The sequence below is a fragment of the Streptomyces sp. NPDC048297 genome, from assembly GCF_043201585.1.
Taxonomy (GTDB): domain Bacteria; phylum Actinomycetota; class Actinomycetes; order Streptomycetales; family Streptomycetaceae; genus Streptomyces.
Genome location: NZ_JBICZA010000025.1, coordinates 57,672 through 114,839, shown reverse-complemented (window position 1 = coordinate 114,839; position 57,168 = coordinate 57,672). Strand labels below are relative to the sequence as shown.

At 69.9% G+C, this 57,168-nt stretch carries 53 protein-coding genes (1 of these 53 cut by a window edge); 36 read left to right on the top strand and 17 right to left on the bottom strand.

The annotated features are described in order from the left end of the window. From ACGFYV_RS25660 to ACGFYV_RS25630, 7 genes are all read left to right on the top strand, one after another. On the top strand, positions 1-2,080 hold the 3' portion of the coding sequence (locus ACGFYV_RS25660) for an ABC transporter family substrate-binding protein (protein ID WP_393880799.1). 92 nt of this gene lie to the left of the window's left edge; the window shows 2,080 of its 2,172 coding nt (coding positions 93-2,172); its start codon lies off the left edge, out of view; its stop codon occupies positions 2,078-2,080. Between the two features lie 187 nt (positions 2,081-2,267). Beyond that, on the top strand, positions 2,268-4,175 hold the full coding sequence (gene typA / locus ACGFYV_RS25655; protein ID WP_393880798.1) for a translational GTPase TypA: 1,908 nt from the start codon (positions 2,268-2,270) through the stop codon (positions 4,173-4,175). 641 nt (positions 4,176-4,816) lie between these two features. Then, positions 4,817-5,851: an ABC transporter permease gene (locus ACGFYV_RS25650; protein WP_393880797.1), complete on the top strand. Its 1,035-nt coding sequence runs from the start codon at positions 4,817-4,819 to the stop codon at positions 5,849-5,851. Positions 5,852-5,949: 98 nt separating this feature from the next. Then, positions 5,950-7,758 (top strand): ABC transporter substrate-binding protein, encoded by a 1,809-nt coding sequence (locus ACGFYV_RS25645; RefSeq protein WP_393880796.1) that lies wholly within the window; start codon positions 5,950-5,952, stop codon positions 7,756-7,758. Positions 7,759-7,848: 90 nt separating this feature from the next. Continuing rightward, positions 7,849-8,829, top strand: a complete 981-nt coding sequence (locus tag ACGFYV_RS25640) for an ABC transporter permease (RefSeq protein WP_393880795.1) — start codon at positions 7,849-7,851, stop codon at positions 8,827-8,829. A gap of 8 nt (positions 8,830-8,837) precedes the next feature. Next, positions 8,838-9,902 (top strand): ABC transporter ATP-binding protein, encoded by a 1,065-nt coding sequence (locus ACGFYV_RS25635; protein ID WP_393880794.1) that lies wholly within the window; start codon positions 8,838-8,840, stop codon positions 9,900-9,902. 11 nt (positions 9,903-9,913) lie between these two features. Then, positions 9,914-11,035 carry an ABC transporter ATP-binding protein gene (locus ACGFYV_RS25630; RefSeq protein WP_393880793.1) on the top strand — a complete coding sequence of 374 codons (1,122 nt, stop codon included), beginning with the start codon at positions 9,914-9,916 and terminating at the stop codon, positions 11,033-11,035. 144 nt (positions 11,036-11,179) lie between these two features. Here ACGFYV_RS25630 and ACGFYV_RS25625 read toward each other — a convergent pair whose 3' ends face one another. The 5 genes from ACGFYV_RS25625 to ACGFYV_RS25605 all read right to left on the bottom strand — a co-directional run bounded on the left by ACGFYV_RS25625 (position 11,180) and on the right by ACGFYV_RS25605 (position 17,307). Further along, on the bottom strand, positions 11,180-12,223 hold the full coding sequence (locus tag ACGFYV_RS25625) for an ABC transporter ATP-binding protein (protein ID WP_393880792.1): 1,044 nt from the start codon (positions 12,221-12,223) through the stop codon (positions 11,180-11,182). A gap of 26 nt (positions 12,224-12,249) precedes the next feature. Further along, positions 12,250-13,287, bottom strand: coding sequence for an ABC transporter ATP-binding protein (locus tag ACGFYV_RS25620; RefSeq protein ID WP_393880791.1), 1,038 nt, complete (start codon positions 13,285-13,287; stop codon positions 12,250-12,252). 74 nt (positions 13,288-13,361) lie between these two features. Further along, a complete protein-coding gene (locus ACGFYV_RS25615; RefSeq protein WP_393880790.1) occupies positions 13,362-14,342 on the bottom strand; it encodes an ABC transporter permease in 981 nt (326 codons plus the stop codon). Between the two features lie 96 nt (positions 14,343-14,438). Next, complete coding sequence (locus ACGFYV_RS25610) at positions 14,439-16,196, bottom strand: ABC transporter substrate-binding protein (protein ID WP_393880789.1); 1,758 nt, start codon at positions 16,194-16,196, stop codon at positions 14,439-14,441. An 82-nt stretch (positions 16,197-16,278) separates the two neighbouring features. Continuing rightward, a complete protein-coding gene (locus ACGFYV_RS25605; protein WP_393880788.1) occupies positions 16,279-17,307 on the bottom strand; it encodes an ABC transporter permease in 1,029 nt (342 codons plus the stop codon). A gap of 499 nt (positions 17,308-17,806) precedes the next feature. On the opposite strand from ACGFYV_RS25605, the gene ACGFYV_RS25600 reads away from it, so the two are divergent. Genes ACGFYV_RS25600 through ACGFYV_RS25580 form a run of 5 tightly spaced genes read left to right on the top strand, consistent with a single transcriptional unit; the run spans position 17,807 to position 23,467 of the window. Then, positions 17,807-19,507: an ABC transporter substrate-binding protein gene (locus ACGFYV_RS25600; protein ID WP_393880787.1), complete on the top strand. Its 1,701-nt coding sequence runs from the start codon at positions 17,807-17,809 to the stop codon at positions 19,505-19,507. Positions 19,508-19,513: 6 nt separating this feature from the next. Beyond that, positions 19,514-20,434: an ABC transporter permease gene (locus tag ACGFYV_RS25595; protein ID WP_393880786.1), complete on the top strand. Its 921-nt coding sequence runs from the start codon at positions 19,514-19,516 to the stop codon at positions 20,432-20,434. Beyond that, positions 20,427-21,416 (top strand): ABC transporter permease, encoded by a 990-nt coding sequence (locus ACGFYV_RS25590; RefSeq protein ID WP_393880785.1) that lies wholly within the window; start codon positions 20,427-20,429, stop codon positions 21,414-21,416. Before ACGFYV_RS25595 ends, ACGFYV_RS25590 begins: the two co-directional genes overlap by 8 nt. Positions 21,417-21,423: 7 nt before the next feature. Continuing rightward, positions 21,424-22,434 carry an ABC transporter ATP-binding protein gene (locus tag ACGFYV_RS25585; RefSeq protein ID WP_393880784.1) on the top strand — a complete coding sequence of 337 codons (1,011 nt, stop codon included), beginning with the start codon at positions 21,424-21,426 and terminating at the stop codon, positions 22,432-22,434. Next, positions 22,427-23,467, top strand: a complete 1,041-nt coding sequence (locus tag ACGFYV_RS25580) for an ABC transporter ATP-binding protein (protein ID WP_393880783.1) — start codon at positions 22,427-22,429, stop codon at positions 23,465-23,467. The genes ACGFYV_RS25585 and ACGFYV_RS25580 overlap by 8 nt, the downstream gene beginning before the upstream one ends. Positions 23,468-23,651: 184 nt before the next feature. Here ACGFYV_RS25580 and ACGFYV_RS25575 read toward each other — a convergent pair whose 3' ends face one another. Next, a complete protein-coding gene (locus tag ACGFYV_RS25575; protein ID WP_393880782.1) occupies positions 23,652-25,775 on the bottom strand; it encodes a prolyl oligopeptidase family serine peptidase in 2,124 nt (707 codons plus the stop codon). A gap of 199 nt (positions 25,776-25,974) precedes the next feature. On the opposite strand from ACGFYV_RS25575, the gene ACGFYV_RS25570 reads away from it, so the two are divergent. Beyond that, positions 25,975-26,169 (top strand): hypothetical protein, encoded by a 195-nt coding sequence (locus tag ACGFYV_RS25570; protein ID WP_393880781.1) that lies wholly within the window; start codon positions 25,975-25,977, stop codon positions 26,167-26,169. Here ACGFYV_RS25570 and ACGFYV_RS25565 read toward each other — a convergent pair. Genes ACGFYV_RS25565 through ACGFYV_RS25555 form a run of 3 tightly spaced genes read right to left on the bottom strand, consistent with a single transcriptional unit; the run spans position 26,159 to position 27,407 of the window. Beyond that, on the bottom strand, positions 26,159-26,356 hold the full coding sequence (locus ACGFYV_RS25565) for a DUF397 domain-containing protein (RefSeq protein ID WP_393880780.1): 198 nt from the start codon (positions 26,354-26,356) through the stop codon (positions 26,159-26,161). The two genes, ACGFYV_RS25570 and ACGFYV_RS25565, sit on opposite strands and share 11 nt — an antisense overlap. After that, a complete protein-coding gene (locus tag ACGFYV_RS25560; RefSeq protein WP_393880779.1) occupies positions 26,353-26,556 on the bottom strand; it encodes a DUF397 domain-containing protein in 204 nt (67 codons plus the stop codon). The genes ACGFYV_RS25565 and ACGFYV_RS25560 overlap by 4 nt, the downstream gene beginning before the upstream one ends. Further along, the gene (locus ACGFYV_RS25555; RefSeq protein WP_393880778.1) at positions 26,553-27,407 is read right to left on the bottom strand and encodes a helix-turn-helix domain-containing protein; all 855 of its coding nucleotides are present in this window, start codon (positions 27,405-27,407) and stop codon (positions 26,553-26,555) included. Before ACGFYV_RS25555 ends, ACGFYV_RS25560 begins: the two co-directional genes overlap by 4 nt. Before the next feature lie 164 nt (positions 27,408-27,571). Between ACGFYV_RS25555 and ACGFYV_RS25550 the strand changes: the two genes are divergently transcribed. The 10 genes from ACGFYV_RS25550 to ACGFYV_RS25505 all read left to right on the top strand — a co-directional run bounded on the left by ACGFYV_RS25550 (position 27,572) and on the right by ACGFYV_RS25505 (position 37,114). Then, a complete protein-coding gene (locus ACGFYV_RS25550) occupies positions 27,572-28,000 on the top strand; it encodes an ATP-binding protein (protein ID WP_393880777.1) in 429 nt (142 codons plus the stop codon). A gap of 261 nt (positions 28,001-28,261) precedes the next feature. Continuing rightward, positions 28,262-29,221 carry a helix-turn-helix domain-containing protein gene (locus tag ACGFYV_RS25545; RefSeq protein WP_393880776.1) on the top strand — a complete coding sequence of 320 codons (960 nt, stop codon included), beginning with the start codon at positions 28,262-28,264 and terminating at the stop codon, positions 29,219-29,221. A gap of 67 nt (positions 29,222-29,288) precedes the next feature. Next, entirely contained in the window at positions 29,289-29,636 is a 348-nt protein-coding gene (locus ACGFYV_RS25540; RefSeq protein ID WP_393880775.1) for a hypothetical protein, read from the top strand. Then, a complete protein-coding gene (locus ACGFYV_RS25535; protein WP_393880774.1) occupies positions 29,633-29,890 on the top strand; it encodes a hypothetical protein in 258 nt (85 codons plus the stop codon). The genes ACGFYV_RS25540 and ACGFYV_RS25535 overlap by 4 nt, the downstream gene beginning before the upstream one ends. 122 nt (positions 29,891-30,012) lie before the next feature. Continuing rightward, complete coding sequence (gene mshB / locus ACGFYV_RS25530) at positions 30,013-30,900, top strand: N-acetyl-1-D-myo-inositol-2-amino-2-deoxy-alpha-D-glucopyranoside deacetylase (RefSeq protein WP_393880773.1); 888 nt, start codon at positions 30,013-30,015, stop codon at positions 30,898-30,900. Further along, complete coding sequence (locus ACGFYV_RS25525; protein WP_393880772.1) at positions 30,897-31,313, top strand: DUF6113 family protein; 417 nt, start codon at positions 30,897-30,899, stop codon at positions 31,311-31,313. Before mshB ends, ACGFYV_RS25525 begins: the two co-directional genes overlap by 4 nt. 166 nt (positions 31,314-31,479) lie before the next feature. Next, entirely contained in the window at positions 31,480-33,933 is a 2,454-nt protein-coding gene (locus ACGFYV_RS25520) for a hypothetical protein (protein WP_393880771.1), read from the top strand. A 246-nt stretch (positions 33,934-34,179) separates the two neighbouring features. Continuing rightward, positions 34,180-35,133: an ABC transporter ATP-binding protein gene (locus ACGFYV_RS25515; protein ID WP_393880770.1), complete on the top strand. Its 954-nt coding sequence runs from the start codon at positions 34,180-34,182 to the stop codon at positions 35,131-35,133. Beyond that, positions 35,130-35,870, top strand: coding sequence for an ABC transporter permease (locus ACGFYV_RS25510; RefSeq protein ID WP_393880769.1), 741 nt, complete (start codon positions 35,130-35,132; stop codon positions 35,868-35,870). The genes ACGFYV_RS25515 and ACGFYV_RS25510 overlap by 4 nt, the downstream gene beginning before the upstream one ends. A gap of 5 nt (positions 35,871-35,875) precedes the next feature. After that, positions 35,876-37,114: a sensor histidine kinase gene (locus tag ACGFYV_RS25505; protein WP_393880819.1), complete on the top strand. Its 1,239-nt coding sequence runs from the start codon at positions 35,876-35,878 to the stop codon at positions 37,112-37,114. Between the two features lie 709 nt (positions 37,115-37,823). Here ACGFYV_RS25505 and ACGFYV_RS25500 read toward each other — a convergent pair. After that, complete coding sequence (locus ACGFYV_RS25500; protein WP_393880768.1) at positions 37,824-38,549, bottom strand: helix-turn-helix domain-containing protein; 726 nt, start codon at positions 38,547-38,549, stop codon at positions 37,824-37,826. 583 nt (positions 38,550-39,132) lie between these two features. Here ACGFYV_RS25500 and ACGFYV_RS25495 point away from each other — a divergent pair. Together ACGFYV_RS25495 and ACGFYV_RS25490 are read left to right on the top strand one after the other, a co-directional pair. Then, entirely contained in the window at positions 39,133-39,546 is a 414-nt protein-coding gene (locus ACGFYV_RS25495) for a hypothetical protein (RefSeq protein WP_393880767.1), read from the top strand. Positions 39,547-39,650: 104 nt separating this feature from the next. Next, positions 39,651-40,307: a DNA-binding response regulator gene (locus ACGFYV_RS25490; RefSeq protein ID WP_393880766.1), complete on the top strand. Its 657-nt coding sequence runs from the start codon at positions 39,651-39,653 to the stop codon at positions 40,305-40,307. A 246-nt stretch (positions 40,308-40,553) separates the two neighbouring features. Here ACGFYV_RS25490 and ACGFYV_RS25485 read toward each other — a convergent pair whose 3' ends face one another. Continuing rightward, positions 40,554-41,438 carry a tetratricopeptide repeat protein gene (locus ACGFYV_RS25485; RefSeq protein WP_393880765.1) on the bottom strand — a complete coding sequence of 295 codons (885 nt, stop codon included), beginning with the start codon at positions 41,436-41,438 and terminating at the stop codon, positions 40,554-40,556. Between the two features lie 8 nt (positions 41,439-41,446). Then, on the bottom strand, positions 41,447-42,472 hold the full coding sequence (locus ACGFYV_RS25480; protein ID WP_393880764.1) for a GNAT family N-acetyltransferase: 1,026 nt from the start codon (positions 42,470-42,472) through the stop codon (positions 41,447-41,449). A gap of 140 nt (positions 42,473-42,612) precedes the next feature. Here ACGFYV_RS25480 and fdxA point away from each other — a divergent pair, with 140 nt between their 5' ends. Together fdxA and ACGFYV_RS25470 are read left to right on the top strand one after the other, a co-directional pair. Beyond that, positions 42,613-42,933 carry a ferredoxin gene (gene fdxA, locus ACGFYV_RS25475; protein WP_018561461.1) on the top strand — a complete coding sequence of 107 codons (321 nt, stop codon included), beginning with the start codon at positions 42,613-42,615 and terminating at the stop codon, positions 42,931-42,933. A 132-nt stretch (positions 42,934-43,065) separates the two neighbouring features. Then, complete coding sequence (locus ACGFYV_RS25470) at positions 43,066-44,163, top strand: bifunctional succinyldiaminopimelate transaminase/glutamate-prephenate aminotransferase (protein ID WP_393880763.1); 1,098 nt, start codon at positions 43,066-43,068, stop codon at positions 44,161-44,163. Positions 44,164-44,239: 76 nt separating this feature from the next. Here the strand turns inward: ACGFYV_RS25470 and ACGFYV_RS25465 are convergent, their stop codons facing one another. Further along, positions 44,240-44,680, bottom strand: a complete 441-nt coding sequence (locus tag ACGFYV_RS25465; RefSeq protein WP_393880762.1) for an ATP-binding protein — start codon at positions 44,678-44,680, stop codon at positions 44,240-44,242. Positions 44,681-45,025: 345 nt separating this feature from the next. Next, positions 45,026-46,108, bottom strand: coding sequence for a heavy metal transporter (locus ACGFYV_RS25460; protein WP_393880761.1), 1,083 nt, complete (start codon positions 46,106-46,108; stop codon positions 45,026-45,028). A gap of 318 nt (positions 46,109-46,426) precedes the next feature. On the opposite strand from ACGFYV_RS25460, the gene dapE reads away from it, so the two are divergent. Both dapE and ACGFYV_RS25450 read left to right on the top strand, forming a co-directional pair. Beyond that, entirely contained in the window at positions 46,427-47,506 is a 1,080-nt protein-coding gene (gene dapE / locus ACGFYV_RS25455; RefSeq protein ID WP_393880760.1) for a succinyl-diaminopimelate desuccinylase, read from the top strand. A gap of 194 nt (positions 47,507-47,700) precedes the next feature. Then, positions 47,701-48,459, top strand: coding sequence for a TIGR00730 family Rossman fold protein (locus ACGFYV_RS25450; RefSeq protein WP_393880759.1), 759 nt, complete (start codon positions 47,701-47,703; stop codon positions 48,457-48,459). Positions 48,460-48,528: 69 nt separating this feature from the next. Here ACGFYV_RS25450 and folP read toward each other — a convergent pair whose 3' ends face one another. Next, a complete protein-coding gene (gene folP / locus ACGFYV_RS25445) occupies positions 48,529-49,389 on the bottom strand; it encodes a dihydropteroate synthase (RefSeq protein ID WP_393880758.1) in 861 nt (286 codons plus the stop codon). Between the two features lie 139 nt (positions 49,390-49,528). On the opposite strand from folP, the gene ACGFYV_RS25440 reads away from it, so the two are divergent. Beyond that, positions 49,529-49,882 (top strand): DivIVA domain-containing protein, encoded by a 354-nt coding sequence (locus ACGFYV_RS25440; RefSeq protein ID WP_393880757.1) that lies wholly within the window; start codon positions 49,529-49,531, stop codon positions 49,880-49,882. After that, the gene (locus ACGFYV_RS25435; RefSeq protein WP_393880756.1) at positions 49,879-50,466 is read left to right on the top strand and encodes a DNA-3-methyladenine glycosylase I; all 588 of its coding nucleotides are present in this window, start codon (positions 49,879-49,881) and stop codon (positions 50,464-50,466) included. The genes ACGFYV_RS25440 and ACGFYV_RS25435 overlap by 4 nt, the downstream gene beginning before the upstream one ends. A gap of 101 nt (positions 50,467-50,567) precedes the next feature. On the opposite strand, the gene ACGFYV_RS25430 is transcribed toward ACGFYV_RS25435, so the two are convergent. Then, complete coding sequence (locus ACGFYV_RS25430; protein WP_393880755.1) at positions 50,568-51,371, bottom strand: enoyl-CoA hydratase/isomerase family protein; 804 nt, start codon at positions 51,369-51,371, stop codon at positions 50,568-50,570. Between the two features lie 384 nt (positions 51,372-51,755). Between ACGFYV_RS25430 and ACGFYV_RS25425 the strand changes: the two genes are divergently transcribed. After that, a complete protein-coding gene (locus ACGFYV_RS25425) occupies positions 51,756-51,923 on the top strand; it encodes a DUF3117 domain-containing protein (RefSeq protein ID WP_393880754.1) in 168 nt (55 codons plus the stop codon). Between the two features lie 158 nt (positions 51,924-52,081). On the opposite strand, the gene ACGFYV_RS25420 is transcribed toward ACGFYV_RS25425, so the two are convergent. Further along, positions 52,082-52,780 (bottom strand): O-methyltransferase, encoded by a 699-nt coding sequence (locus ACGFYV_RS25420; RefSeq protein WP_393880818.1) that lies wholly within the window; start codon positions 52,778-52,780, stop codon positions 52,082-52,084. Positions 52,781-53,014: 234 nt separating this feature from the next. Here ACGFYV_RS25420 and sigE point away from each other — a divergent pair, with 234 nt between their 5' ends. The 4 genes from sigE to ACGFYV_RS25400 all read left to right on the top strand — a co-directional run bounded on the left by sigE (position 53,015) and on the right by ACGFYV_RS25400 (position 57,031). Then, positions 53,015-53,728 (top strand): RNA polymerase sigma factor SigE, encoded by a 714-nt coding sequence (gene sigE, locus ACGFYV_RS25415; RefSeq protein WP_393880753.1) that lies wholly within the window; start codon positions 53,015-53,017, stop codon positions 53,726-53,728. Then, a complete protein-coding gene (locus ACGFYV_RS25410) occupies positions 53,725-54,777 on the top strand; it encodes an anti-sigma factor family protein (RefSeq protein ID WP_393880752.1) in 1,053 nt (350 codons plus the stop codon). Before sigE ends, ACGFYV_RS25410 begins: the two co-directional genes overlap by 4 nt. Before the next feature lie 132 nt (positions 54,778-54,909). Beyond that, positions 54,910-56,472 (top strand): trypsin-like peptidase domain-containing protein, encoded by a 1,563-nt coding sequence (locus tag ACGFYV_RS25405; RefSeq protein WP_393880751.1) that lies wholly within the window; start codon positions 54,910-54,912, stop codon positions 56,470-56,472. An 85-nt stretch (positions 56,473-56,557) separates the two neighbouring features. Continuing rightward, positions 56,558-57,031 carry a sec-independent translocase gene (locus ACGFYV_RS25400; protein ID WP_393880750.1) on the top strand — a complete coding sequence of 158 codons (474 nt, stop codon included), beginning with the start codon at positions 56,558-56,560 and terminating at the stop codon, positions 57,029-57,031. Positions 57,032-57,168: the final 137 nt, after the last annotated feature.

Genomic DNA, 57,168 nt, shown 5'->3' with positions numbered 1-57,168 from the left:
GGAGTCGCGGACGACCGGCAGTCCGTCGCGGCGCCTTCCGCGGAGCGCCGTGCGCTCGACCGCCTTCCTCATCGCGGGCGCGCTCGCGGTCTCGCTCGTCTCCGGGTGCGGTTCCGACGACGAGGAGAGCAAGCCGCTCGCCAAGCAGGACATCGCCCTCGCCGCCCGTGACCAGGTGGCCTCGGGCGGCTCGCTGAAGTGGGCCGTGGACGCCGTGCCGGAGACGCTCAACGCCTACCAGGCCGACGCGGACGCGGGCACCACCCGGGTCGCCCAGGCCGTGCTGCCGTCGATGTTCCGGTTCGACGCGAGCGGCCGGGCGGTGGCCAACCCCGACTTTCTGGAGTCCGCCAAGGTCATCGAGACCGAGCCGCGCCAGGTCGTGCAGTACAAGCTGAACCAGCAGGCCGTCTGGAGCGACGGCCGGGAGATCGGCGCCGCCGACTTCGTCGCCCAGTGGCGCGCCCTGTCCGGCAAGGACAGCGCCTACTGGACCGCCCGCAACGCCGGCTACGACCGCATCGAGAAGATCGAGCGCGGCGCGAGCGACCTCCAGGTCCGGGTCACCTTCTCCCGCCCCTACGCCGACTGGAAGTCGCTGTTCTCCCCGCTGTACCCGAAGGACGTCACGGGCACCCCGGACGCCTTCAACGACGGCGCGCGCCGCAAGCTGGCCGTGACCGCGGGCCCCTTCCTGCTGGACAAGGTCGACACCGCCACGAAGGACGTCGTCCTCACCCGCAACCCGCGCTGGTGGGGCAAGCCCGCCAAGCTCGACTCGATCGTGCTGCACGCCGTACCCCGCGACCAGCGGGCCGCCTCGCTGGCCGACGGGACCGTGGACCTCGCCGACGTCGACGAGTCCGAGGCCGGGCGGATCGGACCGGCCGCCGGTGCGAAGGGCGCCACCACCGCGGTGGTGCGCAAGTCGCTGGAGCCCGCCTACACCCAGCTCGCCCTGAACGGCGCCACCGGCCCCCTCGCCGACGAACGGGTCCGCCGCGCGGTCGCCCGCGCCCTTGACCGCACGGCGCTGGCCAAGGTCGTCCTGACGCCGCTCGGCCTGCCCGCCGTCCCGGTCGGCAGCCACCTGGCCCTGTCCGGGCAGCAGGACTACGCGGACAACAGCGGCGCCCTCGGCGGCCAGGACCCCAAGGAGGCGCAGGCCCTGCTCGCGGACGCCGGCTGGGTCGCCGGCGGTCCGGTCAAGGAGCCGAAGAAGGCCGAGAAGGCGGCCGGTCCCGAGGCGAAGAAGGGCGAGGAGGACCAGTCCGAGGGCGGCACCGACGGGGAGTACATCGTCGGCGAGGACAACAAGAGCGGCGACGGCGAGGACGCCCACGGCAAGAACACCGACGGCAAGGACGCCGACGGCAAGAGCGAGCCGCGGGGCCAGGGCGATCAGGGCGGCAAGCACCTCGTCCAGGACGGCAAGCAGTACTCGGGCCAGGGCGGCGCCCCCGGCGCCTACGCCCCGAAGGGCACCGCCGCCCCCGCCGGCGCGGTGACCGGGCCGCTCGCCAAGGACGGCCAGGCGCTCGACCTGCGCTTCGTCCTCCCCTCGGGCGCCGGCTCGGACACCCTGAACACGGTCGCCCTGCGGATCTCGGCGATGCTGGACAAGGTCGGCATCCGCACGACGATCACCAAGGTCTCGGACGAGAGCTACTTCAAGGACCACGTCGCCTCCGGCGACTACGACCTCGCCCTGTACTCCTGGCCGTCCACCGCCTTCCCGGCCACCGACGCCCGGCCGATCTACGCCAAGCCGCTGCCGGCCGCCGACGGCTCGGTGAACATCGAGCAGAACTACACGCGGGTCGGCACCGACCAGGTCGACCAGCTCTTCGACGAGGCCGCCTCCACGCTCGACGAGGACGAGGCACGCGATCTCATCCGCAAAGCGGACGCCCGGATCTGGGCGGTCGCGGGCTCCATCCCGCTCTACCAGCGCCCCCAGCTGGTCGCCGCCCGAAAAGACCTGGTCAACGCGGGTGCGTTCGGTTTCCAGACGCCCGTCTACGAGGACATGGGCTTCCTGAAGAAGGGCGCGAAGGTCCTGCCGGGCCCGACGAAGTAAGCCGGAGCAACAGCTGCGTGCCGGGGGCGTCGGATGTGGCGTGCGCTGCACCGACGCATCCCGGCGAGCCGCAACGGCGGCGGCCACGTACCATGGGGTGAGGCCGTGGCGTGTCCAGCCCGGCAGGGCCCGCGCGACACAGACGTCCGCGCAGGGCATACCTCACACTCCGGGAGTACGTCGCAATATGGCCACGCGCCACGACATTCGCAACGTCGCCATCGTCGCCCACGTCGACCACGGCAAGACGACCATCGTCGACGGCATGCTGAAGCAGGCCGGCGCCTTCGCCGCCCACCAGCTCGAAGGCGTCGACGACCGCATGATGGACTCGAACGACCTGGAGCGTGAGAAGGGCATCACGATCCTCGCCAAGAACACGGCGGTCAAGTACCACCCGAAGGACGGCGGGGACCCGATCACGATCAACATCATCGACACCCCCGGCCACGCCGACTTCGGTGGCGAGGTCGAGCGCGGTCTGTCGATGGTCGACGGTGTCGTGCTGCTGGTGGACGCCTCCGAGGGCCCGCTGCCGCAGACCCGCTTCGTGCTGCGCAAGGCGCTCCAGCAGCGCCTGCCCGTCATCCTGTGCATCAACAAGACGGACCGTCCGGACTCCCGGATCGACGAGGTCGTCAACGAGACGTACGACCTCTTCCTCGACCTGGACGCGGACGAGGAGCAGATCGAGTTCCCGATCGTCTACGCCTGCGGCCGTGACGGCATCGCCTCGCTGACCAAGCCGGAGAACGGCACGGTTCCGGCCGACTCCACCAGCCTGGAGCCGTTCTTCTCCACGATCCTGGAGCACATCCCGGCCCCGACCTACGACGAGGAGGCCCCGCTCCAGGCCCACGTCACCAACCTCGACGCCGACAACTTCCTCGGCCGTATCGCGCTGCTGCGTGTCGAGCAGGGCGAGCTGCGCAAGGGCCAGACCGTGGCCTGGATCAAGCGCGACGGCTTCATCGGCAACGTGCGCATCACCGAGCTGATGATGACCGAGGCCCTCACCCGCAAGCCCGCCGAGGTGGCCGGCCCCGGTGACATCTGCGCCGTCGCCGGTATCCCGGACATCATGATCGGCGAGACGCTGGCCGACCCGGAGAACCCGGTCGCCCTGCCGCTGATCACGGTCGACGAGCCCGCGATCTCCATGGTCATCGGTACGAACACCTCGCCGCTGGTCGGCCGTGGCGGTACCGGCAAGGGCGCCGACGCGAAGGCGGCCGTCAAGGACCGCAAGGTCACCGCCCGCCAGGTCAAGGACCGCCTGGACCGCGAGCTGATCGGTAACGTCTCGCTGCGTGTCCTGGACACCGAGCGGCCGGACGCCTGGGAGGTGCAGGGCCGTGGTGAGCTGGCGCTGGCCATCCTGGTCGAGCAGATGCGCCGCGAGGGCTACGAACTGACCGTCGGCAAGCCCCAGGTGGTCACCCGCGAGATCGACGGCAAGGTCCATGAGCCGGTCGAGCGCATGACGATCGACGTCCCCGAGGAGCACATGGGCGCGGTCACGCAGCTCATGGGCGTCCGCAAGGGCCGCATGGACAACATGTCCAACCACGGCTCCGGCTGGGTCCGTATGGAGTTCGTCGTGCCGTCCCGCGGCCTGATCGGCTTCCGGACCGAGTTCCTGACCCAGACCCGCGGCACCGGCATCGGCCACTCGATCCACGAGGGTCACGAGCCCTGGTTCGGCAACCTCCAGACCCGGAACAACGGCTCCCTGGTCGCCGACCGCTCCGGCGCCGTCACCGCGTTCGCGATGACGAACCTCCAGGAGCGCGGCGTGCTCTTCGTGGAGCCGGGCACCGAGGTGTACGAGGGCATGATCGTCGGTGAGAACTCGCGCGCCGACGACATGGACGTGAACATCACCAAGGAGAAGAAGCTCACGAACATGCGGTCCTCGTCGGCCGACTCGTTCGAGGCGATCGTGCCGCCGCGCAAGCTGTCGCTGGAGCAGTCGCTGGAGTTCTGCCGCGACGACGAGTGTGTCGAGGTGACTCCGGAGGCCGTTCGCATCCGCAAGGTCAACCTCGACCAGCGTGAGCGTGCCCGCGCCGCGAGCCGCGCCAAGCACGGCTGATCCGAGGCCCGGTCGGAGGCCTGATCCGACGCCTGGTCCGGCGTGTTCGCCGGGCAACCCAGCCCGGGTGTCCCCATCTTGGGGACACCTGGGCTTTTTGCAACCGGTTTTCCGCGCCCACCTGTCCGAAATGCGGAGATCTTCTTCCGATAGCCATGTAACACGTCCGTTTCGCGGCCTTCACCCGGGGATCGGTTTGTCCAGTTTTTGGAAGTTCTACAGGTGAGCTGTGACTGAATTGAGATTTAAAGACTGTGGTCGCCACCTGGCTCATGGCAGATAGTTAGCCGCGTAGCGCTCGGGTCAATGGGTCTCGCGCCGTGGGGACGGCGCCGACTCACGAGCACCAGGGGGTGTCTGATCTTCCGTCAGGGGTGTCGGAGGAAAGACGGAAACCCCCTCCTGTTGGTGAATACGTGGAGTCATGAGGAGGAACACCCATGCGCGGTGTCACGAACACCAGATGGGTCGCGTTCGCGCCGTCCGGTAGGCCGGCCCCCGATCGTTCGTCCTGCGGCATCCTCTGAGTTCATCGACCGGTCGCTTCGTGCGGCCGTTCAACTACGCGCGTCCGGCTGCGGATTCGCGGAACTCGGAGCACCCAGGGCCTCCTTCACCCATACCTGTGAAACGGACGAACCGTGACAAGTCCTATCGACATTGAGGGCGGCGGGACTTCGGTGATCGTCGACGGCGAACCCGGGCCGAAGACGAAGACCGAGGCCGCCAAGCTTGAGGGCCGGTCCCCCGGCCAGCTGATGTGGATCCGCTTCAAGCGGGACCGCACGGGCGTGATCTCCGCCTGCGTCGTGCTCTTCTTCTTCCTGATCGGCCTGTTCGCCCCGCTGATCTCCAAGGTGTACGGCAAGGACCCCTACACCGTCTACGCGGACGAACGCCCCGAGCTGTTCGACAGCGCGGGTGTGCCCGTCCAGCCCAACGGCGGTATCAGCGGCGAGTTCTGGTTCGGACTCGAGCCCGGCAACGGCTACGACGTCTTCACCAAGCTGATCTACGGCATCCGTACCTCGCTGATGATCTCCGTCGCGGTCACGATCGCGGTCGTGATCACCGGCATCCTGCTCGGTGTCGCGGCCGGCTATCTGGGCGGCCGCACCGACTTCACCATCGGCCGGATCATCGACTTCCTGCTGGCGTTCCCCTCGCAGCTGTTCTTCATCGCGAGCATGCCGGTCGTCGTCTCCCTGTTCGTCAGCCCCCGTGATGAGACGCCGACTTACGTCCGTGTGGTTGCGCTGATCCTCGTCCAGTGGTTCCTCGGCTGGATGAGTCTCGCCCGGATCCTGCGCGGCACCTCGCTCGCCCTGCGGGAACGGGAGTTCATCGAGGCGGCGAAGGTCAGCGGGGCCTCGTCGTGGCGGATCATCCGCAAGGAGATCCTGCCCAACGTCGTCACGCCGCTGCTGGTGCAGACGACGTACATGCTGCCGGCCTTCGTGACGGCCGAGGCGGGCCTGTCCTTCCTGGGTGTGGGCATCGTCGAACCGACGCCGGACTGGGGACAGATGTTCTCCAAGGCGTCGACGGAACTCGTGATGCAGAACGACATCACCTACATGTTCTTCCCCGGCATTTCGATGATCATCTTCATCGTCGCGTTCAACCTGCTCGGGGATTCGGTCAGGGACGCTTTCGACCCCAAGGCCGCGCGCTGACCAGGCCAGTTCCACGAGTTCCGGTGCTTTCCCGGAGCGGCTTTTCACAGCAGTGACTTCGCACTGGTGACACAAAAGATGGGTGGGAAACTTCAGTGATGAGTAGGGGCGGACGCCACGTATACGGCGCACTCTCCGTGCTCGCGGCCGGGGCTCTTGTGCTCACCGGTTGCAGCAAGGGCGGCAGCGACAGCGGCGGCAACACCGAGAAGGACAAGCAGGACGCCAAGCGTCAGCAGTCCTCCATCAAGTTCGGCAACGCGGCGGACTCCACCGGTCCGGCCGCCGAGGTGCCCGGCGCCAAGCCCGGCGGCACGATGGAGGTGCTCCAGCGTGACAGCTACGCCCACCTCGACCCGGCGCAGATCTACGTCTCCGACGAGGGCTCGCTCGCGACGCTGATCCACCGCGGCCTGACGGGCTACAAGGCGACCAGCGACGACGGCTCGAAGCACGAGGTCGTCGGTGACCTCGCCACCGACTCCGGTACCACCACGGACGGCGGCAAGACCTGGAAGTACACGCTGAAGGACGGCATCAAGTTCGCCGACGGTTCGGCGATCACGTCCAAGGACGTCCGGCACACCTTCGAGCGCATGTTCGCTCCGTTCATCAACCAGGGGCCGGCGTACATCCAGCAGTGGCTGGCCAACACCCCGGGCGCGGACTACCGCAAGCTCCTCAAGGACGGCCCCTACAAGGGCAAGCACCTGCCCAACTCGATCCTTGAGACGCCGGACGCGAAGACGATCGTCTTCCACTTCAAGACGGCGCACCCGGACTTCCCGTACGCCCTCGCCATGGCGGGCTACGCGGTCGTCTCGGAGAAGGGCGACACCAAGGAGCGCTACGACAAGGCGCCCCTGACGGCCGGTCCGTACAAGATCCAGTCGTTCAAGTCCGGCAAGTCGATGGTGCTGGTCAAGAACACCAACTGGGACCCGAAGACGGACCCGATCCGTCACCAGTACGTCGACCAGTTCAACTTCACGTTCAACCAGCAGTTCGAGACGTCGACGAAGGCCCTGCTCGCGGACAGCGGTGCGGACCAGACCGGCCTCAGCCTCAACAACCAGGTGGACGCGGGCAACCTGTCCAACGTCCTCAAGGACCCGAAGCTCAAGTCGCGTGTCGTCTCCGGCTACCAGCCGTACGTCGGCCAGATGAACATCAACATGAAGCACCCGGCGATGCAGGACAAGAAGGTGCGCGAGGCCATCGCCTACGCCCTTCCCATCACGCCGTTCGTCCGCGCCTACGGCGGCACCGACGCGATGGAGGTCGCCGGCGGCCTGATCTCGCCGACCGTCTCCGGCTACGACGCCGCCTTCGACCCGTACGGCAAGAAGAAGAAGCCGGCCGGTGACCCGGAGAAGGCCAAGGCCCTCCTGAAGGAGGCCGGCAAGCTCAACCTGAAGCTGACCTTCGGCTACATCAACACCCCCGAGGGCCAGCAGTACTCCACCGCGATGGCGGCGGGCCTGAAGAAGGCCGGCTTCGACGTCCAGCGCCAGGAGATCCCGGCCGAGACCTACTACGACCAGGTCTCCAAGCTGAACAACAACTACGACATCTTCCACACCGCGTGGGGTGCCGACTGGCCGTCCGCCTCGACCGTGATCCCGCCGCTGTACGACGGCCGCGTGATCGCCGACGGCGCGCAGAACTACTCGCAGATCAACGACCCGAAGGTCAACAGCGAGATCGACCGGATCAACACCATCACCGACCCGGTCAAGGCCGCGGCCGAGTGGGAGAAGCTCGACCAGTACATCGTGAAGGACGTCACCAACGTCGTCCCGACCGCGTACTACAAGCAGACGCAGATCGCCGGTTCCAAGGTCGGCGGCCTCGTCTACGACGACGTGATCGGTGGCATCGACCCGCGTCGCCTGTTCGTCAAGTAACCGTCCCCGGCCGGTACCCGGTGCGCGCGCCCTCAGCGGCGGCGCACCGGGTACGGTGCGGCTAGCCGACGCCAGAGAGCTGCCCCTGTCATGCTGCGCTTCCTCGTCCGCCGGTTCCTCGGTGCCGTCGTCATTCTGTTCCTGCTGAGCATCGTCGCCTTCGTGCTGTTCTTCGGGGTGCCCCGCGACCCGGCGCTGCTGATGTGCGGGAAGACCTGCAACCCGGACAGCATCGCGAACATTCACCATGTGCTCGGACTCGACAAGTCGATCCCCGAGCAGTACTGGATCTTCCTGCACAACCTCGTCCTGGGCAGCGACGGCTTCGCCCAAGGCCCCTGCCCCGCCCCCTGCTTCGGGTACTCGTACCACACGAACGAGCAGGTCTGGGGCACCCTGGTCGACCGCCTGCCCACCACCGTCTCGCTGACCATCGGCGGTGCGATCCTGTTCCTGATCGTCGGCCTCGGCACCGGCCTGCTCGCCGCCTGGCGGCGCGGCACACTGATCGACAAGACGGCCACCGCCGGCGCGATGGTGCTCAGCTCGATGCAGATCTACTTCCTCGGCCCGCTGGCACTGGCGATCCTCGTCTACCAGACCCACTGGTTCGAGAAGCCGTCGTACAACGACTTCCTCGCGAACCCGGCCTCCTGGTTCGCCGGACTGATCATCCCCTGGGCGGTCCTGTCCACGATCTTCGCCGCGCAGTACACCCGTATGGCGCGCTCCTCGATGATCGAACAGCTCCAGGAGGAGCACGTCCGCACCGCCCGCGCGAAGGGCATGTCCCGGCGGTACGTCTTCTTCCGCTACGCCTGGCGCGGCTCGCTGATCCCCATCGTGACCATCTTCGGCATCGACCTCGGATCCCTGCTCGGCGGCGCCATCATCACCGAGACGACGTTCGGTCTGCCGGGTCTCGGCCAACTGGCGGTCCAGTCCGTCTTCTTCAGCGACCTGCCGCTGCTGCTCGGCGTGATGCTGTTCTCCGCGACCATGATCCTGCTGTTCAACATCATCGTCGACGCGTGCTACGCCTTCATCGACCCGCGCGTACGGCTGTCCTAGGAGCACCTGTGACCACTCTGACCAAGGAAGCCGGTACTCCTTCCCCGGCCGGTGCGGGCGCCCTGCTCTCGGTGCGTGACCTGCATGTCCGTTTCAAGACCGAGGACGGCATCGTCAAGGCCGTGAACGGGCTGTCCTACGACGTGCAGCGGGGCAGGACCCTCGGCGTCGTGGGCGAGTCGGGGTCCGGCAAGTCGGTCACCAACCTGACCATCCTCGGCCTGCACAACCCCATGTTCACCACCGTCGAGGGGGAGATCCTCTTCGACGGCAAGGAGTTGACGACCGCCCGCGAGTCCGAGATGGAGAAGCTGCGCGGCAACAAGATCGCCATGATCTTCCAGGACCCGCTGACCGCGCTGTCGCCGTACTACACGGTCGGCCGGCAGATCGCCGAGCCGTACATGAAGCACACCGGCGCCTCCAAGCGGGCCGCCTGGGACCGCGCGGTGGAGATGCTCGGCAAGGTCGGCATCCCCAACCCCAAGGAGCGGGCGAAGGACTACCCGCACCAGTTCTCCGGCGGTATGCGCCAGCGCGCGATGATCGCGATGGCGCTCGTGTGCGACCCGGACCTGCTCATCGCGGACGAGCCGACCACGGCCCTCGACGTGACCGTGCAGGCCCAGATCCTCGACCTCCTGAAGGACCTGCAGCAGGAGTTCGGGACCGGCATCATCTTCATCACCCACGACCTCGGCGTGATCGCCGACATGGCCGACGACATCATGGTGATGTACGCGGGCGGCGCGGTGGAGCGGGGCACGGTCGACGAGGTGCTGCGCTCGCCCCAGCACCCGTACACCTGGGGCCTGCTGAACTCGATGCCGCGCCTGGACGCCGACCTCGACGCCCCGCTTGAGCCGATCCCCGGAGCCCCGCCCTCCCTGCTCAACCCGCCCAGCGGCTGCCCCTTCCACCCGCGGTGCGTCTTCCAGGACCGCGTCGAGTTCCGCGACCGCTGCGTCGACGTACGGCCGCTGCTCGGTCCCGACCGGGCCTCGGCGTGCCACCTCACGGCGGAGCAGAAGCGGACCATCTTCATCGAAGAGATCAAGCCCCGTCTGGGCTAGGAGGACACGTCATGAAAGAGGACCTCGTCCTCCCCAGCCCGCACGAGACGTCGAAAGAGGCAGCGGGCGAACCGCTCCTTGAGGTCTCCGGGCTGACCAAGCACTTCCCGATCAAGGGCGGCTTCCCGATCCGGCGGACCGTCGGCGCGGTGCAGGCCGTGGACGGCGTCGACCTCACCATGGCGGTGGGCGAGAGCTTCGGCCTGGTGGGGGAGTCGGGCTGCGGCAAGTCGACGACCGGCCGGCTGATCACGCGTCTGCTGGAGCCGACGAGCGGACGGATCTCGTACCGGGGCCAGGACATCAGCCGCGCCTCGCGCAAGGAGCTGGCGCCCATCCGCTCCGAGATCCAGATGATCTTCCAGGACCCGTACTCGTCGCTGAACCCGCGCCAGACGGTCGGCACGATCATCTCGGGGCCGATGGAGGTCAACGGCATCAACCCTCCCGGCGGTCGTGAGAGCCGCGTCCGGGAGCTGCTGGAGATCGTCGGCCTGAACCCCGAGCACTACAACCGCTTCCCGCACGAGTTCTCCGGCGGCCAGCGCCAGCGCATCGGTGTGGCAAGGGCGTTGGCCCTGGAGCCGAAGCTGATCGTGGCGGACGAGCCGGTCTCCGCGCTGGACGTCTCGATCCAGGCGCAGGTGGTCAACCTGCTCCAGAAGGTGCAGAAGGAACTCGGCATCGCGTTCCTCTTCATCGCCCACGACCTGGCGGTGGTACGGCACTTCTCGCAGCGTGTCGCGGTGATGTACCTCGGCAAGATCATCGAGGTGGGTGACCGGGACTCCATCTACACCCGCCCCCGGCACCCCTACACCCATGCGCTCCTGTCGGCGGTTCCCGAGGTGAACCTCCAGGGCGACGACTCGTCCGGCCGCGAGCGCATCCGCCTGGCCGGCGACGTGCCGTCACCGATCTCCCCGCCGTCCGGCTGCCACTTCCGCACCCGCTGCTGGAAGGCACAGGACAAGTGCGCGACGGAGGAACCGCCGCTGGTCCAGATCTCGGGCAACCGCAGCGGCCACCTGACGGCCTGCCACCTCCCGGAGGACCCGACGATCGAGGCACGCGACGAGGACATCGTCCTGGACCCGGCGCTGGCAGCGCTGGAGGACGACAGCCGCGACTAGGGACATAGTCCGGCGACTGCGAGAAAAGGCCCGCACCTGGGGAGGTGCGGGCCTTCTTTCCCTGGAGCGGACGTTCAAGGGCTCGGGTCAATGGGCCTGTGAGAGTCCGTTCCGCGAGGCGGCAGCTGACGGAAAAGGGGTGTGTCAGACAGCCGTCTCGGGGGCCATGGACAGACCGGTGACCGCGATGGTCTCCGCCGTCTCAGGATAGTGGCAGGCGGTCAGGTGGCCAGGCTTGTTGCCCTCGGCCTGGACCAGCGGCGGGGCCTCCGTGGCGCACTTCTCCGTCGCCTTCCAGCAGCGCGTGCGGAAACGGCAGCCGGACGGCGGGTTGATCGGGGAGGGCACGTCACCGGTCAGCCGGATCCGCTCGCGCGGCGCCTCGTCCACCGTGGCCTCGGGCACGGCGGACAGCAGGGCCCGCGTGTAGGGGTGGCGCGGGTTGTTGTACAGATCGTCGCGGTCGGCGATCTCGACGATCTTGCCCAGGTACATCACCGCGACGCGCTGCGAGAAGTGCCGCACGATCGCGAGGTCGTGGGCGATGAAGACGAACGCGATGCCGAGTTCCTTCTGCACCTTCTGGAGCAGGTTGACGACCTGGGCCTGGATCGAGACGTCGAGCGCGGAGACCGGCTCGTCGGCCACGATCAGCTTGGGCTCCAGCGCGAGCGCGCGGGCCACGCCGATGCGCTGGCGCTGGCCGCCGGAGAACTCGTGCGGGAAGCGGTTGAAGTGCTCGGGGTTCAGGCCGACGATCTCCAGGAGTTCGCGGACGCGGTTCTCGCGGCCACCCGCCGGGTCGATGCCGTTGATCTCCATCGGACCGGAGATGATCTTGCCGACCGTCTGGCGCGGGTTCAGCGACGCGTAGGGGTCCTGGAAGATCATCTGGATCTCGGAGCGCACCGGCGCCAGCTGCCTGCGGCCCGCGTGGGTGATGTCCTGCCCGCGGTAGGTGATCCTGCCGGCGGTCGGCTCCAGCAGCCGGGTGATCAGCCGGCCCGTGGTCGACTTGCCGCAGCCGGACTCGCCGACCAGGCCGAGGCTCTCGCCCTCGCCGACCTGGAAGTCGAGGCCGTCCACGGCCTGGACGGCGCCGACGGTCCGCCGGACCGGGAAACCGCCCTTGATCGGGAAGTGCTTGGTCAGCCCGGAGACGTCCAGGAGGGGGCTCGTGTTGCTCATGATCGTGAAATCCCGTCTCGTGTCCGTCAGTTGTGCCGTGAGCCGGCGACGTCGTGGAAGAGTTCCCGCTTCTGCTCCGGGGTCAGGTGGCAGGCGGAGCCGCGGCCGTCGACCACCGTCAGCGGCGGGCGCTCACGGGAGCACAGTCCGTCCGCGACCTTCTCGGTGAAGGGGCAGCGCGGGTGGAAGCGGCAGCCGGTGGGCGGGTTGAGCAGCGAGGGCGGCGAGCCGGGGATCGGCGTCAGCGGGACGTCCACCGACCCGTGCAGGCTCGGCATGGAGCCCAGCAGCCCCAGCGTGTAGGGGTGCTCCGGGGCGCTGAGCACCTGCCTCTTGGCGCCGCGCTCCACGCACCGGCCGCCGTACATCACCAGCACGTCGTCCGCGATGTCCGCGATGACACCGAGGTCGTGGGTGATGAAGACGATGGCCGTGCCGAACTCCTGCTGGAGGTCCTTGAGCAGGTCCATGATCTGGGCCTGGACCGTCACGTCGAGCGCCGTCGTCGGCTCGTCCGCGATCAGCAGCTCGGGGTCGCACACCAGCGCCATGGCGATCATCGCGCGCTGGCGCATACCGCCGGAGAACTCGTGCGGGTAGCTGTCCACCCGGCTCTCCGGCTGCGGGATCCCCACCCGCCGCAGCATCTCGATCGCGCGCGCCCGAGCCTGGCTCTTGGAGGCGCCGGTGTGCTTGCGGTACACCTCGCCGATCTGGGTGCCGATGGTGTGGTACGGCGACAGCGAGGCCAGCGCGTCCTGGAAGATCATCGACATCTTGTTGCCGCGCAGCCGCTCCAGTTCCTTCTCGGAGGCGGTGAGCAGATCCTTGCCGTCGAGCAGGATCTCGCCCTCGATGGAGGTGCGGGCGCGGTCGTGGAGGCCGAGGATCGTCAGGTTGGTGACGGACTTGCCCGAGCCCGACTCACCGACGATGCCGAGCGTCTTGCCCTTGGCCAGGTCGAAGCTGAGTCCGTCGACGGCCTTGACGATGCCGTCCTCGGTGGAGAAGTGGACCTTCAGGTCCTTGATGGAGAGGAACGGCTGCTGATCGATGCTCGTCACGGGGACGCTCCTGGGGGGGGTGATGCGAGGGTCGCCGGGGTGGGGCGGTGGGAAGGAGGACGGCGGGGCGGAGGTCAGGCGAGCCGGATCCGCGGGTCGATGAGGGCGTAGACGGCGTCGACGACGATGTTGAAGACGACGATCGCGCCGGCGGACAGCAGGGTGACGCCGAGCACCATGGGCAGGTCGCTCTGTTCCACGGAGCGCACCGCGAGCTGGCCGACACCCTGGAGGCTGAAGACCTGCTCCGTGATGATCGCGCCGCCGACGAGCGTGGCGAGGTCGATGCCGAAGATGGTGACGATCGGGCCCATCGCGCCGCGCCAGGCGAACCGGAAGAAGACGTTGCTGCGGGACAGGCCCTTGGCCCGTGCCGTGCGGACGTAGTCCTCGCTGAGCGTCTCCACCAGCTGTGAACGCGTCATACGGGTGTAGTTGGCGGTCCAGATCAGGGCCAGCACCAGCCAGGGCAGCAGCAGGCCGGAGGCCCAGGCCATCGGGTCGTCGGTCAGCGGCGTGTACGACGGGTTGTCGAGGATGCCGAGCTTCGAGACCAGGAAGTACATCGCGATGTAGCCGACGAAGTAGATCTGCATCGAGGAGGCGAGCAGCGAGGCGGAGCTGGCCACCTTGTCCTGCCACTTGCCCTGCTTGACGGCGGCGAGCATGCCGGTGCCGACACCGAAGACGAGGAAGACGGCCGCCGAACCGAAGGCGAGCGAGAGGGTCAGCGGAAGCCGGTCCTGGATCGTGGAGAGGACGGGCTCGCGGTTGGCGAAGGAGTAGCCGAGGCACGGCGCGTCGCAGTGGCCGAAGCCGGCGTAGTCGCGTCCGACGAAGATGCCCTTGACCCAGTACCAGTACTGGACGGGTACCGGATGGTCGATGCCCAGGTTGTGCCGCACCTGCTCCAGGACGGGCTTGGTGCAGTTCTTGCCGCAGGACATGATGGCGGGGTCACGCGGGATGGCGTAGAAGAGCCAGAAGGTGACGGCGCTGATGATCAGGAGGATGACCAGCGCGCCGAGGGTTCGGCGGACAAGGAAGCGGAACATGGGGCGTGACTTTCCGGACGGGGCGCCGTCGCCGGGATAGGGGGGTGGGCCGGAGGGGCGGCCGGGTCGTGGCCGCCCCCGCGGGGTGTCGCGTGCTTACTTCTTGGCGTACAGCTTGCAGAGCGCGATGCAGGTGTTGGCGCTGTCGTAGATCACGTGGCCGACCTTGGAGCCGTGCATCCAGTTGCGGATGGGGTTGTAGTCCGGGACGCAGGCCGCCAGCTGCATGATCTGACGGTCGACCTCGCCCCAGGCCTTGTTGGCCTGCTCCACGTCCGTGATCTTCGACGCGGCGGCGATCGCCTTGTTGACGCTCGTGTCGTTCAGCTGTGCCCAGTTCTGGCCGCCGTCGTGGATCTGGCCGCCTTCCCAGGTCAGGTAGAACTCCGAGTAGCCGCCCGGCCAGTCCGGGCTCCAGCCCGCCGCGAACATGTCGAACTCGTTGTCGAGCTTGCTGATCTGCGTGTAGAAGGTGGACTTGTCCACCTGCTTGTTGACGACCTGGAAGCCCGCGGCCTCCATCGCGTTCTTGATGGCGACGGCCTGCTTCACGGAGTTGTCGCTCTGCTGGTAGGCGATGACCAGCTTCTGGCCGACCTTGCCGGCCTCCTTCAGCAGGGCCTTGGCCTTGACGGGGTCGCCGCCCGGCTTCTGGGTCTTGCCGTACAGGTCGAACGGGTGGTAGCCGGGCGTGACCGGGCTGAAGACCGTGGTCGCGATCTCGCTGGTGGCCTTGCCGCCGCGGATGGTCTGGAGCTGCTGGACGGGCCAGGCGTAGTTGATGGCCTGGCGGACCTTGACGTCCTTGATCCGGGTGGTGTTGATCGGCCAGTAGTAGGTGGCCGTGTCGACCGCGACGAGGACGCGCTGCTTCAGCTTGGCGTCGGGCAGGACCTCGGCGACACGCTCGGGCGCGACCTCGTTGAAGATCGACATCGTGTACTGGTCGTTGCCCTTGTCCGCGATGAAGCGGTCGGTGGACGCCAGGTTCTGGAAGCCGAACTGGAAGACGAACTTGTCCGGGTAGGCGTTGCGGATCGAGTCCGTCTTCGGGTCCCAGTGCTCGTTGCGCACGTAGGTCATCGACTTGCCGATCTGGCGGCTGTCGATCTTGTACGGGCCGCACGACATGGGGCGCTTGTCGTACTTCTCCTTGGTGTCGTGCTTCTTCGGCACGATGGCGTAACCACGCATCGCCAGCGTGAAGTTGAAGTCACCGCGCGGCTCGGTCAGGCGGAAGGTGACGGTCTTGCCCGAGATCTCGATGGAGTCGAGGTGCTTGCCGCCGTAGGGGCCCTTGTAGTTCTTGCCGCCGGCCAGCCAGCCCTTGGTGTAGGTCGGGCCCTCGGTGATGAAGTCGGCGAAGCCGCGCTCGAAGGTGTGGCGGACGTCCTCCACCGTGACGTCGGAGCCGTCCTCCCACTTCAGGCCGTCCTTCAGCGTGAAGGACCAGGTCTTGCCGCCGTCCTTCGTGGTGCCGGCGTCGGTCGCCAGGTCGCCGACGAGGATGGCGCCGCCCTTGTCGTCGATCTTGTAGCCGGTCAGACCGCGCAGGATCGGGACCGTGATGGCGGCCTCGGTCGAGGAGTAGATCTGGGCGGGGTCCAGGTGGTCCATGTCGAACTGGTCGAGCGAGTAGATCGTCCCGCCCTTGACGGCACCCGGGACCTCGGGGGCCGGACCGGCCGAGTCGGCCTTGGTGCCGACCTCGATCTTGGCGGTCTTGGCGCCCTTGACCGAGGGGACCTGGCTCTTGGAGCTGTTGCCGCTTCCGTTGCCGCAGGCGCTCAGCACGGTGGTGGAGGCCGCCGCCACACCGGTGGCGATCAGGAAGTTTCTACGGGAAAAGGACATGCTGAGCCTGCCTAGAGGTCGAACGGAACAGACGGGAGCAGCCGGTCATCGTCGACCCGGCCGAAGTGGGACGTGACGTGGATTACCGCTTGGACTTCGGGTCGAGCGCGTCGCGGACCGAGTCACCGAGCAGGTTGAAGGCGAGGACGAAGATCACCATCGCGAGGCCGGGGAAGAGCAGGAAGGTGATGTCCTGCGTGTAGAACTGGGCACCGCGGGCGATCATGACGCCCCAGTCCGGAGTCGGGTCGATCATGCCGACGCCGAGGAAGGCGAGACCGGCCTCCGTGGTCACCATGGCCGGGAGCAGCAGGGTGGACTGGATGATGATCGGCGTCCACAGGTTGGGCAGCAGTTCCTTGAACACGATGCGCATCGGGGACGCGCCCGTCACCTTCGCGGCCTCGACGAACTCCCGCTCGCGCAGGGCCAGCACCTGGCCGCGCAGCAGACGCGCGATGGTCGCCCAGCCGAAGAAGGTGAGGACCACGATCAGGGCGGTGGCGCGCAGGGAGGTCGGGATGTTGTCGTCGTCGGCGACGAAGAGGCCGTAGGCGACCGGCATGAAGGCGATGAAGAACAGCGTGGACGGGAACGACAGCAGGATGTCGATGACCCGGCCGACGAGGTAGTCGGTCTTGCCGCCCAGGTAGCCCGCGGTGACACCGATCACGACACCGAACACCACCGTGAGGACGGTGACGGCGATGGCGATGCCGAGCGAGTTGCGGATGGAGTACAGCAGGAACGTGAAGACGTCCCGGCCCAGCTGCGGCTCGACGCCGAACCAGAACTGCGAACTCATTCCGCCGTTGGGGCCCGCCGGGTAGGCGAAGGCGTCGAGCAGGCTCGGGTCCTGGCTCGCGTACGTGGTGTACGGGTCCTTGCCATAGAGCTTCGAGATCAGGGGTGCCGCGATCCCGACGACGAAGAAGAAGGCCACGATGCAGGCGGATATGACGCCCGTCCGGTCGCGCTTGAAGCGCGTCCAGGCGAGCCGGCCCGGAGAGCGGCTCTCGCTGCCCTTCGAGTTCACCGGCGCACTCGTCTTCTCAACGGTTTCGTCGGTCACCTCAAGCGGGGCAGCCGCAGATGGAGTTGGGGGGGTCATGGTGCTCCTGGCCCAAGGGAGGGTCTGATGACTCCGCAGGGCGCTCCCCTACGGGCTAGCCGGACTTTTTCAACGCAATTCATTCACGGTCAATAAAATCTGGTGCGCCTTGGTGTGCTCTTTACCTTCTTGACCTTCCTTTGGTTCATTCGTAGCTACGCGGGTAGCGCGCCGTAATCAATCCGTGCTTCACATCGGACCAATGGGATTATTCAGGCGACCCGTTCGATATGCGGACGGCGGAGTGTCGAAATGCGTACATCGAGGCATCGGATTCCAACGTTTCGGCAACGTTGAGCGGGGGTCCATTGCGCACCACGCGCAAGATCGTCGAGGCGTCAAGAGGGGTGCCGGTGTTCGGGTGACGTGTCACCCCAAAGGGTCATCGATCGGGCGGCGATCGGGCGGTCATCGCGTGGCGGTCGGAGGCCCGCATGTGAAATACGCCATATAAGCCGATAGTGACCGGTAATGACGGTGTGATCACGAGGAGGCACGCATGCGTGGAGTCACGCCTGCCCGCACGCCCGCCCGCACGCCCGTACGCACGTACGCCCACGCGCGCGCCCAGTGGGCCGCTCGCACGCCCGCCCTATGGGCCGCCGGCACGCTGGCGGTGGCGCTCGCCGCGACCGGTTGCGGAGGCAACGGGGCGGGCGGCGGCGGGGGCGGGACCTCGGTGCTCAGCGCCTCCTGGGGCGACCCGCAGAACCCGCTGGAGCCGGCCAACACCAACGAGGTCCAGGGCGGCAAGGTCCTCGACATGGTCTTCCGGGGACTGAAGAAGTACGACCCCCAGACCGGCAAGGCCACGAACATGCTCGCCCAGAGCATCGACACGCCCGACTCGCAGAACTTCACGGTCAAGGTCAAGAGCGGCTGGACCTTCTCCAACGGCGAGAAGGTGACCGCCCGCTCCTTCGTGGACGCCTGGAACTACGGGGCGAGCCTGAAGAACAACCAGAAGAACGCGTACTTCTTCGGGTACATCCAGGGCTACGACAAGGTCCACCCCGACAGCGGCACCCAGAGCGCCACCACTCTGTCCGGCCTGAAGGTCGTCGACGACCACACCTTCACCGTCAGGCTCAACCAGAAGTTCTCCAGCTTCCCGGACACCCTCGGCTACGCCGCCTTCGCCCCGCTGCCCCGGGCCTTCTTCACCGGCCACGCGGCCTGGCTGAAGAAGCCGGTCGGCAACGGGCCCTACACGATCGAGTCGTACACCAAGGGCTCCCAGATGGCCCTGAAGAAGTGGGACGCCTACCCCGGCACCGACAAGGCGCGCAACGGCGGCGTCACGCTCCGCGTCTACACGGACAGCAACACCGCCTACACCGACCTGCTGGCCGGCAACCTCGACCTCGCCGACGACATCCCCGCCGCCCAGCTGAAGAACGTCAAGGGCGACCTCGGCAGCCGCTACATCAACACCCCGGCCGGCATCATCCAGACCCTCGCCTTCCCGTACTACGACGCGCGGTGGAACCAGCCGGGCTCGCAGAAGGTCCGCACCGGTCTGTCCATGGCGATCAACCGCAAGCAGATCACCGACACGATCTTCCAGCAGACCCGCACCCCGGCCACCGACTGGACCTCACCGGTGCTCGGCCCCGGCGGCGGCTTCCAGGGCGGCCTGTGCGGCACCGCCTGCGACTACAACCCCACCGAGGCCAAGCGGCTGATCAAGGAGGGCGGCGGGCTCCCCGGCGGCCAGGTCAAGATCACGTACAACGCGGACACGGGCTCCCACAAGCAGTGGATCGACGCCGTGTGCAACTCCGTGAACAACGCGCTCGGCAACGACAAGGCCTGCGTCGGCAACCCGGTCGGCACCTTCGCGGACTTCCGCAACCAGATCGGGCAGCACAAGATGAGCGGCCCGTTCCGCGCCGGCTGGCAGATGGACTACCCGCTGATCCAGAACTTCCTGCAGCCGCTCTACTACACGAACGCCTCCTCCAACGACGGCAAGTGGTCCAACAAGGACTTCGACAGGCTCGTCGACCAGGCCAACGCCGAGACGGACCGCGCCAAGTCCGTCGCCGGCTTCCAGAAGGCCGAGGGAGTCGTACGGGACAACATGGCGGCCATCCCGCTCTGGTACCAGAACGGCAGCGCGGGCTACTCCGACCGGTTGTCCGACGTGCGGCTCAACCCGTTCAGCGTCCCCGTGTACAACGAGATCAAGGTCAGCTGACCCGCCATGGGGCGCTACGTCGTCCGGCGGCTGATCCAGATGATCCCGGTGTTCTTCGGGGCCACCCTGCTGATCTTCCTCATGGTGAACGTGATGGGCGACCCCGTCGCGGGCCTGTGCGGGGAGCGGGCGTGCGACCCGGCGACGGCCGCCCAGCTGAGGCGCGAGTTCGGCTTGGACAAGCCGCTGTGGCAGCAGTACGCCACCTACATGGGGAACGTCTTCACCGGCGACTTCGGTACGGCGTTCAACGGGCAGAAGGTCACCGAGCTGATGGCCGCCGCGTTCCCCGTCACCATCCGGCTGACGATCGTGGCGATCCTCTTCGAGATCGTCGTCGGGATCACCCTCGGCGTGATCACCGGCCTGCGGCGCGGCACGCCCGTCGACACGGGCGTCCTGCTGCTCACCCTCGTCGTGATCTCCGTACCGACGTTCGTCACCGGTCTGCTGCTCCAACTGCTGCTCGGGATCAAGTGGAACTGGATCAGCCCGTCCGTGCGCTACGGCACCTTCGACGAGCTGATCGTGCCCGGACTGGTCCTCGCGTCCGTCTCGCTCGCCTACGTCACCCGGCTCACGCGGACGTCCATCGCGGAGAACAAGCGGTCCGACTACGTCCGTACGGCCGTCGCCAAGGGCCTGCCCCGGCGCCGGGTCGTCGTCCGGCACCTGCTGCGCAACTCGCTGATCCCGGTGGTCACCTTCATCGGCACGGACATCGGGGCGCTGATGGGCGGCGCGATCGTCACCGAGCGGATCTTCAACATCCACGGCGTCGGCTACCAGCTCTACCAGGGCATCCTGCGGCAGAACACCCAGACCGTCGTCGGCTTCGTGACCGTGCTCGTGCTGGTCTTCCTGGTCGCCAACCTGCTCGTGGACCTGCTGTACGCCGTACTCGACCCCAGGATCCGGTATGCCTGAACAGCCCTACGAGTCCTACGAGTCCGACGGCGCCATCGCCGGCACCGGCATGGGCGGCGCGATGGACCTCGCGGCGAGCGAGGCGAGCACCCTGGAGAGGACCCCGGGCGGTCCGCGGGGCACCGGACCCCAGGCCAAACCGCGCTCGCTGTGGTCCGACGCGTGGCGGGACCTGCGGCGCAACCCCGTCTTCCTCGCCTCCGCGCTGGTGATCCTCTTCCTGCTCCTCATCGCCGTGTGGCCCTCGTCGATCACCTCCGGCAGCCCCCTCACGTGCGACCTCGCCAAGTCCCAGGAGGGGTCCCAGCCGGGCCATCCGTTCGGGTTCGACGGGCAGGGCTGCGACGTCTACACACGGACCGTGTACGGCGCCCGCGCGTCCGTCACGGTGGGTGTGTGCGCCACCCTCGGGGTCGCGGTCCTCGGGTCGGTGCTCGGCGGTCTGGCGGGCTTCTTCGGGGGCGTCTGGGACTCGGTCCTGTCCCGGATCACCGACATCTTCTTCGCCATCCCCGTCGTCCTCGGCGGTCTCGTCCTCCTCTCCGTCGTGACGAGCAACACGGTCTGGCCGGTCATCGGATTCATGGTGCTGCTCGGCTGGCCGCAGATCTCCCGCATCGCCCGCGGCGCGGTCATCACCGCCAAGCAGAACGACTACGTCCAGGCCGCCCGCGCCCTCGGCGCCTCCAACTCCCGCATCCTGCTACGGCACATCGCCCCCAACGCCGTGGCCCCCGTGATCGTCGTGGCGACCATCGCGCTCGGCACCTACATCGCGCTGGAGGCGACCTTGTCCTACCTCGGCGTCGGCCTGAAACCGCCCAGCGTCTCCTGGGGCATCGACATCTCCGCCGCCTCCCCCTACATCCGCAACGCCCCCCACGCCCTCCTGTGGCCCTCCGGCGCCCTCGCCCTCACCGTCCTGGCCTTCATCATGCTCGGCGACGCGGTGCGCGACGCCCTCGATCCGAAACTGAGGTGAGGGTGCGATGTTGCTCGAAGTACGTGACCTGCACGTGGAGTTCCGGACGCGGGACGGGATCGCGAAGGCGGTCAACGGGGTGTCGTACGGCGTCGACGAGGGGGAGACGCTGGCGGTGCTCGGGGAGTCGGGGTCGGGGAAGTCGGTGACCGCGCAGGCGGTGATGGGGATCCTCGACATGCCGCCGGGGCGGATCACGGGTGGGGAGATCCTGTTCCAGGGGCGGGACCTGCTGGCGATGAAGGAGGAGGAGCGGCGGAGGATCCGGGGCGCAGGGATGGCGATGATCTTCCAGGACGCCCTGTCCGCGCTCAACCCCGTGATGTCGGTCGGCGACCAGCTCGGCGAGATGTTCGTCGTGCACCGGGGGATGTCGAGGAAGGACGCGCGGGTCCGGGCGGTCGAGCTGATGGACCGGGTGCGGATCCCGGGTGCCGGGCAGAGGGTGCGCGACTACCCCCACCAGTTCTCCGGCGGCATGCGCCAGCGCATCATGATCGCGATGGCGCTCTCGCTGGAGCCGGACCTCATCATCGCCGACGAGCCCACCACCGCCCTCGACGTCACGGTCCAAGCCCAAGTCATGGACCTGCTCGCGGAGTTGCAGCGCGAGTTCCACATGGGGCTCATCCTCATCACCCACGACCTCGGCGTCGTCGCGGACGTCGCCGACCGGATCGCGGTGATGTACGCGGGCCGGATCGTCGAGTCCGCGCCCGTGCACGACATCTACAAGGCGCCCGCGCACCCGTACACGCGCGGCCTGCTCGACTCCATCCCGCGCCTGGACCAGAAGGGACACGAGCTGTACGCCATCAAGGGCCTGCCGCCGAACCTCATGGACATCCCGCCCGGCTGCGCCTTCCATCCGCGCTGCCCGATGGCCCAGGACGTGTGCCGCACGGAGGTGCCCCCGCTGTACGAGGTGTCCGGGGTGTCGGAGGCGTCGGGCGTGTCGGGGGCGTCCCAGGAGCGGGGCAGTGCCTGCCACTTCTGGCGGGAGTGCCTCCGTGGCTGAGCCGATCCTGGAGGTCAGCGGCCTCGTCAAGCACTACCCGCTCACCCAGGGCATCCTGTTCAAGAAGCAGGTGGGCGCGGTGAAGGCGGTCGACGGCGTCGACTTCACCCTCGCCAAGGGGGAGACCCTGGGCATCGTCGGCGAGTCGGGGTGCGGCAAGTCGACGGTGGCGCGGCTGCTGTGCAGTCTGGAACGCCCGACGGCCGGCTCGATCACGTTCAAGGGCGAGGAGCTGACCCGGCTGTCGGGCCGCGCCCTGAAGGCCGTGCGCCGCAACATCCAGATGGTCTTCCAGGACCCGTACACCTCCCTCAACCCCCGTATGACCGTGGGCGACATCATCGGGGAGCCGTACGACATCCACCCCGAGGTGGCCCCGAAGGGCGACCGGCGCCGCCGGGTCCAGGAGCTGCTGGACGTGGTCGGCCTCAACCCGGAGTACATCAACCGCTACCCCCACCAGTTCTCCGGCGGCCAGCGCCAGCGCATCGGCATCGCGCGGGGGCTGGCGCTGCGCCCCGAGATCATCGTCGCGGACGAGCCGGTCTCCGCCCTGGACGTGTCGGTGCAGGCCCAGGTGATCAACCTGCTGGACCGGCTCCAGGCGGAGTTCGAGCTGTCGTACGTCTTCATCGCGCACGACCTGTCCATCGTCCGGCACATCTCGGACCGGGTCGGGGTCATGTACCTCGGCCGGATCGTGGAGACCGGCACGGACGAGGAGATCTACGAGCACCCCACGCACCCTTATACCCAGGCCCTGTTGTCGGCCGTCCCGGTGCCCGACCCCGACGCCCGGGAGCACCGCGAGCGGATCATCCTCACCGGCGACGTGCCGTCCCCGACCCACATCCCGTCCGGCTGCCGTTTCCGTACCCGCTGCTGGAAGGCCCAGGAGGAGTGCGCCGTGCGGATCCCGCCGCTGGCAGTCCCGGCGGACCTCGTGCGCTCCGGTCCGGCGGCGCACGACTCGGCCTGTCTGTTCGCGGAGGAGAAACAGGTCGTCGACGGGCGGGAAGGCGGGCCGGGATGACGGACTCGGACGACGGGCTGGGATGACGGCGACGGGCCGGGATGGCGTGGCATCCCGGCCCGTACAACGGCACCCGCACGGCCGTACGACATTCAGGCTCGCGTGTCCGTATATCGTGACCGCTTCCGTGAAGTTGCCTGTGCGTTAACGCACTTCACAGCGGTTGGCCGTGTGCCGGACGAGGTCAGCCGCGCTGTCCCAGCGAACGCCGAAGGAAGTCCAGCTGGAGGCGCAGCAGGTTCTCGGCGACCTCCTCCTGCGGGGTCATGTGGGTCACCCCGGACAGCGGCAGCACCTCGTGCGGGCGGCCGGCGGCCAGCAGGGCCGAGGACAGCCGCAGGGAGTGGGCGACGACGACGTTGTCGTCCGCGAGGCCGTGAATGATCATCATCGGCCGGTGCTGTTCGGCCGGGTCGACCAGACCGGCGTCGTCGATCACCGAGTTGCGCCGGTAGACCTCCGGCTGTTCGTCCAGGAGTCCCGAGTAGCGCTCCTCATAGTGGGTGTCATAGAGGCGCAAGTCGGTGACCGGGGCGCCGACCACGGCCGCGTGGAAGACGTCCGGGCGGCGCAGCACCGCGAGCGCCGCCAGATAGCCGCCGAAGGACCAGCCCCGCACGGCGACCCGGTCCAGGTCCAACGGGAACCGCTCGGCGAGGGCGTGCAGCGCGTCCACCTGGTCCTGGACGACGATGTCCGCCTTGTCGTCCCGGATCGACTTCTCCCACTCGGGGGAGCGGCCCGGGGTGCCCCGGCCGTCGGCGACGATCACCGCGAAGCCCTGGTCGGCGAACCACTGGGAGGTGAGGTGGGCGTTGTGCGCGGCGACCACCCGCTGGCCGTGCGGACCGCCGTAGGGGTCCAGCAAAACCGGCAGGGGAGTGTCGCCGTGGTAGTCCTGTGGCATAAGCACGGCGCACGGAATTCGGCGTGCGCCCCCCTCGGTGAGGGTCACCCGTGGGGACATACCGGGATGTTCGGCGTACGACGTGACAGTCGCCGTCCGTTTCCCGTCACGCAGCACCTGGACATGCGCTCCCGGGCTGTCCAGCGTCGCGGACACCAGCACGGTCACGTTCCCGGACCGCACCGCCGCGTGCACGCCGCGCTCCTGCGACACGCGCTCCAGGCCGAGTTCGTTGACCCGGTAGACATGGATCTCGCCCGTCTCCGGTGCCTCGGCCGCCTCTCCGGCCGAGGCCGTGACCAGTACGTCGTCCGCCGACACGTCCAGCACGGAGCGGATGTGCAACTGGGGTCCGGTCAACGGGCGTTCACCCACCGCCAGTACGCGTGCGCCGCCCTCGTCGGCGACCCGGACGAGCTGACCGGACGGGCTCCAGCACGGTACTCCGGGGAAAAGTTCCAGCCATGTTGGATCTTCGTCGGCGTGCACCATCCGGGTCGTCCCGGTGTCCGGGTCCACGGCCAGGAACAGCTGGCTGCGCTGGTCCCGGGCCTGTACGAGCAACAGCGGCGCACCCGCCGCTGACCAGTGCACACGTGCCAGATACGGATAGCGCGTCCGGTCCCACAGGACCTCCGTGCGCGTCCCGTCGAGGCCCGCCACGAACAGCCGGACGTCCGCGTTGGGTGTCCCCACCGCCGGGTACGCCACGTGGTGTGGCTCACGCTCGGGGCGGGCCGGGTCGGAGATCCACCACCGCTGCACCGGCGTGTCGTCCACCCGCGCCACCAGCAGCCGGTCCGAGTCCGGGGACCACCAGAACCCCCGCGAACGCCCCATCTCCTCGGCGGCGACGAACTCCGCGAGACCGTAGCCGACCTGCTCCTCCTCCGGCTCCAGCAGCGCCCGGTCGCCCTCGCCCTCCGCGCCCACGACCCGCAGCGCGCCCTGGGCGACGTACGCGATGTGCCGTCCGTCCGGCGCGGGACGCGGGTCGATCACCGGTCCCGGGACCCGGAGTTCACGTGCCGTCCCCGCCCGCAGCTCGGCCGTGAAAAGCCGCCCTGACAAGGCGAAAGAAGCCAACTCCACGGCCGTGTCGGTGGCGTAGCCGACGATACCGGCGCCCCCTTCCCGGCTGCGCTCCCGGCGCGCCCGCTCCTCGGCGGACAACTGCTCGGAGGCACCGTGGAGGAGGGCGCCGGGGTCGGCCGCGAGACGCTCCGCTCCGTCCTGCGGGTCCAGGATCCAGAGGGAGTTGGCCCGGTCGGTACCGGAACCCGAGCGGAGAAACGCGACGCGCGAACCGTCCGGCGCGATGGTGAACGCACGCGGCGCGCCGAGCGTGAACCGCTGGGTCCGGGCGTGCCGGCGGGGGAAGGAGTCAGCCTCGGTCGTCATACCCTGACCATATTGGCCATGCGCCCCCTTGTGCGGCCGTGCGCCGAGCTGTGCGCGAGCACGGATAGTTATGATCACTACCGCTGAGTGGGTATGAACCTGCCGGCACGCGCGTAAGTCCGCTGTACTGGGTAGTGAAGTCACATCCCCCATAGCCCGAAACCCCCCGCATCCCTGGGACCTTTGGAGGTGAGCCGCCGTGGCACTCTCGATTTCGGCGGTGGTGCTGCTGGCGATCATCGTCTTCTTGTTGATCAAGAAGTCAGGGTTGAAGGGCGGTCATGCGGTCATCTGCATGCTGCTCGGCTTCTACCTCGCCTCCTCCACCATCGCACCCACGATCAGTGAGTTGACGACGAACGTGGCGAGCATGATCGGCAGCATCAAGTTCTGACCACACCGCCCACGAACTCCGCCCACGGCTCCGCCGAGATCGCGAGCCGTGGGCTTTCGGTGTGCTTGGAGTCGCGGACGTGGATGACGCCGGGGGCGGTGGCTACCTCGACACAGGAGTCACCCTCCGGGCCGTCGCTGTAGCTGCTCTTGAACCATGCGAGTTCGGGGCTGTCTCCGGCGTTCACGGGCGAACCCCTTCCACGAAGTTTGCCCAGGACTCGGGTGTGACCGTGAGTTTGGGGCCGTTGGTGTGCTTGGAGTCGCGGATGTGGATGGTGCCGGGGGTGGTGGCTATCTCGACGCAGGATTCACCGTTGGTGCCGCTGCTGTAGCTGCTCTTGAACCACGCGAGTTCAGAGGAGGCTCCGGAGGGCTTGCGGGTCATGTCTCTCCCAGTAGCTTCTCGATGAAAGTCAGCGACTCCCGCGGGGGGAGGGCGTGTGCCCGGATGGTCCCATATTGCAACTCCAGGATGCGGAGCTGTTTTGGGTCGGAGACGGGCCGGCCGTTGAACAGGCCGTCGGCTCGCCCCACTGCGGTGCCGTCCGGGAACTTGAGTAGTTCGATCTTGCCATCCACCCCTGGGTGGGCATCAGTGTTGATGGGCATGACTTGAAGCCTGACGTTCCACAACTGGCCAGCCTGGAGCAGGCGTTCGAGCTGTTGTCGCCATACCAGTGTGCCCCCGACAGGGCGACGGAGTGGTGCCTCTTCCAGTACGAAATGCAGACTCGGGGCCGGGTCCCTTTCGAAGACGGAGTGCCGAACCAGGCGAGCGGCCACCATGCGTTCCACATCGTCCGGCGAGTACGGCGGCTGCGCTGCCTCGATGAGGGCGCGGGCATGATCCGGCGTCTGTAACAGGCCGTGGATGCTGTTGCACTCGTACACCCCGATCTCGACCGCCTGCGCCTCCATCTGCGCCAGAGCCCGCACCCTCTTCGGGTACCGGACCTTGGCCACATCCTCCTTCATGGCAGACACCAACCCCCCGGCGTTCAACACCTCGTCCGCCCTGTCCAGATACTCGGGGCGCGGGATCCGCTTGCCGCTCTCGATCTTGTAGACGAGGTCCTCCCCGTAGCCCACGGCCACCGCGAACTCGGCGACGCGCATGCCCGCCGCCTCGCGGCGCAGCCGCAACTGCCGTCCTACTGTGGCGATCACGGCCACGCCCCAGTCGTCGTCCGGGTCGACCTCCCAGCCCGGCTCGTCACTCTCGCACTCCACCGACATCCCGCACCCCTCCGTCGTAGCAGCCGTCACTCTTCGTACCGTCGGGCCGTACCCGTACGACCGCCACCGACAGCCCGGACACCACCGGACAAGCCCTGGACAGTGACCGTACGCAACAACTCGATCACTCCTCACGGTAGGGCCGCTCGGCCACGCTGAGTGACGTGAATCAGGAAATCGCCGACACGGCGGCCCAACTCGGCAGCGGTGTCCACAACTTCACCGCACTGCTGTCCTCCACGGCGCGCGGGGCCCGGCTGGCCCGGCTGCTCGCCGCAGACAAGCTCGCGGCCTGGGGGCTGCCGTGCGAGGCGGCGACCCAGGTCGTTGCCGAGCTGGCGGCCAACGCGGCCACGCATGGACGCCTGCCCGGCCGGAGCTTCCGCCTGACGCTGTACGTCGTCGGGGACTGCCTACGGATCGAGGTGACCGACACCCGTGGTGACCGGCTGCCCCAGATGCGCATGGCGTCGGAGGAGGACGCGGAGTCCGGCCGGGGGCTGTTCCTCGTGGAGGCGTTCGCCGAGCGGTGGGGTGTCGCCGAGGGACGGTTCCCGCGCAAGACCGTGTGGGCCGAACTGCGGCTCACCTAGCCGGAACCCGACACCCCGTGCGCCGGTGACAGGGGCGGTCTATTCCAAGGACCACGACGGTGAAAAGGACCTGGCCAAGCCCCACCCCTCCGCCCGTTACGTACGCTCACTCGGGCGGGTGAACATCGCCGACTCGGCTGGATTCGCGGCCCCTTGCCTGCCCTACGCTCGGCGCAACACAACCGCAGACATGTGACGGCCCCCGCCGGGACGGCAATCCCAGTGCGAGGGCCTGACCACCGAGGAAGTAGGGCCTTCCCGATGGACACGCAGCACCCTAGCGCGCCCCCGCGCGCGCAGTCCCGGCTTGCCGCGGACAACCACACGAACCGGCGGCCCCACACGGGCGGCGGGCTCATCCACGAGAACACCCGCCACACCGTCCGCTTCACGGTGATCGGCAACCACCTCACCCAGCATCCGGACCTGTCCCTGCTCGCGATCGGGCTGGGCTGTCACATCCAGTCGTTGCCCAGGGGTGCCCGCGTCGACATCAAGTCCCTCACCGCCCGTTTCCAGGAGGGCGCGACCAGGATCGCCGCCGCGCTGCGCGAACTGGAGGCCCACGGGTACCTGCGCCGTGAACGCGAACGCGTCCCCGGCGGCCGTATCGTCACCCGCACCGTCTCCTGTAATCAGCCGGGCACCCGCCTCCCGACCGGCCACACCCCCGCCCGCCCGACGCGCCCAGCACCAGAAGCCGGACCAGCAACAGGACTAGGGCCAGGGCCAGGACCGGGAGCACGGCCAGAGCCGGGAACAGGGCCGAGCGCCGCCGCCCCGGCCCCGCGCCGAGCGGCCCGCAAGAAGTCACTCGCCCCGGTGCCGCAACCCGCCTGTACCGCCCCCACCCTCCTCCAGCAGGCCACGGACCTCCTCGCCGGCCTCCGCCGCCACGACCCCCGCCTCCTCCTCTCCGCCTGCGACACCGCCCACCTCGCCCCCGGTGTCGCGGCCTGGCTGGAGCGCGACGTGAGCCCCACGGCCGTACGCCACGCGCTGACCGCACACCTGCCGGACGAGCCGCTGTGCCGTCCGGCCGCCTTCCTGGCGCACCGGCTCACCGCCCAGCTGCCCCCGCCACCCCCGTTCCGGGCACAGGCGTCACCGCCACCAGCCACCCGCCACCCCCTCCGCAACTGCGACGGCTGCGACCGCGCCTTCCGCTCCCCGACCCCAGGACGCTGCCATGACTGCCGCACTCCCAGCGCCGCTGTCTGAGCCCTTTGTGCCCCGTCTGCTGCCCATGGGCCGGATACTCTGGCCAGGGCACTCCCTGGAGGACACGATGAGTACTCAGGCCGACCACGGGCACGAGCTGGTCCCTCGTCCGGAGCTGACCCCTGACGCCTTGCGTGCCGCCCTTGCCGTCGTCGCTCCAGGCCGCCTGGACGAGATGCAGGCCAAGAAGGACGAGGCCTTCGCCAAGGCTGTCGAGTGGCAGTCGCTCAGCCCTGTACAGAGCTGGGTGCTGATCTGGGCCAGGGACATCGAGATCGCCCGCCGCCCCGACCTGTCCAGTCGCTATACCCGGGCGCAGAAGGATCTGGAAGACGAAGATCCCGTTGTCGCGCGAGAAGCCCTCCGCGAGCTGAGCGCGGTTCTCGACGAGGCGATGAAGGCCGTTCGCGAGTGAGCTGGAAATGGGAGTACGCCTTCGGCGCCGAAGAGGCCGCGCGAACCGCTCCTGCGGATTTCCTGACGGCCGTGGAATGCAAGGCCGACGAGCTGGTCAGAGCGGCGGAAGCCGTCCACATCCACGGTCGGGCCCATGCGGGGATCGATCCGAAGGGCGGCGATGTCACCGTCGCCGGTGGCATGTTCACCTACCAGGTTGTCGTGCGCAGCGAGCGCGTCTACGTCGTCCAGATCACCTATCTGGGCTTCTGACGGTCGGCGGTGACCGGAGGGGTGCGATCCGGAAGCTGGAAGGATCACGCGACGGCGCAACAAGATCGCGCCCGACGCCGACCCGATCCGGGCCGCCGGGTGCCGCCTCGTAGGGTGGACCCATGACGGAACTGCCTGCCCGGCGGCTGCTGCTCGTGCACGCGCACCCGGACGACGAGTCGATCAACAACGGCGCGACCATGGCCAGGTACGCGGCCGAGGGTGCCCACGTGACCCTGGTGACCTGCACGCTCGGTGAGCGCGGGGAGGTCATCCCGCCCGAGCTGCGGCATCTGAGCGGTGCCGCGCTGGGCGCGCACCGGCGCGGTGAGCTGGTCGCGGCGCTGGGCGAGCTGGGCGTCACGGACGTACGGCTGCTCGGCGGCGCCGGCCGCCACGGCGATTCCGGGATGATGGGGCTCGCGGACAACGACGACCCGGGCTGCTTCTGGCAGGCCGACGTCGACGCGGCCGCCGGGTCCCTCGCGGACGTGATCCTGGAGATCCGGCCGCAGGTCCTGGTCGCGTATGACGACAACGGCGGATACGGGCACCCGGACCACATCCAGGCCCACCGCGTCGCCATGCGCGCCGTCGAGCTTGCGGCCGAGCGCGGCCACGCGATCGACAAGGTGTACTGGAACCGCCTCCCGCGTTCCGTCGTGGAGGAGGCCTTCGCCCGCCTCCACGACGATCTGCCCGGACTTCCCTTCGACAAGAGCGCCGTGGTGGACGACCTGCCGGGCGTCGTGGACGACACCCGCGTCACCACCGCGATCGACGGCACCGCCCACGCCGCCGCCAAGGCCGCCGCGATGCGCGCCCACGCCACCCAGATCACCGTGGCGGAGCCGTACTTCGCGCTCTCCAACGATCTGGCCCAGCCGCTGTTCACCACCGAGTACTACGAGTTGGTGCGCGGCGAGGCGCGGCCCGCCGGGGACGGCACCGGCGTCGAGACCGACCTGTTCGCCGGTGTGGCCGCAGGCGCCGCGGAGGTGGCGTCATGAGCGACGACGGACGCGGCTCGATGCTCGCCCAGCCGCTGCGACCCCCCTCGATCGGGCGGTTCGCCGCGTACGTGGGCCTGTTCCTGCTCGGCACGATCGTGGCGCTCGCCGGCGCGCTGCTCCAGTCCGCCTGGTTCCCGGGCGGGCTGCTGCTCGGCCTCGCGGGCGCGGCGGGCCTGTTCCTGGGCGGGGCGCACGCGATGGCGAGCCGCGCCGGGGCGGTCGCGCCGGTCCTCGGCTGGGTCGTCGCCGTCCTGCTGCTCACCGCCCCCCGCCCGGAAGGGGACTTCCTGTTCGGCGTGGGCGGCGGCTCGTACCTCTTCCTCCTCGGAGGAATGGTCGTCGCTGTGATCTGTGCCACGGTGGGTGCCGGGACGCCCGCCGGGGGCGGTCCTGTCCGACTTGGCAAGTGACGTACTACTTCGCCGTACGACGTGCGTACGACGCGCGTGCGAGTCCCGTGTGGGTTTCCTCAACGGTCAGGGGATGGGCGCCACAGGCGGCCAGTATGGTGGTGCGCGCCGCCGAGCAGCCCGCTGAGGTCGTAACGGGCGGCGGAGCCAACCGGGAGAACCTGCCTTGAGTCGTGAAACTGACACTCCGTCCTCCGGGCCGAACGGTCACGGGGGTGCCGCATACCCCTCGGGCACGCCGCCGTACGGAACCCCCATGGCTTCCGGCGACGGCATGGGCCGTCCGGCCGCGCAGCCCGAGGAGCGCAAGACCGAGACCACACTGACGACCCGGATCCGGATCAACATCCCCGGATCGCGGCCCATCCCGCCGGTCGTCGTGCGTACACCCGTCGGTGACGGCGACGGCGCCGCGGACGACAAGCCCGCCGCCCCCTCCGCCCCCGCCGAGCCGCGCCCGGCGTCCGCCACCGCGACGCCCGCCGGTACCGCCCCGCAGCAACCCGCCGAGTCCGCCGCCCCGAAGGCCGAGGACAAGCCCGCCAGCGACTGGTTCGCGCCCCGCAAGTCCGGCGCCCCGAAGGGCACTCCGGCCGCCGGCGGCGCGAACGGCCCCGCGACGAGCGGCGGTTCCGCCGCCAAGGGCGGCGCGGGCGGCGTGGGCAATACGGGCGGCGTGGGCAATACGGGTGGCGCAGGCGGCGCAGGCGGCGCAGGCGGCCAGGGTGGTGCGGACGCACCCGGTGCCACCGGCGCACGCTCCGGCGGCCGTCCCGGTGGCGTCGTCGGCTCCATGAGCCGTCCGGGCGCTCCGAAGGGTTCCGGACTGCCCAGCGCCACCGGTGGTCCCGTGGCCCCCGGGCACGGCGGCGGCACCGGCTCCTTCGACGTGACCGAGGCGCTGGCCGCCGGCCCGCTCGGCACCCCCCGCCCCGGCGCGAACGGCGGCGAGCCCAGTCGGGACGACCTGCCGTACTTCTCGGGCACCGGTCAGCACGACCTCGGCGCACCGGGCGCTTCGGGCACCCCGGGCAACTCGGGCGCTTCAGGTGCGGGCGTCGGCGGGCCCGGCGCCCCCGGCGGTCCTCACGGCCCCAGCGGCCCCAGCGGCTTCAGCGGGCCGAACGGCCCCGGCGGACCCAGCGGCCCGCAGGGCCCCGCGGGCACGACCGGCGGCCCGGTCACCGGCGACAGCCTCCTCACCCCGCAGGCAGGCGGCCTCACCCCGCAGGCCGGCGGCCCCGGCGCCCTGGGCGACATCGGCCTGGGCGGCGGCGAGCCCTTCGGTACGAACGGCCACGGAGGTACGCCCCGCAGCGCCCTCTCCGACCTCGACGTCCCCACCGGACCGGCAGGCCCGGCAGGCCCGGCCGGACCGGCAGGTCAGGCGGGCCCGGGTGCGGCCCCCGGCACGGGTTCGCTCCCCGGTGGCGGCCTCAGCGACGACACCGCGATCCTCACCCCGCAGAAGCCGGCCCCCGAACCGGGCCTGCCCGGCTACCCGGCCCCGGACAACGTCTCCGGCCACACCGTCACCAGCGGCATGCCGGTCGTCCCGTCCGCCGGAAACGGCCCGTTCGGCCCCGGCCCGCACCCCGACGGCACGGCCCCGCAGCCGACCGTGCCCAAGCCCGAGGGCGCCGCGCAGCCCAAGGCCAAGGGCAAGGCGAAGAAGAAGGGCCGCAGCAAGCTCGTGCTGCTCGTCGTCGGCGTGGTCGTCGTCCTGGGCGGTGCCTACGGCGCCGGTCTGCTGATGAACCACACCGACGTGCCCAAGGGCACCACCGTGCTCGGCACGGACATCGGCGGCGGCACCCGCGACGACGCCGTCAAGAAGCTCGACGAGGCCTTCGGCAGCCGGGTCAACAAGCCGCTGAAGCTGTCCGTGGGCGGCAGGACGGTCTCCCTCGCCCCGGACAACGCGGGCCTGCAGTTCGACTTCCAGGCCACGGTGGGCACGGCCGCGACGAGCGACTACAACCCCGTCTCCGTGATCGGCTCCCTCTTCGGCCAGAAGCGGGCGATCGAGCCGGTCATGCCGGTGGACGAGGAGAAGCTCCAGGCCGCGCTCCAGCAGACCGGCGGCGGCTCCGGCTCGGTCACCGAGGGCGGCATCGACTTCGTGTCCGGCAAGGCCGTCGCGGTGTACGGCAAGGCGGGCAAGGCCATCGACGCGGCGCAGGCGACCCGGTCGGTCGAACAGGCGTACCGCACACTGGTGGAGACCGGCGCGGCGAACGCGGTGAGCGTGCCGACGGCCACCAGCCAGCCGACGGTGTCGAACGCCGAGGTCGACCGCGAGATGAAGGCCTTCGGGACGCCGGCGATGTCCGCTCCCGTGACCGTGCAGACGGACGCGGCGCACCAGGTTCTGCTCAGCCCGCAGAAATCGCTGTGGAAGTTCCTCAAGGTCGCGCCCACGCCCGACGGCAAGCTGACCGACAAGCCCGACCTGGCCGCCCTGAAGGGGCTCTACGGGCAGGCCTTCGACGGCGTGGTGATCACCCGGGCGAACGGCAAGAAGACACCCGTCACACCGCAGGACGTCTACGTCGCCCTGCGCCAGGCACTGGTGAGCAAGACCAACCGGGTCGCGGTCATCGCCACGAACCCGAACTAGCGGCAACCGGCCACAACGGCAGCAGGCCGTAGCGGCAGCCAGTCGCGGCGGCGGCCGGCCGTAGCGGCAACCGGCCGTAGCGGCGGCGGGCCGTAGCGGCAGCCGGCCGAGGCACGGCCGAAACAGCGGGGGCGTCCACCGGGCGCCCCCGCTGCCGTGTCACCCCCGGCACATGACATCTGTCATCCGGCACCGAGGACCCCCGACACTGCCGGGCCCCCGGCCCCGCCCGGGAGCATGGCTGTCATGACAACGACAGCGGCACCTCCCGCCACCACCCCGGTGGTCGGGTTCGACCAGGTGACCAAGACGTACGGCACCGTGCGGGCCGTGGACGGCCTCTCGCTCGCGCTGTACCCGGGCGAGACCGTCGCCCTCCTCGGCCCGAACGGGGCCGGCAAGTCCACCACCCTCGACCTGCTCCTCGGGCTCAAGCACGCCGACACCGGCACGGTGAACGTGTTCGGCACCAGCCCGCGCGAGGCGATCGTCGCCGGGCGGGTCGGGGCCATGCTGCAGAGCGGCGGGCTGATGGAGGACGTCACCGTGGCCGAACTGGTCAGGCTGGCCTGCTCGCTGCACCCGAAGCCGTACAAGGCCGCCGACGTGCTCGCCCGCGCCGGAGTCACGCAGATCGCCGACCGCAAGGTCAACAAGCTCTCCGGCGGCCAGGCCCAGCGTGTCCGCTTCGCCCTCGCCACCGCCGGCGACAGCGACCTGATCGTCCTGGACGAGCCGACCACCGGCATGGACGTCTCCGCCCGCCAGGCCTTCTGGGCCACCATGCGCGAGCAGGCGGACCAGGGCCGTACCGTCCTGTTCGCCACCCACTACCTCGAAGAGGCCGACGCCATCGCCGACCGGGTGCTCGTCCTGCACCGCGGCCGGCTCCTCGCCGACGGCACCGCCGCCGAGATCAAGGCCAAGGCGGGCGCCCGCCGCGTCTCCTTCGACCTGGAGGGCGAGATCGACGAGGCCGCCCTGACCGGCCTGCCCTTCCTGACCTCCATCACGGTGTCCAACAGCGGCTCCGCCGCGGGGTCCGGGCAGACCGTCCGCATCCAGTCCTCCGACGCCGACGCGACCGTCCACGCCCTGTACGGCCTCGGTGTCTACCCGCGCAACCTCGAAGTGGCCGGGCTCGGCCTTGAGCAGGCCTTCGTCGCCATCACCGCCGCCGAGGAGGCGAAGCAGTCGTGAACGGCCTCATCAAGCTGGAACTCGCCCGCGCCCTGCGCAACAAGAAATTCCTGTTCTTCTCGGTGCTCTACCCCTCGGTCATCTACCTGATCTTCTCCAGCAGCGCCGGCACGAACGCGAAGGTCGACTCGACCGGCCTGACCGTCGCCACCTACCTGATGGTCTCCATGGCCTCCTTCGGCGCCCTGACCGCCGTCCTCATGGGCAACAGCGAGCGCATCGCCAAGGAGCGCGAGAGCGGCTGGGTACGGCAGCTGCGGCTGACCTCGCTGCCCGGCCGCGGCTACGTCCTCGCCAAGACCGCCAGCGCGGCCGTGGTGAGCCTGCCGTCGATCGTCGTGGTGTTCCTCGTCGCCGCCGCGATCAAGGACGTACGCCTGGACGCCTGGCAGTGGCTCGCCCTCACCGGGGTCATCTGGGCCGGCAGCCTGGTCTTCGCCGCGCTCGGCGTCGCCATCGGCTACAGCGCCACCGGCGACGCGGTCCGCCCGATCACGATGATCGTCTACTTCGGCCTGTCGATCCTCGGCGGCCTGTGGATGCCGTCCACGACCTTCCCGCAGATCCTCCAGGACATCGCGAAGTGGCTGCCCACGCACGCGTACGCTGCCCTGGGGCGGGCCATCGAACAGAGCCAGGCGCCCAGCGCCACCGACGTCGCCGTCCTCGCCGTCTACTTCGTCCTCTTCGCGGGCGGCGCGGCCTGGCTGTACCGGAAGGACACGCTGAAGGCGTGAACGCGATGACGGAAGACCAGCAGGCAGACGACCGGCAGACAGGCGACCGGCGGGCAGCGGCGGTCGACCCCGTGCCCGTGGGCTGGCCGCCCCAGAACCGGCGCGAGCTGCTGGTCAAGGTGCTGTGGATCGGCGTCTGGCTGGTCTTCCTCAACTCGCCCGTCCAGGACCTGATCAACGGCGGTCACAGCACCGCCGCCACCGTCGCCGGCTCGGTCGGACTCACCGCCTTCGTCGGGATCTATCTGACGCTGGTCTTCCGCAACATCGGCCGGCCGTTCTCCCCGCGCGTCGTGCTCACCCTGGGCGGGATCCTCTGCGTCCTGGCCCCCGTCCTCGCCTACACGCTCGGCAGCGCCTGGCTGGGCCTGTTCGTCTACGTGTCGGTCGCCCTCGGGGCCACCCTGCCGCTGCGGGTCGCCTACTGGGCCATCCCGGCCGCCACCGTCGTGATGTACCTGATCGGCCTGCACTCCGACGAGGAGCAGGCGCGGGGCCTGTTCCTGCTGGTCCTGCTCCTCGGCTTCGCGATGACCGGCGTCGGCCAACTCGTGCGTACGACCATCGAGTTGCGCAAGGCGCGGGCCACCGTCGCCCAGCTCGCCGCCAACGAGGAGCGGCTGCGTCTCGCCCGCGACCTGCACGACCTGCTCGGCCACTCCCTCTCCCTGATCACCCTGAAGAGCGAGCTGGCCGGCCGTATGCTGCCCGACCACCCCGACAAGGCGGCCCAGCAGGTCGCCGACATCGAACAGGTCAGCCGGCAGGCCCTGGTCGACGTCCGCGAGGCCGTCACCGGCTACCGGCGCCCGCGCCTCGCGGCCGAACTCGCGGGCGCCCAGGTCGCGCTGACCGCCGCCGGCGTCGTCGCCGAGGTGCCCGCCGAACCGGACCTCACCGGAGTCCCCGAGGGGGCCGAGTCCGCGCTCGCCTGGGCCCTGCGCGAGGCGGTCACCAACGTGGTCAGGCACAGCGGCGCCGACCGGTGCACGGTGGAGGTGCTGCACCGCCAGACCCTGGACGGCCCGGTCCTCGAACTCACCGTCGAGGACAACGGATCCGGCGGTTCTGGCTCCGGATCCGGCTCCGGCTCCGGATCCGGTCCCGGCAACGGTCTGACCGGCCTGTCCGAGCGCCTGGAGAAGGCCGGCGGCACCCTGGAGGCGGGCCGGGCCAAGCGCGGGTTCCGGCTGGTCGCCCGGATGCCCACGGACTCCGGGCCGCACGTGGGATCCGGGGCATGACGAGCACGATCAAGGTCCTCCTCGCCGAGGAGGCGTGAACCCTTAGACACCTGCGCTGTGACCAAGGGATTCCCCAGGAACGTTTGCGCTCCGGGTGCTTCCGAAGGGTTCGCACGCCTACCGGGAACGCACCTGAGCATGTCTGCACCATCTGCGGCAAGAGCGAGCCGAACGCAGACGTACCGGCCCTGTTGGCTTTCGGTAAGAACATTCCTAGGTGATAGCCCTGTGCGCTGCTTCCCGTTAGCCGGCGTGCGGGAATTTCAACATTTTAAAACTATCCCTATTGCTCAATAGCCTTCAGGTTCTGGTAAGCCTCTCGCAAGTCTGCACTCTCCGGCAATTGTCGAGCTTCTATAGCCTTGACGATCTCCAGGGCTCGCCAATGATTGGACGGAACCACTCGGCCGGACAGGATCGCCTTCTGCGCGGAGTCGCACGCTTCATCAAGTCGATTCTGCTTGAGAAGCACCAAGGCTAGATCAATGTTGGCGGAAGCCGCCCGCCGTGGCCAACGCGAGGGGTCGTCACTCGCACCGAGTCGCTTGATTACTTCCCTTGCGTACGGCTCTGCTTCTGTATCCCCGAGCCAAGCAAGGGTTGTGGCCGTATAGGACAATGACTTGGCGGGGTCATATCGGTAGTGGTGCTCTGGGGTGTCGGGGGTGCCGATAGCCGCAGACAAGTTCTGTACTCGCTCAATAGCCGATTAGGTCTCTGTGCTGTTACCCAGTCGTGCATTTGCTCTGCCCTCTTGGGCCGTCGCCTGGATCATGGCGGATGTACCAGCCGGAGCGATTTCCTGAGCCGCGCGAGAGAGGTCGACGGCCTGGACGTAGTCCCCATCAGTGAGCACTCGCCAAGCCTCGGTTTCGTAGCACCAGGCTTCAATCTCAGGGTGTCTGGCTTCCCTTGCGAGAGTTGCGGCTGTCCCCAGTCGCGCGGTAGCTGCGTAGTCCTGCATCAAGTCGATATGAACCGTAGCCCCGAGCAGGGACAGCCAACCGCCGAGAACCAACAAGCGTCGGTGCTCAGACAGGGTCTTCTTGCCATCCAGGAGTTTGACCACATAGCCGGCGTGCTTACGGACTTGACGCAACAGGTCTTCAGGCTTTGCTTTGGGGTAAGCCATGGCCAGCCGGTCAAAGGTCAACTCAAGCCGTTCAAGGGTGGTGTTGCCTACGTCAGTCGCCTGTACGCGCCGAGCAAGCTCCCATGCGTCCATCTCGTCATCGTGAGAGCCGCTGTCTTCTACGGTCAGAGATAGGTCGAGATATTCGTTAAGCTCCTGGAGCAACTCGGTTGAGGGAGCCTGTTTTTCATTGATTACTCGGCTCAGATAGGCAACGTCGTAATGCAACTCCTTGGCTGCGCCTCTGAGGCTCTTCCCCTGTGCCTTGAGTGCCGTGCGTACCTCGGACCCGAAGTCGATCACGGTGAGCGCTCCCGTTGACTGTTGACTCTCAGGGTAGTCAACGCTGGTCAACTGCCCTACAGGTACGCGGAACCGGTTGAGTCGGCAGGCACAACAGAAGGTTCCGGGACCACAAGCAGGGTGATCCGGGAGCCTGGCCACCAACCGGTAGGAGGTTGACGACAGTGCCCGAAGCTACAACCAGACTTCGCGAAAGTCGCCGGCGGGCAGGGGCCGACACCGACGCACGACAGGGCGAGTACACGACTTACGCGCCCCAAGGGGAGACGTGCCCCGGGTGCAAGCAGGGGATCAAGCCCCTTGAGCCGTGCCGCGGATCGGGCAGGACCGAACGTCGTCGGGTTCGCCCGTGCGTCACCGGCACGTGGAGTGTCCCGAGTGACGGTCCCCGCAAAGCGCCTGAGCGCCCGTGAGAACGCCTTACGCGCATGACTGCCTTCACTACGGATCGCGTCGGCGGTACGTGGAAGTGGCAGGCGTGCCCGTCCGCACGCAGTACGGAATCAACTACCGCCGTACAAGCGGACAGTCCTACTCGGCTGCCGACTAGCGCGGAAGTCGGCATACACGGAACCTTGGAATCGTGATGGAAGGCGCGTGCGACAAGGAAGCGCGCGCCATCACCCGGCAGACCACAGAACGCTTCGGCGTGACGGAGCCCTCAGACGTTCTCGGTTCGCTGGCGTACCGGGACGTGACGGGAACGCTGACAGAAACAGACTCAGGGCGCGCGGCTGATGTGGTGGGGAGCGAAGAGCAGACGCGATACGCAGCGGCCCTCAACGGCTACGAGAATGGCGTCAATCGCCGATATGCGCACTTCCTTGGGGAGTTTGCCCCTGGGGAAGAGAGCGAGTGCCACACCCTACTTCTCGGAGCCATCGTCAGCGGTGACGTAACGGCGCTGGGGGTGTGGCTGGACGACCGGCACGGCCCCGGAACCTTCACGGGCCTGTTCCGCACACCGGGGTACTTCGAACCCGGCTTGACCGCCTGAGCGGTCACCCGGCGGTCCCGTCCGTGTGCCTCCCCCGTGGCGCATGGGCGGGGCCTTCGTACCGGTCAGACGCTTGCCCTGATACGGCGGCCTACCCTTGTCCCGTGAGCGATCAGCCTGAGCCAGGTGTCACGCCGACCGGCGAGTCAGTAAGGTGTATAAGAGTCCTCCTCGCCGAGGACCAGTCGATGGTCCGCGAGGCCCTCGCCGCCCTGCTCGGCCTTGAGGACGACATCGAGGTCGTCGCCCAGGTCGCCCGCGGAGACCAGGTGCTGGCGGCCGTCGGCGAGCACGGCGTGGACGTGGCGCTGCTCGACATCGAGATGCCCGGCTGCACCGGCATCGAGGCGGCCGCCCAGGTGCACCGGGCGTACCCCGCCGTGAAGCTCGTCGTCCTCACCACCTTCGGCCGCCCCGGCTATCTGCGCAGCGCGATGGAAGCGGGCGCCGACGCCTTCCTCGTCAAGGACGCCCCGGCCGCCCAACTCGCCGCCGCGGTACGCAAGGTGCTGGCCGGCGAACGCGTCATCGACCCCACCCTGGCCGCCGCCGCGCTGGCCGAGGGCGCCAACCCGCTCACCGACCGCGAACGCGAGGTGCTCCGCGCTGCCGCCGACGGCTCCACCAACGCCGAACTGGCCAAGGCCCTCCACCTCTCCCAGGGCACGGTCCGCAACTACCTCTCCACGGCCATCCAGAAGCTGGCGGTCCGCAACCGCGCGGAGGCGGTGCGGATCGCGCGGGAGAAGGGGTGGCTGTGAGGGGGCTCCGGCGGCTGTGAGGGGCTGCACCGACCGTTAGGGGTTCCGGTGGCCATTAGGGGTTGAGGCGGCCGTAAGGGTTCCGCCGACCATTAGGGGCACCGGTGACCGTGAGGGTTCCGGTGGCCGTGATGGGTTGCCGCGGCTGTGAGCGGTTCCGGTGGCTGTGACGGGTTCCGGCGACCGTGAGGGTCCTGGCGGCCGTGAGGAGGGCGCGCGGCTCCGCCGGGCGCGCCAGGCGCGCCGTCAGTTCAGCAGTGCCCGTGCCTCCCGTGCCTGAGCCCGTGCACGCTCCTCCGTGTGCGGATCGACCACGCTCACGAGATCGGCGTAGGCCTCCAGTTCCGTCGCCCCCTCGGCGAACTCCCCCCTCTGCACCAGGACTTGTGCCCGCTCGTACCGCAGCCGGGCCGGGTGCGACGGCAGCAGCAGGGACAGTTCCACGGCCCACAGCGCCACGTCCGAGCGCTCGGGCCGCGCCGAGGCCCACGCCCGCACGTTGTTCAGGATCCGCTGGACCACCTGCAAAGGTGCCGCCGGCACCAGCATCGAGGACTCCAGCGGCGCCCCCGTCGCCCCCACCACCAGCAGCTCGGCGTCCGTGCCGCTGAGCACCCGGCCGCCGTCGAAGGGATCCACCAGGACCCGTTCCTCTGCCGCCCCGAACCCGACCACGAAGTGCCCCGGCAGCGCCACGCCGTACACCGGGGCCCCGGCCCGCCGGGCGACCTCCATCCACACCACCGACAGCAGGATCGGCAGCCCGCGCCGCCTGCGCAGCACCTCGTGCAGCAGCGAGGACTCCAGCTTCTCGTAGTCACCGGCCGACCCCGCGAACCCGTGCCGCCCGCCCAGCACCCGCCGCAGCGCCTCCGCCCAGGCGAGCGGACCGCCCGGCCGGAACGGCAGCTGCCCGGTCAGCCGGTCCAGCTCCAGCTGGGCCGCGTCGATCCCGTCCTCGTCCAGCGAGCCGTCCGCCTCCGCGCCGATCAGCAGACACAGCGCCGACAGATCCGGCCGCTCCGAGCGCGCCTCCTCGGCGAACCGCCGCCGCACCTCGGCGGACCGCTCGGGCGGGGGTGGATAGGGGGGCGGCAGATACGGGCGCCTCGCGGGCTCGTGCGCGTCCACGGCGGTGCCTACACCCGCTCCGAGGACTGCCCGGAGTGCTCCTCGGGCGCCCGGTAGTGCTGGTACGCGTGGTGGCGGGCGAAACCGAGCCCCGTGTACAGCGCGCGGGCACCCTCGTTGTCGTCCTCCACCTGGAGCCACGCCGCCGAGGCACCCTCCCGCAGGGCGCGGCCGGCCAGCGCGGCCATCACCTCGGTCGCCAGCCCCTCGCGGCGCCGGCCGGGATCGACCTCGACGGCGGCGAAACCGGCCCACCGCCCGTCCACGACACACCGGCCTATCGCCACCGGCGGCTCGCCGGGCGCGCCGGGCACCGCGGCGAACCACACCGACGGCCCCGCGTGCAGCACCTTCAGGGCCACGTCGCTCACCCCCTTCCGGTGATACCGCGCGAGCCACGACGGGTCCGCCTCCCGGGTGACCACCACACCGGCGCCCTCCGAACGGTCCGCCACCGGGGCGAGGGCCCCGATCCACACCTCGGCCGTCGCCTCCCGGGTCCAGCCGCGCCGCTCCAGCTCGGCCGCCAGCAGCTCCTGCGTGCCCTCGGCGCCGGTGGCGGTCTGCACGTGGGCGGGCAGGCCGCGCTCGCCGTACCAGCGTCGTACGGCGGCCAGGGCCGCGTCGAGCGGAAGGCCCGGATCGCCGAGCGGCAGCACGCTGTTGGCGCGCCGGGTGAACCCCGAGGCCGCCCGCAGCTCCCACTCCCCGAGCCACTCGCTCTCCACCGGCCGCCACGCGCGCGAGGTGACGTGCGCGAGCTCCTCGTAGGTCGCCGCGGGACCCCTCCGGCGGGCCGGCGCGGCCGGGACGACCTTCCCCGCGACCAGCGCGGATTGCGCGATTCGGACCCGGCTGCCGTCCCGGCGTGTGATCATGAGCACGCCGTCGTCCCATGATGTGAGAACCCCGACCGTGTCGGTGAACTTCTCAACCCCAGTGCCCGCTTCGGCGAGCCGCCGTACGGAGACTCGTTTGCCCACGTCAGCAGGGGTGATACGGACCTCGAGTCGTCCTGTCGCCGAGATTTCCACTGGTCAGTTCACCCCTCTTGTTCGGATCACGCCCCGGAACGGAGATACTAGGGGCGGGCATCGACGACGCCGCGCTCCCGCGCGCCAGGCGGCGGAGCCTACGGAGGCCCGCCAGCGCCCTATCGAGGAGGAACGACAGCGTGACCTACGTCATCGCGCAGCCTTGTGTCGACGTGAAGGACAAGGCGTGCATCGAGGAGTGCCCGGTCGACTGCATCTACGAGGGCCAGCGGTCCTTGTACATCCACCCGGACGAATGCGTCGACTGTGGTGCCTGTGAGCCGGTCTGCCCGGTCGAGGCGATCTTCTACGAGGACGACACTCCGGAAGAGTGGAAGGACTACTACAAGGCGAACGTCGAGTTCTTCGACGAGCTGGGCTCTCCCGGCGGCGCGAGCAAGCTGGGGCTGATCGAGCGCGACCACCCCTTCATCGCCGCGCTGCCGCCGCAGGGCGAGTAGCCGCGCGAGTAACCGTTTGAGCGGCCCCAGCGGCCCGCTGTAGCGCCGCCTCGGTCCCGTACGGCCGGATCGCCCCGATCACGCCGTACGGGACCGAGGCGTTTGCCGTACCGACGAAAGCGAGCAAGTCCCGTGTCCGCAGTCTCCGACCGGCTTCCGGCCTTTCCCTGGGACAAGCTGGAGCCGTACAAGAAGACGGCCGCCGCGCACCCCGACGGCATCGTCGACCTCTCCGTCGGCACCCCGGTCGACCCGGTCCCCGAGCTGATCCAGAAGGCCCTGACCGACGCGGCCGACTCGCCGGGCTACCCGACGGTCTGGGGCACCCCCGCGCTGCGCGACGCGATCACCGGCTGGCTGGAGCGCCGCCTCGGCGCCCGCGGCGTCACCCACCGCCACGTCCTGCCGGTCGTCGGCTCCAAGGAACTGGTCGCCTGGCTGCCGACCCAGCTGGGCCTCGGCCCCGGCGACAGGGTGGCCTACCCGCGCCTGGCCTACCCGACCTACGAGGTCGGCGCCCGCCTCGCGCGCGCCGACTACGAGTCGTACGACGACCCGCGCGACCTGGACCCGTCCGGGCTGAAGCTCCTGTGGCTCAACTCGCCCTCCAACCCCACCGGCAAGGTCCTGTCCCAGCAGGAACTGACGGAGATCGTCACCTGGGCCCGCGAGCACGGCGTCCTCCTCGTCTCCGACGAGTGCTACCTCGAACTGGGCTGGGAGGCCGACCCCGTCTCGGTCCTGCACCCCGACGTCAACGGCGGCTCCTACGACGGCATCGTGGCCGTCCACTCCCTGTCCAAGCGGTCCAACCTGGCCGGCTACCGCGCCGCCTTCATCGCCGGCGACCCGGCCGTCCTCGGACCGCTCCTGGAGATCCGCAAGCACGGCGGCATGATGACGTCCGCCCCGACCCAGGCCGCCGTCGTGGCCGCCCTCGGCGACGACATCCACGTCCACGAGCAGCGCGCCCGCTACGCCGCCCGCCGCGACGCCCTGCGGGCCGCTCTGGAGAGCCACGGCTTCCGCATCGAGCACAGCGAGGCCAGCCTCTACCTCTGGGCCACCCGCGACGAACCCTGCTGGGACACCGTCGCCCACCTCGCCACCCTCGGCATCCTCGTCGCCCCCGGCGACTTCTACGGCGAAGCGGGCGCCCACTTCGTCCGCGTGGCCTTCACCGCCACGGACGACCGCGTCCAAGCAGCAGTAGCCCGCCTGCGGCCCTGATCCCCTGCCGCGACAGCGAACGGGGCCCAGGGAACTCCCTGGACCCCGTCGTGGTCAGGCCGGCGGCAGCCGGATCTCAGCCGCCCAGCGGAAGCCCCTGCAGGGGCAGGCCACCCTGGGGCAGGCCGCTCGTCGGCAGGGCGCCACCCGCCGCCGCGCCGGAGGCGACACCGCCGAGCGCCCCCGCCGCGGTCCCGACGGAGTCACCCGCGGCCTTCTGCGCCACCGGCGCCGTCTTCTTCACGGCGCCGCCGGCCGTCGTACCCGCGGCCGGCACCGCCGTCTCGACCGCCTTGCCGCCCGCCTGCCCGGCGAGCCCGGTGACGTTCCGCGCCGCGCTGTCGACGGTGGCGCCGGTGTGCGCCCCGTCCACGGCGGTCAGACCGCCCAGGTTCGGGACGGCGGCAGGCAGGTTCGTGGCAGCGCCGGCAGAGCCGGCCGCACCGACCCCCGCAGCCGCTCCCGCTGCGACGAGCAGCGCGGCACGGGCGATCCGGCGGGTCAGGGGGAGGGACATGATGCTCCATTCGACGGAAGAACGGTGATGGTGTCCGGGGTCGGACGCCGTGACTACCGCTCGAAGCCGACGAAGGTTGCGGACGCCAAAGGTAAAGAATGGATAACGCATCGCATTATCAGGTGTGGATAAAAACGGGCAAACAGCGTCCGCCCGAAAGTCCGAAGAATCCTTACGTCCCTGGAATCCCAAGGGCTGCCGACAAAGAGCCGGAAAATACCGGCGGAGCCGGGGCACCGGTACCCGCACAACCCGCCGGAGTGAAACCTCGTACTACCGTCCGGTCACCATCTGCTGTCCGGTCACGTTCTACTGTCCGGTCGTGATCTGCTGTCCGGTCACGCTCTACTGCCCGGTCACGATCCGTACCGCGCCCACGGACCGCTCCGCCCCCGCGGCCCCCGCGGAACCGGCACTGTGCCAGCTGCCCCCGCCGTTCGACGCCGTCCACTCCCGGCCCGCGTACACCACGCGCTGGATGTGGAGCGCCGAGGAGTTGGCCACCGCCCAGTGCGCCAGCTGCCAGCCCCGCTCCTGCTCGGTCCGCCCGCTCGCGTCCTTGCGCGCCCCCTGCGGCACCGGAACGGTCACCGTCCGCCCGTGCGCCGTCGCCGTCACGCTCGGGGACGGAGACGGCGAGGGAACGGCCGTACCGCCCACCTCCGCGCCCGTCTCCTGCAGCGCGTCCCGCCCGAAGTCCCGTACCAGCGCGGCCCGTACGGCGTCCGGACCCGTCTGCGCCGCCGCGTCCGCCTGCGTACCCGCCGCCGCGTCCGCCTGCGTACCCGCCGCCGTGCCCGCCGTCGTACCTGCCGCCGTGCCCGCCGTCGCGGCTGTGCTCTGCGGGCGCCCGTCGCAGCTCAGCGACGCCGGCGCGTACCCGGTGAGCGCCGCCGCCAGCAGCGTGGCGTCCGGCTCGTGCTTGGCGTACGCCTCCGGGTAGCCGCTGCGCTGCACCCGCTGGGCCGCCACCGTCAGCGGCAGGTCGGTGTAGCCGGGCACCCGCGCCAGGTGCGCGTAGAAGATGCCCGCCGCGTACGCCGGGTCCATGATCTGCCGCTCGGTGCCCCAGCCCTGCGAGGGCCGCTGCTGGAACAGGCCCAGCGAATCCCGGTCGCCGTGCTCGATGTTGCGCAGCCCCGACTCCTGCAGCGCGGTGGCGATCGCGATGGTCACCGCCCGCTCCGGCATGCCCCGGCCGGTGCCGACCGCGGCGATCGTCGCCGCGTTCGCCGCCTGCTCGGGCGTGAACTCGTACGACGTCCCCTTCTGCGTGCCGGAGACCACCTTGCAGCCCCGCGAGGCCCCGCCTCCGGTGACGTACTGCACCACGAGGTAGGCGGCGACGGCGGACAGGACCAACAGCGCGGCACCGAAACGGAAGATGCGGCCGCGGCGCTTGCGACGCGTGGGAGACGGCTCTGACACGCGTACAAGGTACTGGAGTCCGAAACGGCCCTGGCGCCGGGTCCACGGCCCGCCGGGAACCGGCCCGCCGCGAGCGGCGCGCTAGGGCCTGTCCGGCGGATCAGGTCGCAGGAGAACTACGGTGCCTGGTCAGCCGACCCGAGCGGGGTCTGGTGCGTGCGGATGCAAGGCGGAGGAGTGAGTCGACGCGATGGGGGTCCCCCCGCGCGAGCGAAGCCGAGCGTGGGGGAGTCGGTGAGTGACGACAACGCCGCAGATGTGCGTGCCAGACTCCGCGTCTGTGACAGGATCCGCCGGACAGGCCATAGGGTCGCAACCATGCCCGAGACCTCACTGGACCTCACGCTGGACGCCGCCGCCCTCACCGCGCAGCTCGTGGACTTCCCTTCCGAGAGCGGCACCGAGAAGCCCCTCGCGGACGCCGTCGAGACCGCCCTGCGCGCCTTGCCGCACCTCACCGTGGAGCGGTACGGCAACAACGTGATCGCCCGGACGGACCTGGGCCGCGCGGAGCGGGTCATCCTGGCCGGCCACATCGACACCGTGCCCATCGCCGGCAACGTGCCCTCCCGGCTGGACGAGGACGGCGTGCTGTGGGGCTGCGGTGCCTGCGACATGAAGTCCGGCGTCGCGGTCCAGCTGCGCATCGCGGCCACCGTCCCCGCCCCGAACCGCGACCTGACCTTCGTCTTCTACGACAACGAAGAGGTCGCCGCCGACCTCAACGGCCTCAAGCACGTCGCCGAGGCCCACCCGGATTGGCTGGAGGGCGACTTCGCCGTCCTGCTGGAGCCCTCCGACGGCCAGGTCGAGGGCGGCTGCCAGGGCACGCTGCGGGTGCTGCTGAAGACCAGCGGCGAGCGGGCCCACTCGGCGCGCGGCTGGATGGGCTCCAACGCGATCCACGCCGCCGCCCCGATCCTCGCCCGCCTGGCCTCCTACGAGCCCCGCTGGCCGGTCATCGACGGCCTGGAGTACCGCGAGGGCCTGAACGCGGTGGGCATCGGCGGGGGAGTGGCCGGCAACGTCATCCCCGACGAGTGCGTGGTCACGGTCAACTTCCGCTACGCCCCGGACCGCTCCGAGGAGGAGGCCATCGCGCACGTCCGCGAGGTCTTCGCCGACTGCGGGGTCACGGAGTTCGTGATCGACGACCACAGCGGCGGCGCGCTGCCCGGCCTGTCCCACCCGGCCGCCGCGGCCTTCATCGAGGCGGTGGGCGGCACCCCGCAGCCCAAGTACGGCTGGACCGACGTCTCCCGCTTCTCCGCCCTCGGCATCCCCGCGGTCAACTACGGCCCCGGCAACCCGCATCTGGCCCACAAGCGGGACGAGCGGGTCGAGGTGGCGAAGATCCTCGCGGGCGAGGAGCGGCTGCGCGACTGGCTCACCGCGTAGGCGTCCCGGCGCGGTGATCCGGCAGGGGTCCCGGCAGGCGTCCCGGCACCGGCAGGCGTCCCCGCACCGGCGGACGTCCGGCGCCGGCAGGTGTCCCGAACTGCGCATCCTCGTCCGACATGCGTATGTACCCCCTCCGTAACCTGCGGAGATCTACGCTGAGGTCGAACCACCCGCAAGCGGAGGGAGCGCACATGCCTACCGGCAACCCCGCAGGGAAGAAGCAGCCGCCGGACGAGCAGCGACTCGGACCGGTCCTGCGACGGCGCGGACAGGTCATGCCCAGCACGACCGACCAGCGGTTGCTGGACGAGCGAGCCCCCTCGGACTGGGTGCACACCGACCCCTGGCGCGTGCTGCGCATCCAGTCGGAGTTCATCGAGGGCTTCGGCACGCTCGCCGAACTCCCGCCCGCCATCAGCGTGTTCGGCTCGGCCCGCACAGCGCTGGGGTCGCCGGAGTACGACGCCGGGGTCAGGCTGGGCCAGGGCCTGGTCCGGGCCGGCTGGGCGGTGATCACCGGCGGCGGTCCCGGAGCGATGGAGGCGGCCAACAAGGGCGCCCTGGAGGCCGGCGGCGTCTCGGTCGGCCTCGGCATCGAGCTGCCCTTCGAGCAGGGCCTGAACCCCTACGTCGACATCGGCCTCAACTTCCGGTACTTCTTCGTCCGCAAGATGATGTTCGTCAAGTACGCGCAGGGGTTCGTCGTCCTGCCCGGCGGCCTCGGCACCCTCGACGAACTCTTCGAGGCCCTCACCCTCGTCCAGACCCAGAAGGTGACCCGCTTCCCGATCGTCCTGCTCGGCAGCGCGTACTGGGGCGGCCTGGTGACCTGGATCCAGGACACCCTGATCGCCCAGGGCAAGGCCTCGGAGAAGGACCTGCTCCTGTTCCACCTCACGGACGACGTGGACGAGGCGGTCGCCCTGGTCTCCAAGGAGACCGACCGCTGAGCCCCAGGTGGCCTGGCCGGCGCCCCACCGCCCCGGTCAGGCCAGGCCCCGGCGCGCCACGGGCCTTGGTCAGGCCAGGCCCCGGCGCGCCACCGCGGGGGGACGGTGCCCGGCGATGGACGCCACCATCTCCAGCACCTGCCGCGTCTCGGCGACCTCGTGGACCCGGTACACCTGAGCCCCGAGCCACGCGGACACCGCGGTCGTCGCCAGCGTGCCGATCAACCGCTCCTTCACCGGCCGGTCCAGCGTCTCGCCCACGAAGTCCTTGTTGGACAGCGACACCAGCACGGGCCACCCGGTGGCGACCATCTCGTCCAGCCGCCGCGTCGCCTCCAGACTGTGCCGCGTGTTCTTCCCGAAGTCGTGCCCGGGATCGATCAGCACCGACTCGCGCGGCACCCCGAGGGCGACCGCCCGCTCGGCCAGACCCACGGTCACGTCCAGGATGTCGGTCATGACGTCGTCGTACGTCACCCGGTGCGGACGCGTCCGCGGCTCGGCACCTCCCGCGTGCGTGCACACCAGCCCCGCCCCGTGGCGCGCCGCGACCTCCGCGAGCCCCGGGTCGACCCCGCCCCACGCGTCGTTCAGCAGGTCCGCCCCGGCCTCGCACACCGCCTCGCCGACCTCGGCCCGCCAGGTGTCCACACTGATGATCACGTCGGGGAACCGCCGCCGTACCTCCGCCACGAACCCGACGGTCCGCCGCGCCTCCTCCTCGGCCGTGACCTCCTCGCCCGGACCGGCCTTGACCCCGCCGATGTCGACGATCGCGGCACCCTCGGCCACCGCGCGCTCCACGCGCGCGAGGGCGGCTTCGTCCTGGAACGTGGCCCCCTGGTCGTAGAAGGAGTCCGGGGTCCGGTTCACGATCGCCATGATCACCGGCTCGTGCGGCCCGAATTCCCGTTCGCCCAGCCTGAGCATCCCCTGTGACCTCTCCTCGTACGTCCCGCTGCACGGCCGCCTGCGACCCTAACTGTCAGACTCGCATGGCACGATCGGACCCAGACACATCGGTCGTCCGACACAGCGGCCGGCACTTCGAACGTGGGGACCTCTAGCGATGGTGATGTTCTTGTTCCTGGTCGTCGCGCTGGCCGTCGTGGTCGCCGCGGTGACACTCGCCGTGGTGGGCGGCGGGGAGAGCGCCCCGCTCCCCGAGGCCGCGCCCGAGCGGCTCCAGGACCCGCTGCCCCCGGACCGCCCGCTGAACGGCGCCGACGTGCAGAGCCTGCGCTTCCCCGTCACCCCGCGCGGCTACCGCATGTCCGACGTCGACGACGCGCTCGGCCGCCTCGCCGCCGAACTGTCCGAGCGGGACGCCCGTATCGCCGATCTGGAGTCCGCGCTGGCCGGCGCGCGCGCCGCCGCCGCGCACGTCCACCTGGGCAAGCCCCAGCAGCAGGAAGGACGGTGACGGCGACCGTGACGGTGACCGGAACCGACGGTCTGCCGCGCTGCCCGTGGGCCCTGTCCACCGAGGACTACGTGGCGTACCACGACGAGGAGTGGGGCCGCCCCGTCCACGGCGACGACGCCCTCTTCGAGCGCCTGAGCCTGGAGGCCTTCCAGTCGGGCCTGTCCTGGATCACCATCCTGCGCCGCCGCCCGACCTTCCGCACCGCCTTCGCCGGCTTCCGGATCGAGAAGGTCGCCGCCTTCACCGATGAGGACCGCGACCGCCTCCTCGCCGACCCGGGCATCATCCGCAACCGCGCCAAGGTCGACGCCACCCTCGCCAACGCGCGCGTGCTCGCCGACTGGGCGCAGGGCGACCTGGACTCCCTGATCTGGTCCCACGCCCCGGACCCGGACGGCCGCCCCGCCCCGAAGGTCCTCGCCGACGTCCCCGCCGTCACCCCGGAGTCCACGGCCCTGTCCAAGGCCCTGAAGAAGCGCGGCCTCAGATTCGTCGGCCCGACCACGGCGTACGCCCTGATGCAGGCGTGCGGCCTGGTCAACGACCACCTGGAGACGTGCGTGGCCCGAAGCGCCCCCTGAGGGGGCGGGCGCGGGGACCGGCCACGGCAGCGACGGCTACGGCTGCTCAGTGGCCCCTCAGGGGCTTCTCAGCGGCTCCTCAACGGCCCCTCAGCGGCGCTTCAGCGGCCCAGGTACTTCGGCTTCTCCTTGTTCACGAACGCCTGCACCGCGATCGCGTGGTCCTCGGACTGCCCCGCGCGGGCCTGGAGTTCCTCCTCCTTGTCCAGGGTCTCGGAGAGCGTGTGCGTCAGCCCGAAGGCGATCGCCTCCTTGATCGCCGAGTACGCCACGGTCGGCCCCTCGGCCAGCTTCCGCGCCACCTTCTCGGCCTCGGCACGCAGCTCGTCCGCCGGTACCACCCGGTTGGCGATCCCGAGGTCCAGGGCGTCCTGGGCACTGATGGTGCGCGGGAAGAGCAGCAGGTCGGCGGCGCGGCTCGGCCCGATCACCCGGGGCAGCGTCCAGGACACGCCGGAATCGGCGGTCAGCGCGACCCCGGCGAAGGAGGTGTTGAAGGACGCCGTGTCGGCGACCACCCGGTAGTCCGCGGTGAGCGCGAAGCCGAAGCCCGCGCCGGCCGCGACGCCGTTCACCCCGGCGACCACCGGCTTCCGCGCCCCGGCCAGCGCCCGCACGATCGGGTTGTAGTGCTCCCTGACCGTGCTCATCGTCTGCCCGGACCCGGACTCCCGGTCGGCGGCGAGCAGCCCGATGTGCTCCTTGAGGTCCTGGCCCACGCAGAACGCCCGCTCGCCGGCGGCGGTCAGCAGGATCGCCCGTACGGCCGTGTCCCCGGCCGCGGCCTCGGCCGCTTCGCGGAGGGCGACCTTGGTCGCGATGTTCAGGGCGTTCATCGCCTCGGGGCGGTTCAGCGTGATCGTCGCGAGTCCGTCGCTCACCTCGTAGAGCACGGTGTCGGCCATGGAACATCCCTCCGGTGTCACGGCTGGTGACGTACCGATCGGTACGTCGTCGTCTGAAGGACAGCATGGCGGAGATCACCGGCCAAGGGCCGGACCGGACGTGTGACCTGCGTCAAAGAAAACCGGAGTGAAGCCGGTCGGTGGAAGCCGATGCATGCCGATGCGGCGGTGCAGTATCGCAGCCACATCCCCGAATTGAGTGGTTTTGCTCGCGCGCGTTGCCCAAGCGATGCCGACTGATGTTGGTCATCGGGTCCTGCGATGCGGGATAATGGCCGGGAAGCAATGTGTTCGATGCCGGTGTCGCGTGTCCGTTCCGGAATCGCGGCCGTCCTCACAGGGCTTCCGGCAGACGATGAGCTGGTTTCAGGAAGGGGAACGAGCATGGCGGCCATGAAGCCGCGGACGGGTGATGGCCCGCTCGAGGTGACCAAGGAGGGGCGGGGCATCGTCATGCGCGTTCCGCTCGAAGGCGGCGGTCGACTCGTCGTCGAGCTGACCCCTGACGAGGCCAAGGCGCTCGGTGAGGCCTTGGAGAGCGTCGTCGTCTGACGCGTCAGGCATTTCAGCCCTCACGGCTGCCCCGGCATCGTACGCGGTGCCGGGGCAGCCGTCGTTCGGGGACCCGGCAGCGGGCCTCGACCCGCACCGATGGCCCGCACCGGTCAGCGTTGACGGCTCGCACCGGTCAGCGTTGATGCCCGCACCGGTCAGCGTTTGACCACGCACAGCAGGCCGTCGCCCACCGGCAGCAGTGACGTCACCAGCTCCTGGCTCTCGCGTACCGTGCGCAGCAGCTCGCGCAGCCGCAGCACCTCGGTCGGCTGTGGCCCCGAATCGACCGTGCGGCCGTTCGCGAAGACACCCTCGAAGACCACCAGGCCGCCGGGACGCAGCAGCCGCAACGATTCAGCGAGATAGTCCGAATACTCCTGCCGGTCCCCGTCGCAGAACACGAGGTCGTAGCCGGCGTCCGCGAGCCGGGGCAGCACGTCGAGCGCGCGGCCCGGGATGAACCGGGCCCGGTTGCTGGCGAAGCCGGAGGCGCGGAAGGCCTGCCGGGCGAACTGCTGGTGCTCGGGCTCCGGATCGACCGTGGTGAGCACCCCGTCCGGGCGCATCCCGTGCAGAAGATGGATGCCGGACACCCCGCACCCGGTGCCGATCTCCGCGACCGCCTTCGCGTCCACCGAGGCGGCGAGCAGTCGCAGCGCGGCGCCCGTGCTGGGCGCCACCGAGCGCAGCCCTGCGTCGCGGGCCCGGTCCCTGGCCCAGTGCAGTGCTTCGTCCTCGGCGACAAAGGCGTCGGCGAACGCCCAGCTCGTCTGCCGGTTGCCGCTAATGACCCTCTCCTGTCCCCGTGGTTGCCTCGGCGTGACTGTATCCGTTGGGGCCGGGAACCCGCAGATGGGACTGTGCGTTTATGGGGTTGAGACGGTGGCCGGGGACACGACGGGGGGTAAGAGGTGGATCAGGACGCCGACCACATGCTGACGCAGCCGCATGAGCCGTATCAGCACGCATCAAATTCTCGTAAAACCGCTTATCCGGAGCTAACGGGCGAGGTGGCTATGGTAGGGGCTCCACTGGACACCACCAGAGCCGACAGGGGAGGTGCGGCCGCGCCCGAGGACCGGGGAGGAGTGCTGAGGCGCTTCCTCGGGGCCGGGAGCAGGCCGAAATCCGTGACCGACACCGCTGCTGACAGCCACGCCACCGGTTTCGCCGCAGGCGACACCCAGACCGCGACCTTCGCCACCGACGCGGACGGGCAGGCATGGACTCCGCCCACCTGGGAGGAGATCGTCAGCACCCACAGCGGCCGTGTCTACCGGCTCGCCTACCGCCTCACGGGCAACCAGCACGACGCCGAGGACCTCACCCAGGAGGTCTTCGTCCGCGTCTTCCGCTCCCTGTCCACGTACTCCCCGGGCACCTTCGAGGGCTGGCTGCACCGCATCACCACGAACCTCTTCCTGGACATGGTCCGGCGCAAGCAGCGCATCCGCTTCGACGCCCTCGGCGACGACGCGGCCGAGCGCCTGCCCAGCCGCGAGCCCACCCCGCAGCAGGCCTTCAACGACGCGCACTTCGACGCGGACGTCCAGCAGGCCCTCGACACCCTCGCGCCCGAGTTCCGCGCCGCCGTCGTCCTGTGCGACATCGAAGGACTGTCGTACGAGGAGATCGCCGCGACCCTCGGCGTGAAGCTCGGCACGGTCCGTTCCCGTATCCACCGTGGTCGCTCCCAGCTCCGCAAGGCCCTCGCCCACCGGTCGCCGCAGGCGCGCAAGGCCGAGCGGCGCTCCTTCGTGGCCCGCGTCCCCGCTCTGGGAGGAGGGGGCGCGACCGCGTGAGTGGATCCCGACCGAAACCCGCTCCGGCGCACTTCGCCGAGCAGCACCTGGGAGACCGGCTCTCCGCCCTCGTGGACGGAGAGCTCGGCCATGAGTCCCGCGACCGTGTCCTCGCCCACCTGGCCACCTGCGCCCGGTGCAAGGCGGAGGCGGACGCGCAGCGGCGACTGAAGAACGTGTTCGCGGAGGCGGCCCCGCCGCCGCCCTCCGAGAGCTTCCTCGCGCGCCTCCAGGGCCTTCCCGCGGGCGGTGACGCCGACGGTGACGGCACGCAGGCACCCGGGGGCGGAGCCCTCGGAAGCGGCGCCGACGACAGCGTCTTCGGCATGCGGCGCGGCGAGCGCTTCGAGTTCGGGTACGTCCCGGCCGCCGCCGTCCATCCCGCCGTCCATCCCGCCGTGCCCGCGCGTTCCGCCGTGCCCGCGGACCGGGGCTTCCGCATCCACCCCGTCGGCCGTCCGGACGCCGACCGCTTCGCCTCGCGCGGCCTGCGGTTCGCGTTCGCCGCCGCCGGCGCGGTGTCGCTGGCCGCCGTCGCCCTCGGCGGAGTCAACAGCGCCGTCCCCACCGACGTCACCGCGGACGCCCGCGGCGGTTCCGGCACGGGCAGCAACGTGGCCCCGGCCCGTGCCACGGGCGCGGGCACGGGCTCGGCGGTGCCCGAGAGCCAGCGGCGCCGCACGATGAGCCCGCTGCTCGCCCAGGGCGGCAGCACGTTCGGCCAGGCCTCGCTGGTGCCGACCTCCGTGTCCGCGCCGCTGGTGCCGGGAGTGCAGGAGGCCGGCGTCGCGCAGGTCCGGGACGCCGTGAGCGGTCCGGCGACGCCCATGATGAGCGAGGCGACCGCGATCTCCCCGCTGATACGTCCGCCGGACCGGATCACCCCGTTCCTGCCGACCCCCTGGCCCGGCGCGTCCAGGGCCACCGGCTCCGGCCTGCTGTCCGCCCCTGCCCCCCTGCCTGTCGCCCTCCCCGACACCGGCTCCGCCCCCTCTTCCGTCCCTTCCTTTCCCGCCTCCGCCCACTTCTCCGCCGACCAGGCACCCTGACCGGCTCTGCGCCGCACTCCCCGAACCTGGTTGAATCCTGTGAGGCCGTGCCCGCGGGGTTGACCCGGGCACGGGATCGACGTTCCGCGGACACCGCCGAGACGCGCGGCCGCGGCCAGCCGTGGGGAGAGCATGAACGAGGGGAACCCGACGCACGCCGCGCACCCGTCGGACGGTGATCAGCCGACCGAGGGCGACTTCGAACTGGCCAGACCGGTGCCTGAGGTACCCGGGGTGCCTGGGGTGCCTGAGGCGAGGTCGGGGAGCGCGTCCGCCGGCGAGCGGACCAGGCCCCTGCACGACCCCGATCCCTACAGCACCCCGCCGTACGGCGAGCCGGGCCCCTGGGCCCCCGCACCCCCGGTCCAGCACCCGGCGGCGACACCGGCCCGGGGGACGGTCGTACCGCCTCAGGCCACGCCGCCCGCGCCCGCCGTGTCGGCGGGGTCGGCGTCGGAGAGCGGGGCCGAGCAGAGGTACGACCCCTGGGCCAAGGGGACGCCGTCGGAGCAGCGTGGTGGGCAGGGGCCGCTGCAGCAGAGCGGGGCCGCCGTGCTCACGGCCCAGCAGCGCAAGCGGCGTGCGTGGCGGCTGCTGTTCGGGTGGACCGTGCTGGTCACTGTCGTCGCGGGGGCGGCCGGCGGGTTCGTCGGCGCCTATGTGGAGCGGGAGGGGATCGGGGAGGTCCATCTGCCGCAGGCGGCCGGGGTGCCGGCCGGGCGGGCCCCGGGCAGCGTGGCCGGGATCGCGGCGCGTGCGCTGCCCAGCGTCGTCACCCTGCATGTCAGGGGAAGCGACGAGGCGGGCACCGGCACCGGCTTCGTGCTCGACGCGCACGGCCACATCCTCACCAACAACCACGTCGTGCAGCCCGCCGCGTCCGGCGGCGAGATCACGGTGACGTTCAGCAGCGGCGAGAGTGCCAAGGCGAAGGTCGTCGGCCGTGACACCGGGTATGACCTCGCCGTCGTCCAGGTCAGCGGCGTCCGCGGGCTCACCCCGCTGCCCCTCGGCAACTCCGACGACGTCCAGGTCGGCGACCCCGTCGTCGCCATCGGCGCCCCCTTCGACCTGGCCAACACCGTCACCTCAGGGATCATCAGCGCCAAGGAACGGCCCATCACGGCCGGCGGCGAGAAGGGCGACGGCAGCGACGTCAGCTACGTCGACGCGCTGCAGACCGACGCACCCATCAACCCGGGCAACTCGGGCGGCCCGCTCCTCGACGCCCACGCCCGGGTCATCGGCATCAACTCCGCCATCCGTTCGGCCGGCAGCGGCTCGGACCCGGGCCAGGACCAGGACCAGGGCCAGGCCGGTTCCATAGGCCTCGGCTTCGCCATCCCGGTCAACCAGGCCAAGCGCGTCGCCGAGGAACTGATCAACAAGGGGCACGCGACCCACCCCGTGATCGGCGTGACCCTCGACATGGGCTACACCGGCGACGGCGCCCGTATCGACACCAAGGGCGCGGGCGGCGGCCCCGCCGTCATCCGCGGCGGCCCCGGCGCACGGGCCGGCCTGCGCTCGGGCGACGTCATCACCGAGGTCGACGGGCAACGCGTCCACTCGGGCGAAGAACTGATCATCAAGATCCGCGCCCACCGGCCGGGCGACCGGCTGCGCCTCACCGTGGAACACGGGGGTACCGAACGTCAGGTTCCGCTCGAGCTGGGCGCCTCGGAGCAGAACTGACACAAGTCTCACCATGGGACGGTACCGGTCGGACAGGTCCGCCGGGTACCGTTGAGCGACCGAGGACATCGCAAGGAGCTTTCAGGTGTTCAATGACATAGGGCCGCTCGAGCTGGTGACGCTCATCGTCCTGGCCGTGCTCGTCTTCGGCCCGGACAAGCTCCCCAAGTTCATCCAGGACACGATGCGGACGATCCGGAAGATCCGGGAGTTCTCGGAGAGCGCCAAGCAGGACATCCGCAACGAGCTGGGTCCCGAGTTCAAGGACTTCGACTTCGAGGACCTCAACCCCAAGGCGTTCCTGCGCAAGCAGCTGGACAACGACGAGCTGGGGCTCAAGGAGATCCGCAACGGCTTCGACCTGAAGAAGGAGATGGCGGAGGTCACGGACGCGGTCAACGGCCGCGACACCGGCACCGCCGCCGCCTCCTCCTCGTCCTCCTCCGACACGTCTTCGGCGCCCTCTTCCCCGTCGTCCGGCGGGCGTATCGACATGACCAAGAAGCCCGAGGACCCGGGCAAGGACGAGCGTCCGCCCTTCGACTACGACGCCACGTAGCCGGTACGACGCCACGTAGCCGGCCCCGACACGCGGACCGCACGGCGCCAGACCCACGGGACGCGTGACGCGTCTCACAGCCCGCACCTGCGCGCGCACCTGCCGCTCATGCCGTGAACAGGCTCTTCGGGCGACCC

What these genes read in the sequence shown, in the direction of transcription:
- typA (WP_393880798.1), top strand. Translation starts at nt 2,268, where the DNA reads ATGGCCACGCGCCACGACATTCGCAACGTCGCCATCGTCGCCCACGTC.
- ACGFYV_RS25645 (WP_393880796.1), top strand. Translation starts at nt 5,950, where the DNA reads ATGAGTAGGGGCGGACGCCACGTATACGGCGCACTCTCCGTGCTCGCG.
- ACGFYV_RS25640 (WP_393880795.1), top strand. Translation starts at nt 7,849, where the DNA reads ATGCTGCGCTTCCTCGTCCGCCGGTTCCTCGGTGCCGTCGTCATTCTG.
- ACGFYV_RS25630 (WP_393880793.1), top strand. Translation starts at nt 9,914, where the DNA reads ATGAAAGAGGACCTCGTCCTCCCCAGCCCGCACGAGACGTCGAAAGAG.
- ACGFYV_RS25625 (WP_393880792.1), bottom strand. Translation starts at nt 12,223, where the DNA reads ATGAGCAACACGAGCCCCCTCCTGGACGTCTCCGGGCTGACCAAGCAC.
- ACGFYV_RS25615 (WP_393880790.1), bottom strand. Translation starts at nt 14,342, where the DNA reads ATGTTCCGCTTCCTTGTCCGCCGAACCCTCGGCGCGCTGGTCATCCTC.
- ACGFYV_RS25610 (WP_393880789.1), bottom strand. Translation starts at nt 16,196, where the DNA reads ATGTCCTTTTCCCGTAGAAACTTCCTGATCGCCACCGGTGTGGCGGCG.
- ACGFYV_RS25605 (WP_393880788.1), bottom strand. Translation starts at nt 17,307, where the DNA reads ATGACCCCCCCAACTCCATCTGCGGCTGCCCCGCTTGAGGTGACCGAC.
- ACGFYV_RS25600 (WP_393880787.1), top strand. Translation starts at nt 17,807, where the DNA reads ATGCGTGGAGTCACGCCTGCCCGCACGCCCGCCCGCACGCCCGTACGC.
- ACGFYV_RS25595 (WP_393880786.1), top strand. Translation starts at nt 19,514, where the DNA reads ATGGGGCGCTACGTCGTCCGGCGGCTGATCCAGATGATCCCGGTGTTC.
- ACGFYV_RS25590 (WP_393880785.1), top strand. Translation starts at nt 20,427, where the DNA reads ATGCCTGAACAGCCCTACGAGTCCTACGAGTCCGACGGCGCCATCGCC.
- ACGFYV_RS25585 (WP_393880784.1), top strand. Translation starts at nt 21,424, where the DNA reads ATGTTGCTCGAAGTACGTGACCTGCACGTGGAGTTCCGGACGCGGGAC.
- ACGFYV_RS25575 (WP_393880782.1), bottom strand. Translation starts at nt 25,775, where the DNA reads ATGACGACCGAGGCTGACTCCTTCCCCCGCCGGCACGCCCGGACCCAG.
- ACGFYV_RS25560 (WP_393880779.1), bottom strand. Translation starts at nt 26,556, where the DNA reads ATGACCCGCAAGCCCTCCGGAGCCTCCTCTGAACTCGCGTGGTTCAAG.
- ACGFYV_RS25555 (WP_393880778.1), bottom strand. Translation starts at nt 27,407, where the DNA reads ATGTCGGTGGAGTGCGAGAGTGACGAGCCGGGCTGGGAGGTCGACCCG.
- ACGFYV_RS25545 (WP_393880776.1), top strand. Translation starts at nt 28,262, where the DNA reads ATGGACACGCAGCACCCTAGCGCGCCCCCGCGCGCGCAGTCCCGGCTT.
- ACGFYV_RS25540 (WP_393880775.1), top strand. Translation starts at nt 29,289, where the DNA reads ATGAGTACTCAGGCCGACCACGGGCACGAGCTGGTCCCTCGTCCGGAG.
- mshB (WP_393880773.1), top strand. Translation starts at nt 30,013, where the DNA reads ATGACGGAACTGCCTGCCCGGCGGCTGCTGCTCGTGCACGCGCACCCG.
- ACGFYV_RS25525 (WP_393880772.1), top strand. Translation starts at nt 30,897, where the DNA reads ATGAGCGACGACGGACGCGGCTCGATGCTCGCCCAGCCGCTGCGACCC.
- ACGFYV_RS25515 (WP_393880770.1), top strand. Translation starts at nt 34,180, where the DNA reads ATGACAACGACAGCGGCACCTCCCGCCACCACCCCGGTGGTCGGGTTC.
- ACGFYV_RS25505 (WP_393880819.1), top strand. Translation starts at nt 35,876, where the DNA reads ATGACGGAAGACCAGCAGGCAGACGACCGGCAGACAGGCGACCGGCGG.
- ACGFYV_RS25465 (WP_393880762.1), bottom strand. Translation starts at nt 44,680, where the DNA reads ATGTCCCTCCCCCTGACCCGCCGGATCGCCCGTGCCGCGCTGCTCGTC.
- dapE (WP_393880760.1), top strand. Translation starts at nt 46,427, where the DNA reads ATGCCCGAGACCTCACTGGACCTCACGCTGGACGCCGCCGCCCTCACC.
- ACGFYV_RS25450 (WP_393880759.1), top strand. Translation starts at nt 47,701, where the DNA reads ATGCCTACCGGCAACCCCGCAGGGAAGAAGCAGCCGCCGGACGAGCAG.
- folP (WP_393880758.1), bottom strand. Translation starts at nt 49,389, where the DNA reads ATGCTCAGGCTGGGCGAACGGGAATTCGGGCCGCACGAGCCGGTGATC.
- ACGFYV_RS25440 (WP_393880757.1), top strand. Translation starts at nt 49,529, where the DNA reads ATGGTGATGTTCTTGTTCCTGGTCGTCGCGCTGGCCGTCGTGGTCGCC.
- ACGFYV_RS25430 (WP_393880755.1), bottom strand. Translation starts at nt 51,371, where the DNA reads ATGGCCGACACCGTGCTCTACGAGGTGAGCGACGGACTCGCGACGATC.
- ACGFYV_RS25425 (WP_393880754.1), top strand. Translation starts at nt 51,756, where the DNA reads ATGGCGGCCATGAAGCCGCGGACGGGTGATGGCCCGCTCGAGGTGACC.
- ACGFYV_RS25405 (WP_393880751.1), top strand. Translation starts at nt 54,910, where the DNA reads ATGAACGAGGGGAACCCGACGCACGCCGCGCACCCGTCGGACGGTGAT.